Here is a 55427-nt window from a genome sequence, read left to right as displayed (position 1 = left end):
GGCTTCGCCGTCCCGCATCACCTTGATGTCCTGGATGATGTTCAGGCCCAGCCGCTCGGCGGCGGCGCGCTGGACGGAGGGATCGAGCGGCGGGGGCAGCAGGTTGACGCCCTGGGCCAGGGTTTCGGTGGCGATTTCCAGGGCGCGGACGCGCGCATGCCATTTCTGGTTGGCGGGGATGGCATGCCAGCGGCCGGCCGGCGTCGAGGTGCGGGCGAACATCTCGTCGGTTGCCTGCTCGTATTCCTTCCAGCGTCCCCGGTTGCGGATATCCTCTTCCGTGATCTTCCAGCGTTTGTAGGGATTGCTCAGGCGTTCGGAGAAGCGCCGGAGCTGTTCGTCGGGCGTGATGTGCAGGAATAGCTTGACGATGCGCACCCCGTCATCGGCCAGCATCTTTTCGAACTGGTTGATCTCCTCATAGGCCCGCTGCCATTCCTCGGGCTTGGCGAAGCCTTCCACCCGCTCGACCAGCACGCGGCCGTACCACGAGCGGTCGAAGATGGCGATGGTGCCGGCTTCGGGCAGGCGCTGCCAGAAACGCCACAGATAGTGGCGCCCCTGTTCCTCGGGCTTGGGGGCGGCGATGGGCCAGACCTTGCAGCCGCGCGGGTCCAGCCTTTCGGTCAGGCGGCGGATGGTGCCGCCCTTGCCCGAGGCGTCCCAGCCCTCGAAGACCATGATGGCGCGGCGGTTCTCGTGGTAATAGGCCTGCTGTACCCGCAGCATCAGCAATTGCAGCTCGGCCAGTTGGGCCTCGTAGTCCTTGCGCTCGCCGATCTGGGCGGCCATGTCCAGTTCGCGCAGGCGCAGTTGCTTTTCCTTGTCCTTTTTCCCCGCCATTGGATCATCCCCCATGACTTGCAGATAGATCGAAGGTCCAAGCCTAAATCAAAGGTGGTGCCGCGACAACTGCGGCTCAGCCCTCCTTCGGGGGGATTGCCTTATGCCGGAGCCTGCCCCAACTCCCGGGACACTTGGCAAGGGCGTCGCCAATATCTGCTAAACAGCGGATTTTTCCGTCTTTTCCCCCTGGATTTAGGGCGTCGTCTGTGCCAAATGTTCCCGGTTCGCAGGCCGGGTCCCTGTTCGCCCGCCGGTTGGCGCCCTCCCGTAACGCGCCCGGATCTGCTTGACCAAATTTGATCCTTGGAGTGGAGGAGACCATGACTGTTCGCGTCGCCATCAACGGTTTCGGCCGAATTGGCCGCCTGGTGCTGCGTGCCATCGCCGAATCGAAGCGCAACGACATCCAGGTCGTGGCCATCAACGATCTGGGCTCGCCCGAAGCCAATGCCCACATGTTCCGCTACGACTCGGTGCATGGCCGCTTCCCCGGCGAAGTGACCGTCACTGGCGACAGCATGGATGTGGGCTTCGGCGCCATGAAGGTGACCGCCGAACGCGACCCGACCAAGCTGCCGTGGAAGGATCTGGGCGTCGATATCGCCTTCGAATGCACCGGCATCTTCACCGCCCGCGAAAAGGCCGCCCTGCATCTGGAAGCCGGCGCCAAGCGCGTGCTGATCTCGGCTCCCGGCGAGAATGCCGACCTGACCGTGGTCTATGGCGTCAACCACGACAAGCTGACCGCCGAGCACAAGATCGTCTCGAACGCTTCCTGCACCACCAACTGCCTGGCGCCGGTGGCCGACGTGCTGCATAAGACCGTGGGCATCAAGCATGGCTTCATGACCACCGTCCATGCCTATACCGGCGACCAGAACACCGTCGATACCCTGCACAAGGACCTGCGCCGCGCCCGCGCCGCCGCCGTCAGCATGATCCCGACCTCGACCGGTGCGGCCAAGGCTGTCGGCCTGGTGCTGCCGGAACTGGCCGGCAAGCTGGACGGCACCGCCGTGCGCGTGCCGACCCCGAACGTGTCGATGATCGACCTGACCTTCGTGGCCGAGCGTGAGACCACCGCCGAGGAAATCAACAACGCCATGAAGGAAGCCGCCCAGGGCCGCCTGAAGGGCGTTCTGGACGTGGTCAAGGACAAGCTGGTTTCGGTCGACTTCAACCATTGCCCGGCCAGCTCCAGCTTCGACATGACCCAGACCCAGGTCATCGACGGCACCTTCGTCCGCGTCCTGTCCTGGTACGACAACGAGTGGGGCTTCTCGTCGCGCATGTCCGACACCGCCCTCGCCATGTCCAAGTTCCTGGGCTAAGCGGTCATGGCCGGCTTCAAGACGCTTGATGATCTCAACGTCGCGGGCAAGCGCGTCCTGGTGCGCTGCGATCTGAACGTTCCGATGAAGGACGGCAAGGTCACCGACACCACCCGCATCGACCGCTCCGCCGAGACCATCGCCGAACTGGCCCGCAAGGGGGCGCGGGTGGTCATCCTCACCCATTTCGGCCGGCCCAAGGGCAAGCGGGTCGCCGAGATGTCGGTGCGCCCGCTGCTCGACCCGCTGTCCAAGGCCCTGGGCGGCAAGCCCGTCGCCTGGGGTGACGACTGCGTCGGTCCCGAGGCGGAACAGGCCGTCGCCGCGCTGAAGGACGGCGACGTGGCGCTGCTGGAAAACCTGCGTTTCCACGCCGAGGAGGAAAAGAACGACCCGGATTTCTGCAAGCGCCTCGCCGCGCTTGGGGACATCTATGTCAACGACGCCTTCTCGACCGCCCATCGCGCCCATGCCTCGACCGAAGGCATCGCCCGCCTGCTGCCTGCGGCGGCCGGGCGGCTGATGCAGGCCGAACTGGACGCCCTGGCCAAGGCGCTGGAAACCCCCACCCGCCCGGTGGCGGCCCTGGTGGGCGGCGCCAAGGTTTCGACCAAGCTGGAACTGCTGGGCAATCTGGTGGGTCGGGTGGATCGCCTGATCATCGGCGGCGGCATGGCCAACACCTTCCTGTTCGCCATGGGCAAGGATGTGGGCAAGAGCCTGTGCGAAAAGGACATGGCCGATACCGCCCGCGACATCCTTGAAAAGGCCAAGGCTTCAGGCTGCACGGTGGTGCTGCCGGTCGATGCCGTGGTCGCCGCCGAGTTCAAGGAAGGCGCCGAGAACAGCGTCGTTTCCGTCGACGAGGTCCCCGCCGACCGCATGATCCTGGACGCCGGCCCGGCCAGCGCCAAGGAGATCGCGGCCGGTCTGGCCGAGTGCAAGACGCTGGTCTGGAACGGCCCGCTGGGGGCTTTCGAGATTTCCCCCTTCGACGCCGCGACCAACGATGTCGCCCGCGCCGCGGCCAAGCTGACGGAAGAGGGCAAGCTGCTGACGGTGGCGGGCGGTGGCGACACCGTGGCCGCTTTGGCTCATGCCGGTGTGGACGAGAAGTTCACCTATATCTCGACCGCCGGCGGTGCCTTCCTGGAATGGCTGGAAGGCAAGGACCTGCCGGGCGTCGCCGCCCTGAAGTCCTGACGCCTTCCCTGTCGGGACGAGGAGAACGAGCGCCGGTCGCGAAAGCGGCCGGCGCTTTTTCCATCATCCCGCCTCATCCTGCGAGACGTCCTTGACGCGGCGTCGTAAGGCACGGGGCTAATTATTTATTTACTTCAGATGGTTGATCCTCATGCCGAGGAAGGCTGTCGGGCCGCCTCGACGCATGGGGCGGCGCTTTACTATTCGTCCGGCCCGGAGGATTTGGAGGATCGATGGAAAACGGCATCAAGGGATTGGGCGTGCGCGGGGGCGGCCTGCTGGGCGGCGTAGGGCAGGCCGGGCGTCCCGGCGGGCGTTCCTCGGGCGGTGCCGTGGTGCCGGCGGCGAAAAGCGGGGCGGGCCGGATCGGCTTGCGCGCCCTGGGCTGGGTGGCCGACCTGACCGGCATCCAACTGGATTTCAACGCGCCGCGCGGAACCTATCTGGACATCCTGGTCTGAAGAGGGTGCCGGAGCGCTTCTTCATGCTTCCAGGCGCCCTCGCGGGTTCCTCAGCAGGAGGCAGGGCTCAGTGATAAATTAAAGCGGCGTCTCGAAAGGTGAGGGCGGGCCATCCCTTTATCCGTCCTCATCCCCTCTCGAAGGGGATAGCCTTCCCGCAGGCTTTCTTTCCGGCTTGCCCGACGGTTCGGCTTTGGCCACACTCTGGCGCATGAAGCCGACATCCTCCGGGCCCTCCATTGCCAAAATTCCTGAAGGCGACGATCGTCAGCGTCTCGTCTGCGGCGATTGCGGCTTCGTGCTTTATGAGAATCCCAAGATCATCGTCGGGGCGGTGTGCCGCTGGCAGGACCGCTGGCTGCTCTGCCGCCGCGCCATCGAGCCGCGCCGGGGCTATTGGACCCTGCCTGCGGGCTACATGGAATTGCAGGAAACCACCGAAGAAGGGGCCGCCCGCGAAGTCTGGGAGGAAGCCGGTGCGCGGGTACGGATCGGCGAGCTTCTGGCGCTCTACAACCTGCCGCAGATCAGCCAGGTCCATATGATCTATCGTGCCGAGATGACCTCGCCCGACTTTGCGCCGGGGCCGGAAAGCCTGGATGTTGGACTGTTTTCTTGGGACGACATTCCTTGGGGCGAGCTGGCCTATCCTACCGTGGCCTGGTCCCTGTGTCATGACCGCGATCTGATGGGACGCAGCGGCTTTGCCCCGCGCGGTGTGCCCCAGGGGGCCGAGATGGCCCCGGAAAAACCGTAAGAGGAAGAGGCTTGGTCTAGCAGTCTGCGGAAAAGTCGCCTCTGTCTGCCCCGCATCGTCACCCCCGCGAAAGCGGGGGTCCATGTGGAGGCTTGTGGAGAGGCGAATCGCGAAATGCTGATGCTGCGGCAGCATGGATTCCCGCTTTCGCGGGAATGACGAGGGAAACAGGAATTTTCTGCAGCATCATAGACTTCTAAGCCCTAACAAGGTTTATATTCCTTGACAATCCCGCTGTTTCTCCGGCAGGATGCCCTGTCGCCTGTCCGGGCGCGCTGTCATGGAGAACAAATCATGAACAATGACTTTCCTCTTCCCGATGTGCCGCCACGGGTCCAATACAGCGGCGACGGCCAACAGCGGGAATTTCCTTTCCGCTTCCGCATCTTCGATGCCCGCGACCTACGGGTCTTCGTCGGCGATTTCGCCATTACCGGCTTCACCGTGACCGGCATCGACGATCCCTCCGGCGGCAAGGCCATCCTGGCCGAGGCGCCGCCTTCGGGCAGCCTGGTCACGCTCATGCGCAGCATTCCCTTGCAGCGTGTCAGCGACTTCCAGGAAAGCGGCGCCTTCCGCGCCAGGGTCATCAATGACGAATTGAACTACCAGACGGCCATGACCCAGCAGGTGGCCCAGGAGATCGGGCGGGCGCTGAAGCTCAGCCCCACCACGCGCAGCGGTGCCGACCTGACCTTGCCGGAACCGTCCGGCGGGGCCTATCTGCGCTGGTCGCCCGACGGTCAAAGGCTGGAAACCGCCACGGCGGCGCCCAATGCCGCGACCGTGCAGCAATCGGGGCGGGGGGCGGTCGAACGGCTGATCACCGCCAAGCTGGGCGAGAGGTTGAGCGTCAAGGATTTCGGCGCCATGGGCAACGGCGTGGCCGACGACACCGCCGCCATCCAGGCCGCCATCGACAGCATCTCGCCGCCTGCCATCGCGCCCGGGGCGGGGGATGCCGGGCTGACCGGCGGCGGCGTGGTCTTCTTTCCACGCGGCGTCTATCGCATCACCGATACCTTGCGGGTCGGTCCCTTCGTCAAGCTCCAGGGCGAGGGGCGGGCGCCTTGGCTGGCCTCCTGGGGCGGTCCCAGCAGCGGAACGCCCGAAGGCAGCGTGATCTATGCCGATTTCAACGACAGCACCAAGGGCATGGTCCATGTCACGCCCTATGTCACGGCCACCGGCCGGCGCTTCACCGGCAGCAACACGGTCACCGACAGCGACCACGATATCGCCGGCACCTATACGCTTTGCCCGGAAAGCGGCCTGTTCGACCTGTGCCTCTATGCCCGCAAGCATTCCGAACAGGCGCCGGGGGCGGCCTATGGGCTGCGGCTGACGCTGAATGCCAGCGGCACCTCGGAACGGGTCGCCATCTATAATTGCGCCAGCGGCGTGATCGGCGAGACCAATTGGGAAAGCGCGCTGAAGGCCTTCCTGGTGCAGGATTTCACCACCTGGGGCTATCGCGGTTTCAGCGGCCAGCACGCCATCAATTTCGACAATTGGTGGGTCCATGGCGGGCGCTTCCACATCCCCCTGGACCAAGCCCGGGCCGAGGCCGACGCGCGCGGCAATGTCTATGCCCTGCGCCCGGCAGGCTTCGCCCTCGACTGGGGGGCAGGCTGCACCATCACCGCCCCCAGCCTGGAAAGCCTGTCGGTCGGCGTCAGCCTGAGCAATACCGACGGCATCACCATCCAGGGCGGCCAATGCGAGCGGGTGCATAACCTGCTGAAGGCCAATAACAGCAACGGCATCCGCTGGCAGGGCGGCGACCTCTACAATCCGTCCGGCGGCGCCATGGATTACAACGGCAGCACCGTCATCGACGGCGCCAGCGCCGAAGTGGTCGTGGACGGGCTGGTCATCCGCCATCCCCATTACGGGCCGGGCCAGCAGGGCTTTCCCGGGAAATGGTTCGGCCGCAATCTCCACGACTATCCCATCGGCCGCTACACGGTGATCGGCGAGGATTACATCCCTGGCGAGACCCTGCCCGACATTCCCGTCGGCAGCGGCTTCATCCGTATCCTCGGGCATTCGCGCGAGCAGCATCAGGGCTGGTACGAGCAGGTCAACGCCAATGGCCGTCGCTTCCATCGTGGCAATTCGCCCGCCGTCTGGATGCGCGGCAGCGCGGGGGCGCCGCTGGGCCTGGTGATCGCCAACAGCGTCGCCTTGGTGCAGTGGTGGGGCTCGCCCGAAGGCTGGGTGGCGGGCGAGCCGGGCAGCCTGGTTTTCGACAATCTGAACGGCAAGCACTGGCGCAAGGCCAGCGGCACCGGCAATACCGGCTGGGTGGAGAATGCGTGATGAAGAAGACGGTCATCCGGAATGCAGAAGGCGAGATCATCAATATCGGCCCCTGGGACGACATGGGCGGCGCCAATCCCCTGCCCGCAGGCGCGGTCGTGGAGGAATGCAAAATCACCACGGACGAGCAGGGCGGGTTGCGGGCGCCCGAGGATCATCGCGGCCTGCGCGCGGCGGCCTATCCGCCCATCCGTGAGCAATTGGATATGCTGTTCTGGGATCAGGTCAATGGCACCCGCCACTGGGTCGCCGCCGTGGAAGCGGTGAAGGCTGCCTATCCCAAGACGTCGGAATAGGCGGGATCGGTGCGCCGGGACGGCTGGACCGCGGCGTCGGCCCGTTCCGGCTTCTTCCGCACCAGGGAATAGAGCGGCAGCTTCAGCGGCTCGGGCGCCAGACGGAACACCGTCATCGCCGCCGCCGAGGCCAGGAAGACCGGCAGGGACAGAAGGCCCCGGCGGTGAAAGTCGCGGCGGAAGCGCAATTCCGTCGCCAGATAGTGAAAGCCTCCGCGCCGCTGGCGCTGCTGCCGGTTGGCGCGGAAGCGCAGCAGCACCTCGGGCAGGACCGCGAAGCGCGCTCCGGCCTGACCGAGGCGCAGGAACAGGTCGTAATCCTCCATATAGGGATAGGCGGTGGAATAGCCGCCCAGCCGCCTGACCAGCGCGCTGCGGAAGACCACGGTGGGATGCTGGACCACATTGCGCCAGCGCAGCAGGCGCAGGATGCCGTCATGATCGGCGGGCGCGGTCTTGTAGCGTTCGATGACCGCCGGGTCCTGGTCGAATTCCGCCGTCCAGGTCCCCAGCACATCAATCGAAGGCGCAGCCTGCAAGGCCTGCCACTGCCGCTCGAAGCGTTGCGGCTCGCACAGGTCGTCGCTGTCCATGCGTGCGCACCAGGGCTGGGTGCAGACCTCCAGCCCGGCATTCAGCGCCGCCGCGAGGCCTTGGTTCTCGGGCAGCCTCACCAGGAGGACGGGAAAGGGAACCGTGGCGCGGAAGGCGGTGATCACCTGTTCCGAGGCGGCGGAGACCGGTCCATCCAGAACGATAACAAGTTCGGCGGGATGCAGCGTTTGGTTGCGGATGCTTGCGAGAGCTTTCCTCAGCCATTCAGCCCGGTCCCCGGCATAGGTTGCCATCAGGACGCTGAACGGCACCACGCTACGGGATCTGGCGCACGAGATTGCGGAAGGCCGTTTTCACTGTCCCTTTCCCCCCTTTCGCGAATCCTTATTCAAGGTAAACGCGCTTCCTGCGCAAAACCACTATAGGTTACAATCCGCGTGCGTTCAGGAAAAGGCTCTTTCGACGGGGATGGCGGCTGTTCCGGTACAGCCACGGGATGGCGCTTGCGCACGGCCAGGATGTAAACGGACAGGAAGGGCAGGAGCAGCAGGTTCGAGGCCGCCGCATTGGTCAGGGAGATGGCCAGCATGAAGACGAGGGCGAAGCGGGCATCCCGGTTGCGCAATCCGCGCAGGGGGAAATAGACCAGCAGGACCAGAAGCAGATAGCCGGTCACGCCGAATTGCAGGCTGCGCAGCAGGAACTCCGAATCCACCGGCATGGCGCGGCGGCTGAATTCGGCGGTGACGAGGCCGCCCAGGCCCAGCGCCTTCTCCAGATGCCCCAAGGCCCAATCCAGGCTGTCCAGGCGGTTGACCAGGGAATAATCCGACGCCAGGCCATCCAGGCTTCGGGCGGTGGCAAGGGCCTGGAAAATGAACAATTGCGGCGCGGCCTGACCGGCGAAAGCAAGCAGGACCAGGACGAAGGCTGCCGCCCCGCCCAGCAGGACGAGCCTGCGCAGGCGGGGCTTGTCCAGCAGCAGCGGCAGCAGGATTTCCCAGGCCAGGAACAGGGCCAGGCTCATACGTGACGCGGCCAGCAGCATGACCGGCAAGGCCAGGAAGACCAGCCAGCGGCGCCCGCTCAGCACCGCCGCCGCCCGCATCGCCAGATAGGCCACCATGCCCGCCGTCATGGGATTGCTCAGCAGGCCGAAGGGGCGGTTGTCCAACTGGCCAAGAAAGGGCTGTGAATCCGTCAGCGCGGCATAGAAGTGCCAGACCGGTAGCAGCGATTGGTTGATGCCACCCAGATTCAGGCTTTGCGCCAGCATGACCAGGGCGTTCCCCATCGTCAGGGCCGCCAGCAGCATCACCGTCAGCCGCCCATGGCCGTGGTCGAACCAGTCTTTGACCATGGCATGAAGAAAAAGCGGGGCCAGCGGCAGGCAGAGATAGAAGATCTCGCGCAGGCCGCCTTCGGGCATCAGAGCATTGCGGCTGCAGACCAGCAGGAAATAGCAGAAGACGGCAAGGGTCAGGCGCGCCTGGGGCAGGCTGAGGGCGGGGCGGAAGAGGGGCAGGTAAAGCAGGCTTGCGAGGAAGACGGTAAAGAGCGGCAGGGTGCCCAGCCGGATGCCCGGCAGCAGGATCATGGCCGGCACCAGAGCCATGACGGCCAGCCGACGCATTTCCCTTCACGCCCTCAGCCTGTCCAGCCCCAGCCCCAGCCCCAGCGCCGCCGCCGCCCCGAGGACCAGTCCGGCCAGGGTGCCGATCAGCAGGACCAGGGCGGGCTTCGGCGTGCTGGGCCGGGACGGCGCCGTGGCGGGATCGGTGATTTCCGCCGCATGAAAGCCGCCCGCATGAAGCATCATGCGGGCCTTCTCCAGTTCCGACAGCAGGGCGATCAGGCTTTGGCGCTGGTCGTTCCGCGTCACGCTGTCCAGACGTTCGCGGAGATAGAGGATCCGCTCTTCGCTGCGGGCGATGGCTTCTTCCCGAAGCTGGGCGTCGATCTCCTGGTGCAGCAGGGTTAGCAGGCGGATGGCGAAATCCCGCTGGGGATGGCTGAAGGTCAAGGCCCGCAGCCCGGATTCGGGCAGTTTCTCGACCGTGACCTTGCGTCCCAGATAGGCCGCCAGGTCATGGGCGTCGGGCGGCGTCCAGCCCGGCAGCCCCAGCAGGTCCCGCAGCCGCGCCAGCGGGCCGGAGGGCGGCTGGAAACGCTGCTTCTCCTCGTCCCAGTCTTCGGCGAAGACCATAGGCAGCAAACCGTGATTGCGGGCGAGGCGCCGGGCCGAGGAAACGGCGTCGATCATGGACAGAAAGCGCGCGAGGTCCTTGTCCCCGCCGCTGTCGCGCCCCAGCAAGGCGGGCAGGGTGAAAGCGGGCGGCATGGGACCGGCCAGCGAGGGGGAAACCGGCCCGACCACCATCCTGGCGCGGTATTCCGGTGTGGCGAAGCGCAGATAGAGTAGTGCGGCGGCAAGGCACAGAATCAGGGACAGCAGTATCAGCCATTTGCCGCGCCACAAGGCGGCCAGGATCGCGGCGACCTCGATGGTCTCTTCCCGCGCGGAAGGTGAGGAAAGGGCTGGCTCTCTTTGCCTTGTCCCGGCATTCACTTGTCCATCCTCCTGCGCGCTGTCCTTTTTGAATGCCATCGTATGTTCATGCGCGCAAGCATGGGTTGTTAGAAAAGGACAAGGCTCGCCAGGATGGCCGGAACGGCGGCGAAGCAGAAGGGCGGCGCCAGGATGCGCAGCAACTGCAGGGGGCAGAGTCCGGCATGGCGGCGCAGCAGCCACAGGGTATAGGGGGCGGTGACATGGGCGCGGGCCACATGGGCGCCCGCCACGGCCAGCGGCCCGAAGGGGGCGGCGGCGGCGACCGCCAGCAGGTTCAGCCCGGCTTGCAGCGCGGTGGCCGACAGCGCCTGCCGGGCCTTGCCCAGCGCGGTCAAGGCGGGCAGGGCGAAGAACAGGATCACATAGGGACCGGCGATCAGGCACAGGATCTGCGCGATGGTCACGCTGTCCCGCCAGGTCTCCCCGAAGAGCAGCGGCAGGAACCAGGGCATCAGGGCCGCCAGCCCCAGGAAGACGGGAAAGACCAGCAAGGCCGCCTTCCGGATGAGGGCGAGGAAGGTCTCGGCCAAGTGCCGGGGATCGTGTTGCAGGCGCGACAGGACCGGCAGGGCCAGGGATTGCAGCGGCATCAGGGTCACGTGCGTCACCAGGTCCAGCAATTGATGGGCGACCCGGTATTGCGCCGCCAGGACCGGCCCGAAGAACAGGCCCAGCGCCACGTCCATGATCCGCGCATTGGCATGGTTGAGCAGGTTCATGCCGCCGATGCTCGCGGCCAGCGGCAAGGCGCGCCGCAAGGCGGTGGACGAGAAGCGCAAGCTTGGCCGCCAGACCGGCCACAGCGCGGCGGTGAACAGGGCCTGGGCGGTCAGGACATAGACGATCAGGCTCCACACGCCCCAGCCGTGCAGGGCCAGCAGGACGGCGAGGACGCCCCCGGCCAGGAAGCTCGCACCTTCGCACAGGGCCAGGGAGCGGAAGCGCAGATGGCGGCGCAGCAATCCTTCCGGTACCACGCTCAAGGCGATCAGGAGGCAGAGCGGCGTCAGTCCTTGGATCAGCGGGGCGAGATCCGGCTGGCCGAAGATTGCCGCCAGCAACGGCGCGGCCAGGAGGAAGGTCAGGGCCAATCCCAATCCGCCGCCGAGAGCGGCCCAGAACAGGCTGGACAGGAATTCTTCCGTCGCGTCCTCGGCCTGGATCACGGCATCCGTGACCGCCCGCAGGGCCGACACGGCCAGCAGCACGATGGCTTGGGCGATCACCGCCAGCCCCAGTTCCGCCGGGTCCAGCAGGCGCGCCATGACGACGAAGACGGCGGCGGCGACGAGCTTTTGTCCGGCGATCCGGGTCAGCGCCCAGAAGGCCGCTGCGATCATGAAGCCAGCCTCGCCGCCAGCAGCTCGAAATTCCGCAGGGCGCTTCGGCGCAAGGCGGGCAGGGCTTCCGCCAGATGCGCGGCCAGGAATGCGCGCTGCGCCCAGGCTTCCGCCACCGCCCGGACCGCCGCGCCCGGCTGCAGGAAGGCGGCGAGGGACAGGGCGGGACGATAGGCATTGTCCCCGTTGCCGAAGATGTCCTCGACAATGCCGGAGGTCTTGACGGAATAGCCGATGCAAAGGCTCGGCACGCCGCTGGACAGGCCGGCGATGCAGGCATGCAGGCGCTCGGCTGCCACCAGGTCGCAACCGGCGATCAGGGCCTTGTACTCGCCGGCCGAATGGTCGGCGGCGGCGAGGCGGATCCAGGGATGGTAGTCGAAGGCGCGCAGGATGTCGGTCGCTGGGCTGCGGTCCTCGTTCCAGCCCAGGCGCTCCTGCACATGGGGGATCAGCAGGATATTGGCCCGCGCCTCCTCGATCCCCCAGCGTACCACCTCGGTCCAGGCCTGCCGGTGGGCCTGGGCATCGGCCCCAACGTAGCGGCAGATGCCCGCGCTGATCCCCAGCGCGATGGTCGGCCTGTCGGGGCCGATACCGTAATGGCGGCGCAGGCCTTCCGGATCGGCGGGGTATTCCAGCAGGAAGGCGGGATCGGCCACATGCTCCGCCGTCACGCCCAAGATGTCCCGGCAATAGGCCAGCGAGGCGCCCTCGCGCACCGTGACCAGTGCCGCGTCGCGGGCCAGGGCGGCGATGTCCCGGCATGTCCTGGGATCGTCGAAGGGGCCGATGCTGTGGGCGAGCAGGGCATAGGGGCGCTTCAGGCGGCGGGCCAGGCGCAGGATATGCAGGTCGTGGATGCGGCCGTAATCTCCGCTCAGGATATCGCCGCCGGTCAGCACGATCATGTCCGCCCCGGCGACGGCATTGAGAGCATCGGCCAAGGGTTTGAAGGGACGCCGGGGAGGAATCGCCCAGCGGGGCAGCAGATGGGGCTTCAGCCGGAAAGCGGAGGCCTGCCAGATATGATCTGGCAGGACGCGGGCCGCCTCCAGGCGCGGTGCGTCATACTCTGCATCCCGTGTCAGGACGGTCAGGGCCGTTCCGGGAATATGGGCCGCGATCTGGCGGCACAGTACCTCGACCAGGGCCTGGACACCCCGATTGCGCAGCCCCGACACCCCCGCGATCACGATCCGCGTCATGCGCGCTTCCCTAAAGTTGTTTTATTCAGTAAAACACCCGGAAACGGATTTGTCGTGAGCGTTCTGTGCGGCTGCTCTATCTGTCTGTGGGCATTCCCTTTCCGCCCCGGTCGGGCGAGACGCGGCTGCGGCTGTGTCATCTGGAAGAACTGGCATGCCAATACGAGGTGACGGCCGTGCTCGTCGATGTGGATGGGACAGGCGAGGCGGGGCTGGGTTATCTGCGCCGGTTGGGGGTGGTCTGTCACTCCCTGCCCCGCCCGACGCCACGGGCCCGGGAAGGGTGGCGGGGCAAGCTGGCCCTGGCGGCGGCGCTGGCCTTTTCCCCCTGGCCTTGGCATGGCGCCTTGGCCACCTGCAGCGCCCATCGACGTCGCGTTGCGGAGATCGTGGCGGTGGGGAAGTTCGACGCAATCCTCTTCGATCACATGAATGCCCTGGCCTTGGCCGATTGGGACAGGCTGCCCGGCGCGCGGATCTTCTATATCGCCCATGACGTGGCCGGGAAATTCCATGGCGACCTCGCCCGGCTGACGCCTTTCCCCGAAAGCCTGATCCACCGCTGCGAGGGCCTGAAAGCGCAACGCCTGGAACGGCGGATCATGGCGCGGGCGGACGAGATCTTCTGTCTCTCTCCGCTGGACGAGGGACAGTTCCGCAGCCTCTATCCCCAGGCCGATGTCACCCTGTCGCAGGCTTTCCTGCCCACCGAGAATCGGCGGCGCTGGCATTTCCGGCCCGAACCCCGCCTGTTCTTCTGCGGCACACCCTCTTTCCCGCCGAACCGCGAGGCGATCGGTTGGCTGGCCGGGAAACTGGCGCCGGAACTGGCCGTGACGATGCCCGAAGCCCGCATCGTGGTGGCGGGGGCGGGTGCAGCCGATTTGCCGTCCTCTTGGCGCCGGTTCAACATGGACTATCGCGGTTTCGTGACGCGCGAGGCGCTGGTCGGTCTCTTCACCGCCAGCTCGCTCTTCCTCTGCCCGGTCTCCTACGGCTCCGGAGTCAAGATCAAGCTGCTGGAAGCCCTGTCCTTCGGCCAGCCCGTCCTGGCGACGGCGGAAGCGGCGGACGGCATTTCCTTCTTTCCCCCTCAGCCCCGGCTGCACAAGGCCGATCCCGCCCAGGCCGCCCGGCAGATCGTGGCGCTTCTGAAGGACGAGGAAGCCTTGTGCCGCCTGGGCCGGGAGGGGGCGGAGGCGCTGGCGGCCTTCGAGAGGACAAATAATAGAGGTCGGGGATTTATGGGAAAACCCTGATATCTCGCCCGGGGCACAGATAAAAGAAAGCATCATCACCCAGGCCGATGTCACACTGACCCGCTGTTTGACGAGGCCGACAAGATCGAGAGGGCCTTGACTGGAAGAATCCAGAAAATCCTTGCTGCCCCAGCACCTTGCTTGATATCGGTTCGCGCATCTTTGACGCCAAGAGAAGTTCGCCGTCGATGGTTGGTCAAGCGTCCACGGCGTCTCTGGTGGCCGCTGGTGCCAAGTCCTGCTTCGTAAGCGACGTCTTCAATAGGTCTCCCAGGGCCGCATCGCCGCGAAATGCGGGTCGTTGGCGGCCCCCGGTCCGCATTTCGCGGCGATACCCTTGGAGAATCCCAGGACGCAGACCGAGGGCATTATCCCGGCCCGGTAGGTTCACGTCTACCTGTTGCAAGCGGGCATGATTGATGCGGGAGATGCTGATTCTTAGCGATCGCATCCTTGACGCGCAATTTCCCACCCCGGATCGGCCTGCGTCTCGGCTATCGCCTGGGCGCGGGACAATCCTCTTGTCTGCATTAGGATTTTGGCTGCGCGGAGTTGAGAGACATCCACTCTCCTCATGCAATCAAGGTTTTGCCACATGAGGATTTGACCGTTTCTTGACATTCTCCTGCCGCTCGCCTCTTGAATGGCGGCCTGCTCACTAATCATCTTGGCGTCATATTCCCGGATCCACTCGGGATCGGACGCCGAGGCGGCCGATGTCGGGGTAAGGTCTAGTGGTGCAGAGGTGGCGCATCCCCCCAGCGTTAGCACCATCCCCGAAATGATGAGAAAACGCTTCATGTCATTCCCCCAAAGATTGAGCGGGAAGCCTATCATTTGAGGGAAAGGCGGGGAAGGAGCGGAAGACGGCCTGCTAGCAGCAGCCAGGGAGGTTACTGTTGCGGCGCTGGCGCGGTCACAGCGGACGGGATCATTCGATCTGTGACCCGATCCGCCATCTGCTCTGCAAGATTGGGCAGAAGATAGGCGACGAGGGCGATAGCAGTAATGCCGATGGTAATGACCCAGGCTGCGATGTTGGCGCCGATGCTATTCAGCAGGCCCGTTCGCTTGTCCATGTGGGCCTTCACGCTTCCGTCAAGACGGCTGAAGCCGCTCTCCCAGGCCTCTTCCTGGAATAAGATGCGCGCTTGATCCCGAATGGAATGGGCGAAGAGTTCCATCCTTTCTTCGGCGCTGCGTCGGAGGTTCTCGATGTTGGAAGGGGTGAGGTGGAACTCGGCGTATTTTGCCGCCTCGTCAGCAGTGCGCAGTTTTTGGGACGCCCATTCCTGCTTCGCCTGCCTATAAAGCGCGTAGGCAAGCAGTCCCGGCAGGTCATTGCTGTCCTTGCACAGATTGGCAAAGCTGTTGCTGTATCCTGGCCTCTTTTCCAGCGCCTCTTCTTCGGGCGCAGTCGTCTCTCCAATCATCAGGCTGTTTTGGCCATCGCGGCAGCCATGGCCTTGCGTAGGACGGACTTATCGACGGACTTCAGCTTACGGCCGTCAGGGAGTTCGTAAACGGGGAACATTTCTTCGAGCGTGGCTTTCGCCGACACGCGCGCCTTGGGCGCAATCGTGGCGTTGCGAACAACAAATCTCTTTATCGCTTTTTTGATCGCGGCCACGGCAGTTCACCCTTTATCGTCAAATGCCCCTCACAAGCGCAGACACTCGTTTAGGTCATCTAAGCGCAAGATTGCACGTGTAGCAGATTTTTCGCAACGCCAATGTATGACACTGCGTATCACATTATATGGTGCATACGAGACGGGGTGTCAGCCCTGGGGCGCTATTTGGCTCTTCGTGATTTTCATCCCGAGGAACTTCAGGGGCTGGCTCACGACGGCGAAAATGATCTGGGGGCAGGGCCCCAAGTGGGGCCGGGCGGGTAGCCCGTCATTCCGCAAGCCGCTCGTAAAGCGCCTGATATTTTCTTGCCATGGCCGTAGCAGACAGGGCGTCCGTGGGCAGCGTTTCCAGCCTTGGCGGCCCGTCGTCGAGCATCCGCGCCAGGGCCTCGGCCAGCCGTCCGGGCTGGAACAGGCGCGCGCGGCCCGGCAGCAGGCTGGCGGCCTCGGCATGGGGCGGGATGGGGCTGAGGCAGGCGGGCAGGCCGCAGGCCAGCGCCTCCAGCACCGCCAAAGGCAGGCCTTCGGCCTGCGAGGCGCTGACATAGAGATCGGCGGTGCGGTAGTAGTCTTCGGGATGGGCGACCTGTCCGGGCAGCAGGATTACAGGCGTGGCGGCGGCGCGGCAGGCGGCGGCCAAGGGGCCGTCGCCCAGCATCACGAGAAGACATCCCTGACGCCCCAGGGCGGTGAAGGCGTCGATGAGTGCCAGCGGGTCCTTGCGCGGGGCGAGGATACCGGCGGAGAGGAGGATGCGGGCGTCCTGCGGCAATCCCAGCCTGTGGCGCAAGGCGCGTTTTTCTTCTTCGCAGGCAGGGCGGAAGCGGGCGGTGTCGATGCCGTTGCGCAGGATCTGCGCATTCCTGGCGCCGTTTTCCGCCAAGCGGTCCCGGACCGCCTTCGAGACGCAGCAGATTGCGTCGAAGTCCCGCACCAGCCGCATATGCAGGCGGGCGAGGCCCCGGCCCGGCAGGGGGCCGAAACGGAAGGCATATTCCAGCGGCGGATCGTTGTGGATGGTGCAGACCCGCCGGGCCTGGCGTGTCAGCAAGGCGTTCAGGGCGTCGCTGCGCAGGCAATGGGAATGCATGATCCGTGGCCGGTGGCGTTTCAGGAAACGGCGCCATGCGGGGATCAGCCCGGCCATCCCGGCGCCTCGGCCCAGCCCGGCCTGTTCCACGGGGATGTCCAAGGCGTGGAACGCGGCCAGCAGCGAATCCTCCGGTTCCGGCGACAGGGTGAAGATCGCGGGCGCGAAGCGGCTGCGGTCCAGCCCGGCCAGCAGGTCGCGAAGCAGGATGACGGGACCACAGCGCCGCAGGGTTGAGATGGAAAAGCCGATGGTGACCATGGCGCGATCATAGGCCATCCGGAGGAGCGGGGCTTTCACAGAAATCTGAAGTATTGAACTTGCGAAGCACAGTTCGTAAGGTCGCGTCACAGATTTCTTGCGCGAAATCCGCGCCGTTGCAGGAGAAGTTTCCGGTGAGCAGCCCCGCGATCGTCTTCCCGACCCATTCCCTGGCCGAGGCCGCCCGCGCCATCGTCGCGGCGGGCCGCTATTTCGGCGAGCGCGACATGGTGCCGGCGACCAGCGGCAATTTCTCGATGCGCCTGGACGAGCACCGCGCCGCCATCACCCGCTCGGGCGTGGACAAGGGTGAATTGGTTGAGGCCGACATCCTGGAGGCGCAGATCGAAGGGCCGCTGCCCAGGAATTCCTCGGCCGAGACGCCGCTGCATCTGGCGGTCTATCGCGCCTGCCCGCAGGTCGGTGCAGTGCTGCATACCCATTCCACTGCCGCGACCTTGCTGTCCCTGCGTCACGAAAAAGCGGGCGCGGTGGTGTTCGAAGGTTACGAGATGCAGAAGGCCATCAGCGGCCAGACCACCCATGAAGCCGCCCTGGCCCTGCCCGTCTTCCCCAATTCCCAGGACATCCCGGCCCTGGCCGAGGAGATCGCCGGGACCGGTGCCTTCGAGGGCCCGGCGCGCGGCTTCCTGCTGGCGGGCCATGGCCTCTATGCCTGGGGCGCGACCATGGCCGAGGCCCGCCGCCATGTGGTCGCCTATGAATTCCTGCTGAATTGCGAACTCGAGAAGCTGAGGTTCCGCCCATGAGCCGTCTTGCCATTTTCGACGAAACCGCGCCCGAGGCGCCCCGTTTCGAGAGCACCGATCCCGCCGCCATCGGCCGCGAACTGAACGCCATCGGCGTGCGCTACGAGCATCACGCTTTGCCCGAGGACGTGACCGCCGATCGTGATCAGGACTACATCCTGGACCGCCTGTCCGACCTGGTGGCCGCGCAGCGCGACATTCACGGCTATCAGACGGCCGATGTCGCCCGCGTGCCCGCCGGCCTGCCCGATCCGGCGCCGATCCGCGCCAAGTTCCTGAACGAGCATATCCATGCCGAGGACGAAGCGCGCCTGATGCTCGACGGCGCGGGGTCCTTCTACCTGCATGTCGAGGGCAAGGTCTTCCAGGTCACCTGCGAGCGCGGCGATTTGATCAGCGTGCCCGCCGGGGTGAAGCACTGGTTCGACATGGGCGAGAAGCCCTGCTTCTCGGCCCTGCGCTTCTTCACCGACCCCAATGGCTGGGTCGCGGATTTCACCGGCGACGACATCGCCGCCCGTTTCCCGGAGCATGTCAACGCCCAGGCGGCAGCGGCATGACCGTTCGGGCCATCCTGACCGATATCGAGGGCACGACCAGTTCGATCCGTTTCGTCAAGGACGTGCTGTTCCCCTTCGCCGCCGAGCATCTTCCCCGCTTCATCGCCGAAGCGGGGAGCCGGCCCGACGTCAAGGCGATGCTGGAGGAAACCCGCCAGCTTGCCGGCCAGCCCGATGCCGATGACGAGGCGGTGACGGAAATCCTGCTGGGCTGGATCGCCGAAGACCGCAAGGCCACGCCGCTGAAGGCCCTGCAGGGCCTGATCTGGGAAGAAGGCTACCGGGCCGGACAGCTGAAAGGCGACGTCTACCCCGATGCCCTGGAAGCGCTGAAGGCCTGGAAGGAAGCGGGCCTGCCGCTCTATGTCTATTCCTCCGGCTCGGTGGCGGCGCAGAAGCTGCTGTTCGGCTATACCCAGGCGGGCGATCTGACGCCGCTTTTCTCGGGCTATTTCGACACCACCACGGGGCCGAAGCTGGAGGCGGAGTCCTATCGCCGCATCGCCGAGGCCATCGGCGTGGCGCCCTCGGACATCCTGTTCCTGTCGGACAACGAAGCCGAACTGGACGCCGCCGCCGCCGCCGGCTGCCAGGCCATTGGCTTGGACCGCGACGGCGTGCCCCATTCCGACCGCCACCGCTTCGTGACCAGCTTCAGCGATATCCAGGTCGAGGCGTAGGCTCCCCGGACATTTTCGTCACTCCCGCTTCCGCGCCCGGCTTCTTGGTGCCTTGGTGGTTTCTTCATGCCGCAAGGGACCACCAAGACATGAAGACACCAAGATTATGGGGCAGGCGTGGGGGGTATCGCCTCGTCCGCATATCACGCTGTTGAACTCCTTTAGAGCGTGACGCCTTTAATAGACTCACGGCCTGCAAAACGGCCATGCTTCGAGACGCCCCCGCGGGGCTCCTCAGCATGAGGTCTATTTTGTTGAGAGAAAACAATGAGGTAGCCTCACCCTGAGGAGCCGCGAAGCGGCGTCTCGAAGCAACCATGTTCAGGCGGCGCTCTTCTCCTGCCACTGTGCGCCTTCCCGCGCCATCGCATTGAGACGGACCACGAGCTTCCGCATGACGGCGATCAGGGCGACCTTTGGCATCTTTCCGGCGCTTCGGAGGTGCTGATAGAACTCGCGCAGAGGTGGGTTGTGGCGAGTGGCGGCCATGGCGGCCATGTACAGCACAGCGCGTAGCGCGCTTCTTCCGCCTGTGACTGAGCGGCGGCCGGCGAGGCGGGCCCGGTGAGAGCGATTATGAGAAAAGATCGTGATGCAGATTAAAGGCACGCCGATCTAGCCCGAACCACAATGCGCGAAAGCGGGAGCCCATCTTCCCCCAGGCCGGTCTGCTGCGGCATGGGCTCCCGCTTTCGCGGGAGCGACGGAAGGGACTAGCGCGTAATCAGCACGATCAGCCGTTTCGGCCCGTGGACGCCATAGGCCAGGGTCTGTTCGATATCGGTGGTCTTGCTGGGGCCGGAGACGAGCAAGGCGTTGGCGGGCATTTGGGTCTGGCTCCAGCCCAGGGCGCGCATGGCCTGCCAGAAGGTGTTGTGCAGCTTGTCCGGGTCCAGCAGGGCGACATGGACCGGCGGCACCAGCGACAGGGCGCGGGGTTCGTCCGCACTGGGCCAGAGGATCAGGCTGCCGGTTTCGGCGATGCCGCCCAAAGTCGAGGTCAGCCCGGCCTCGACGCCGTTGAACATCTCTTCCTTGAAGCTGTCCATGGGGCGGTCATAGGCCACGGCGCGGGCTCCGCCTTCCGGCCATTCCTCGGCTAGGCGTTGTCCGGCCTCGCTGCCGGGGCCGTAGAGGATCGAGCCGATTCCTTGCTGGACCAGCAGGCCGTGCAGGAAGCGCGGCCAATCCGCCTTGGTGGTCTCGAAGAATTCGGCGGAGACCGCCTCCATCATCTTGCGCAGCCGGGCGAGGCGTTCTTCCGGCGGGAAGAAGCGGTCTTCCATCACCGAGAAGTCGGAGCCGGGGGCGGGGCCGCGCGGCGCGGCGCGCAGGCGGCTGAGGATCGAATCGCGGGCATCAGGCATCGGGCACCCCCTTGTCACGCAGCAGGCGGTGGAGGGATTTCTTGGCGAAGCGGGGACGGGTGCGGCCGCCCTTCTTCCAGTCGGCCAGCGGGCCGAAGGCTTCGGGCATCAGAGGATCGAAGGTCCCGGCCATGGTTCCGGCCATCTTCCAGGCGGTGGGCGAGGTCGCCATGCGGCTCCACATCTTCCAGGCCAGGGCCTCGGCGGTCGAGCGCTCGGCGCCTGGTTGCAGGACCGGCGCGTCGGCGCGGGCATGGGCGCCTTCGGTACGCAGGCGCACCAGCAATTCGGCGATGGGAATCTTGACCGGGCAGACCTCGACGCAGGCATTGCACAGGCTCGACGCATGGGCCAGTTCGCCCTTGGCTTCCATACCCTCGATCTGCGGCATCAGGATCTTGCCGATGGGGCCGGGATAAGGCGCGTTATAGGCGTGGCCGCCGACGCGGGTATAGACCGGACAATGGTTCATGCAGGCGCCGCAGCGGATGCATTGCAGGGTGCGGCGCAGCTGTTCGTCGGAATAGCTGCGCGAGCGACCGTTATCCAGGATCACCAGATGCACCTCTTCCGGCCCGTCCTTCTCGCCGGGGCGGCGGGGCGAGGTGATCATGTTGACATAGGTGGTGATCGGCTGGCCGGTGGCCGAGCGGGTCAGCAGGCTGATCAGCGGCGGCACATCCTCCAGCCGCTCGACCACCTTTTCCAGCCCCATCACGGCGATATGCAAGGGAGGCACGGTGGTGCACAGGCGCCCGTTGCCCTCGTTCTCGACAAGGCACAGCGTGCCGGTCTCGGCGACGGCGAAATTGACGCCCGACAGCCCGGCATCGGCTTCGCGGAACTTGCGCCGCAGCACCTGGCGGGCCATGCCGGTCAGGGCGTCCACGTCCTCGGTATACTGGGCTTCCTTGATCTTTTCCGAGAACAGCCGGGCGATCTGCTGCTTGTTCTTGTGGATCGCCGGCATGATGATGTGGCTGGGCGCCTCGTGGTCGAGCTGGATGACGTATTCACCCAGATCGGTCTCCAGGGCCTCAATGCCGTGGCCTTCCAGGAAGGCGTTGAGGTGCATCTCCTCCGACACCATCGACTTGCCCTTGACCAGGGTCTTGGCGCCGCGCTTTTGCAGCAGGCCGAGGATGATGTCGTTGGCCTGGGCGGTGGTTTCCGCCCAATGGACCTGGATGCCGTTCTTGCGGCAATTGGCTTCCAGCTTTTCCAGAAGTTCGGGCAGCTGCGCCAAAGCGCGGGCCTTGATGGATTCGCCCAGGGCGCGCAGCCTCGTCCATTCGTCCTGGTCGGCGAAGAGGGCGGCGCGCTTGCTCATCAGGCCGTCCATGGCGCGGCGGAAATTGCTGCGAAGCTGGCCGTCCTTCAGGGCTTCGCGCGCAGCGGGGCCGAAATTACCCATTGGTCCGCTCCCACAGGAATTCTGCGATATGCTTGCCGTCGATCACTTCGCCGCGCGCTTCCTTGGCATCGGCTTCCATGCGGGTGCCGATATTCATCAGGCAGCCGCAATCGCCCGACAGCACGGTCTTGGCCCCGGTGGCGCGGATGTCCGCCACCTTGTCCTCGGCCATGGCGGCGGAAATCTCGGGATGGCGCACCGAGAAGGTGCCGCCGAAGCCGCAGCATTCCCGCTCGCGCTTCAATTCCTGCAACTCGACATTGGATAGGCGGCGCAGCAATTCCTTGGGCTCGTCGCCCACGCCCATCTCGCGCATGGAATGGCAGGAGGAATGCCAGGTGACCTTGACCGGCTCGCCCTTGTCTTCGAGCTTGAGGTCAAGGACATTGACCAGGAACTGGGTCAGTTCGATGACCCGGCTGCTGAAGTTTTCGACGCGCGGCAGGAAGGGGTCGCCCTTGAACAGCGAGGGATAATGCTTGGCCATCATCCCGGCGCAGGACCCCGACGGCACCACCACCGGCCAGGGCTGGTGGAACAGTTCCACCTGATGGCGGGCGACGGCGCGGGCCTCGTCGGGATAGCCGCAATTATAGGCCGGTTGGCCGCAGCAGCTCTGGCCTTGCGGGAAGACCACGCGGATGCCTTCGCGCTCCAGCAGGTTGACGGCAGACAGCCCCGCCTGGGGATAGACCAGATCGATGATGCAGGTGCCGAAGAAATAGACCGTGGACGGTTTGGTCGTGGCCATGCTGCCCGACATCCGAAGCCTCCCGTTCCTTGATGGCTTTTGGGATGGGGTCTGCCCATCCTTTCACTCAGGATTATCGCGGTGGCGTCTGGGTGTAAAGTGGGAAAGAAACTTTACCTGTTTTTCGTCTGCAAGCCGCAGGGATGGCTTTCAGGTGGCATCCGGGTGGTGTAGCTTTCGGACCAATTGCCGCGTGATGTTTGCCGAGAGAGACACATGAAATATTCCCGCCTGGACCATGCCAAGGTTTCGGACCTTGTCCTCCAGCAATTGGAGACGCTGATCCTGTCCGGCGCGCTGAAGCCGGGCGAGAAACTGCCGCCAGAGCGGGATCTGGCGGAGCGGCTGGAGGTGTCGCGGCCGACCCTGCGCGAGGCCTTGCAGGCGCTGGAGCGCAACGGGCTGGTTCATACCCGCCACGGCGGAGGAACCTATGTCACCGAGGAACTCGCCCCCTCCTTCTCGGCACCGCTGGTGCGGCTGTTCCAGGCCCATCCCGGTACCGCCACCGATTATCTTGAATTCCGCCGTTACATGGAGCCGATGGCCGCCTATTGCGCCGCCTTGCGCCGCACCGAGGCGGATTGCGAGATCCTGACCGGCATCTTCACCGCCATGGAAGAGGCGCACCAGCAGGACGATGCCGAGCGCGAGGCGGAACTGGACGCGGCTTTCCACATGGCCATGGCCGAGGCGGCGCATAACGTGGTGCTGCTGCATGTGGCGCGCTCGCTCTCAAGCCTGCTGCGCGAAGGGGTCTTTTACAGCCGGAGCAGCCTGTTCACCCGCAAGGGCGTGCGCGACATGCTGCTGGACCAGCACCGGATGCTCTATCAGTCGATCGTCGACGGCGCGCCTGTGAAGGCCCGTGACGCCGCCGAAAGCCATCTGCGCTTCGTCGAGGAAGCCATGGGCGAAGTGGCCCGGCAGGAGGCGCGGGCCGATGTCGCCCGGCTACGGCTGGAGCGTGCCGGATCGGCTGGGGAAAGAAAGCGCCGCGCCGCCCGGAAGAAGGCGGATACTGAGGGAAATCCCTGAAAAAAATATGGGTAAGGCATAACTCCTTTGTCGAAGATTTGCTCCATTTGATGTATGAAGAGAGGGTGGGGTGGTGGTGGCCGAAAGGCCACCGGGGTGCGGCTTAGCCGCAAGGATTGCGTGGTGTTATGAGCGTTCTCTTCAAAGGGCTTCAGAAGGCGGCGAAGGAACATGCCGCGCAGGCGGAGATGCCCAGGGGCGCCGCTTCCTTCGATCCGGCGGCACGGGGGACGATTCGGGTCAAGCCGCGCAGGCGGCGGAACACGGCGCGCCTCGTGACCTATGCGATCCTGGGCTATGGCGCGGCGATGAGCGTGGCCCTGCTTTTCTTCGGAGAAGATGTTCTTGAGATGGTGGCGGGCGGGCCCGAGCCGGTCTTCGTCCAGCCGCCGCCCCAGACGGTGGCCGAGCCGGAAGCGGCCCCCCTGCCCGAACTCGCCGCGGCCCCGGAATCCCCGACGGAACAGCCGACCGAGGAACTCTCCGCCGCTCCGGCCGGGGAGGCTGCGGAAGCGGGAAATGCGCCTGCGGATACTGAAAGCGTTCCTGCCGAGGCTGAAAACAATATCGCTGCCCTGATGGCCGAAGGGGAACGCGCGCGCCGGCAGGCGCAGGAGGAACGGCAGGCTTTCGATGCCATCGAAGGGCAGCTTGCCGGGGCCGCCGCCGCCCGCGTGATGCCGCCGCGAAGCCTGGAGGTGTCCCTGGAGGCGCAGGGGCGGAGCGAGGCGGCGCGCCGTCTGGGCGCCCCCGTCCATGTCGGGGAAGAGGCGGCGCCCCGGGTGGCCGATCTGGTGTCGGTCCGCGTCATGGCGCCCAGCCTGACGGAAACGCTCAATTCCGCCTATGCCGCCCTGCTGCGCGGCGAGTATCACGGCGCGCTGGCGCTCTATTCCCAGGCGCTGGCGCAGGAGCCGGGGAATGTCTCGGCCCTGCTAGGCCAGGCGGCTGCCTTGCAGAAATTGCAGCGGGATGAGGAGGCGCGCCGCCTTTACGAGCGCGTGCTGGGCCAGGACCCGCAGAACCGCGAGGCGCTGACCAACATGCTGGCGCTGCTGGCGAAGTCCGATCCCCAGGACGCGCTGCACCGCCTGCTGGAGCTGTCGCGCGCGGCGCCCGATTTCAGCCCCGTCGCCGCCCAGATCGGCAGCCTGTACGGTCAGTTGGGCGACATGCCCGCCGCCGTGAGCTATCTGCGCCGGGCCATCGATCTGTCGCCGGGCAATCTGCTCTACCGCTATACCCTGGCCGTGCTCTACGACCGGGGGGGCTACCGCGAGGAAGCCGTCCTGGCCTATGACGAGGTGCTGCACCGGATCGAACGGCACGGCCCGGTCGAGGGCATCCCCACCGAGGCGGTGCGCGACCGCGCGCGTTTCCTGAGGGGACGCTGACATGCCCTATCTCGCCCATTTCGGTTTGGCCCGCCATCCCTTCGGCCTGACCCCCAATACCGACCAGTTCTTCCCGGTCGAGAACATGGCCCAGGTGCTGGACTCGCTGCGCTATGCCATCAAGCGCAATAGCGGCATCTTCAAGGTCGTGGGCGATGTCGGCACGGGCAAGACCATGCTCTGCCGCCTGCTGCTGCGCGGCCTGGACGGCGAGGGCGAGCCGGTGGCCTATCTCAACGCGCCGACCCCGGATGCCGACACCCTGCTGGCGGCCATCTGCCAGGAATTCCGGCTGCCGGTGGGCAGCCGCGCCGAGATGATGGCACGGCTGAACGCCTTCCTGCTGGAACAGCATGCCGCCCAGCGCAATCCGGTTTTGGTGGTGGACGAGGCCCAGGCGCTGGGGGGAGAAGGTCTGGAGACGGTGCGGCTGCTGTCGAACCTGGAGACGGAAGAGCACAAGCTGTTGCAGATCGTGCTGTTCGGCCAACCGGAACTCGACGTCCTGCTGGCCCGGCCCGACCTGCGCCAGATCACCCAGCGCATCGTCTTCGCCTTCCAGACGGAACCCTTCTCGCGTCAGGACAGCCTGCGTTATCTGGACCATCGCATCGCCTGTTCGCGCCTCGCCGGGGTGGATTATCCCATCTTCACGCCTTCGGCGGCGCGCCTGCTGGCGGCGGCCAGCCGGGGGGTGCCGCGCGTCATCAACGTGCTGGCGGACAAGGCGCTGCTGATCGCCTATGGCGACGGCGCCAATCCGGTGACCGACCGCCATGTGGAACAGGCCATCGACGATACCCCCTATAACGCCCATCGCATGCTGCTGAAGCGGCGCAAGGTCCGCCGCCTCGCCCTGGCCCTGGTGGCGGCGCATGTCTGGGCGGCGGCAGGGCTGGCCTTCGCCTTTCCCGAGGCGACCGCTTCCGCCGTGACGGCGGTCGAGGGATGGATCGGGCGCGCCCAGGCGCATTTCGTCGCGCTTCCGTCCCCGCAGGTCTCGCCGGAAATGGAACGGCCATGATGGTCCTGGGGGCAGGGGAAATCGCGGCCGCCGCGGCTTTCGGCCTGTTGGGCGGCTCATTCGTTTCGGCCTGGTCCTACCGCCTACCGCGCGGGCAATCCATCGCGGCGGGACGGTCGGCCTGTCCCGCCTGCGGCCATGAATTGGGTGCCCTGGACCTGGTGCCGCTCTTCTCGTGGCTCGTCAATCGCGGGCGGTGCCGTCATTGCAAGGCGCCCGTCTCGCTGCGTTATCCGCTGATCGAGACGGTGACGGCCGCCGCCGTCGTTCTGGCCGCCCTGGCGGCCGCCGGGCCGGTCGAGGCGGTGCTGCTGGGGCTGGTGGTGACGCTGCTGGTTGCGCTGGCGGTGGTGGATATCGAATTCGGCCTGCTGCCCGACATGCTGCACCTGGCCTTGCTGCCGCCGGCCCTGGCCTGGCGCTGGCTGCTGGACGGCACGCCCTGGTGGGGACTGGCAGGCGCGGCGGGTGGGCTGGCCTTCGGACTGGCGCTGCATCACGGTTTCAGGCTCGTGACCGGTCGCGACGGCCTGGGGCTGGGCGACGTCAAGTTCCTGGGCGTGGCCGGGCTGCTGCTGCTGCCCTGGCAATGGGGAATCTTCCCGCTGCTGGCGGGGCTGTTCGGCATCGCCACCGGACTGGCCTGGCGCGCGCTGGGGCGCGGGGCGGAATTTCCTTTCGGACCGGCGCTGATCGCGGCCCTGGCGCTGTGCCTGCTCTGGCCCGAGGCCGTGTCCTGGGCGCGTTTGTGACCGATCGGAATGCTTCAATGAGGGGGATGCCTTGGGCATGGATGGAATGATGGCGACGGATCGGGGTGGAAAGATGCGGATGGGCCTGGTGCTGGGCATGGCGGCGGCCTTGCTGGCCTCCTGCGCGCCGCATGACCCCCAGACCGGGCTGACCAAGCAGGATTACCGGGAATTGATGGCCCGGCGCGGTCCTGCCGACGCGCCGCCGCCCGCCGAGCCGCCGATTCCCGAGCTCCAGCCGCTTCTCGCCGCGCCGACCCCGCCCGCCGAGGCCGATGCCCGCCGCGTGTCCATCCGCGTGACCGAGGTGACGCCGCTGCGCGACCTGCTGATGGAACTGGCCCGGCGGGCCGAGATCGACCTGGAAATGGACCCCCGCATCCAGGGCGGCATCATCTTCTCGGCCACCGATCGTCCGCTGACCCAGGTGATCGAGCGCATCGCCGACATGACCGGGCTGCGCTACAGCTTCGAGGACAACCTGCTGCGGATCGAACTCGACGATCCCTATCTGCGCACCTATCGCCTGGATACGCTGGCCCTGCGTCGCCAGTCGCAAAGCGAGATCAGTTCCAGCACCGACGTCTTTTCGGCGGTGGCCGGCGGCGGGACGACGGCGGCTTCCAATGCCTCGACCAGCCGGGTGACCAGCATGGCCGATATCGACCCCTGGGGCGAGGTGCAGTCCAATATCGAGCGCATCCTGTTCCAGGACAACCAGCCCCGCCACCTCGTCCAGATGCCCGTTCCGCCTGCCTCGCCGGGCGAGGCGGCGCCCGGTTCGGCCCCCGCCCCGGCGGGAGGCGTGGCCGGAGCATTGCAGGCCGTGCAGTCCCTGGCCGATACGATCACCGCCCCGCCGCCAGCGGTCTCTCCCGCCGCCGCCTCGGGCGATTCTTCTGCGGCGGGCGCGACGATCCAGACCGTCGAGCGGGAGGATACCGGCCCCGCCGCCACCGGCCCCCTGGGGGCCGAAGCCTCCAATCCCAATCTGTCGATCAATCGCCAGGCCGGGATCATCACCGTCTATACCAACCAGCGCCGCCACCGGGAGATCGCCGATTATCTCGAACGGGTCCGCCGTGCGATCAGCGCGCAGGTGCTGATCGAAGCGAAGATCGTCGAGGTGACGCTGCGCGATGAATTCCGCGCCGGCATCGACTGGAGCGCCATTTCTCCGGCCAGCGACCTGTCCCTGGTCAGTCCGCTGGGGGAAAGCATCAGCCAGGCCATTTCGCCGCAATCGCCGACATTGCTGATGGGCGGGCGGCTGGCCCGGGCGGGCAGCGTGACCATCGACGGCGTGCTGCAACTGGTCGACCAATTCGGCTCGGTGCGCACCTTGTCCAGCCCGCGTCTGACCATGACCAACAACCAGGCCTCGGTCCTGAAGGTGGCCGAGAACGACGTCTACTTCACCTTGCAGATCGACCGCGAGCGCGATACCCAGAGCGGCTTCGAGACGCGCACCATCACCAGCACCGTCAACACCGTGCCGATCGGCCTGATCATGACGGTGCAGCCCTCCATCAATCTGGAATCGCGCATGATCTCGCTGAATCTGCGCCCGACCATCTCGCGGGTGGCGCGGAGGGTCAGCGACCCGGCGGTGGCGTTGACGATGGCCGACATCAATGCGCAATTGCCCGTGAGCCAGCGTGTGAGCGTCGATTCCCAGATTCCGGTGGTCGAGGTGCGGGAACTGGACAGCGTCGTCAGCATGGAAAGCGGGCAGGTCCTGGTCATGGGCGGCCTGATGCAGGAACGCAGCGACAATGTCGAACAGGGCATCCCCGGCCTTCAGGACATGCCCGGCGTCTTCGGCGCGGCCTTCAAGCAGCAGAACAAGCTGTCCGAGGTGGTGGAACTGGTGATCTTCCTGCGGGCCACCATCGTCAACGACCGCGAGTCGGTGGCGCCTGCGGATGTGGATCTGTATCGCCGCTTCGCGCCCGATCCGCGCCCCATCGCCTTCTAGTGACGCCGAGGAACGCCGCATGGCCCTGATCCTGGGGGACCCGCCGAAGCCTGGAGAGAGCGCCGAACGTCCGGCCGAGACGGCGGCGCCCCTGCCGTCCTCTTCCCTGGTCTTGGGCGAGCCGCCCCGTCCCGGCATGGAACTGGCGGGCAGGACGGTCGAGCCGCGCCTGCATCCGCCCAGCCGGGGCGTGTCGCTGGTGCTGGGCGAGCCGGGCGGTCCCGCCTCGGCGCCCCTGCATCCCGATCTGGCGGCGGAGGCCGGTCCGCAAGCCCTGGTCCTGGCCGAGCCGCCGGTGCCGCGCCTGCCGGAACCAGCCCCCGCTCCGCCGCCGGGCGGGCGTCTGCCCTTGCCGCCTGTGGACGCCCCCGAAGCCGAAGCTGCGGCCCCCGCGGTGCGGCCGGTGCTGCGTCGCGACCTGCCCCCGCCCCCGCCCGAGCGCCCGCTTGAAGCGGTATCCGCGCCTGCGCCCGTCTTCCGTCCGGCCGAGCCCCCTTCTGTCGAGGCCCGTCCGGCCCCCCAGGTTCCGCCGCCGCCCGCCGTCACGCCGAGTCCTGGGCCCGGCCCGGCACCCGCGAAGCCCCGCCAGGGGCAAGACGGGAAGGGGCAGGGCGGAGAGGGCAAGCCGCCGGTCCGCATCGGCGACCGCCTGCTGGAAATGGGCCTGATCTCCAAGGACCAGCTTCAGGTCGCGCTGCAGGAGAAGAAGCGCTCGCCCAAGATGATGGGCGAAATCTTCGTCGATCTGGGATTCATTACGGAACAGGCGCTGTCGGCGGTCCTGGCCGAAAGCTCGGGCTACGAGCGGTTCGAGCCCAAGGGGGCGATGATCGACCCCGAATTGCTGAAGGTCCTGCCGAAGGAAGCCGCCACCCGCTACAACGTCTTCCCCGTCTCGCTGCAGGACCGTGTCCTGCGGCTGGCCATGGGCGATATCTATGACGTCCTGGCCCTGGACCAGGTCAAGCGCTACTTCCCCGCCGATATCGAGATCCAGCCGCTGGTCTGCCCCGATACCGACATTCAGGCGGCCATCGACCAGTATTACGGCCATGAATTGTCCATCGACGGCATCCTGCGCGAGATCGAGAGCATCCGCGAAGGCACCCTGCTCGATGCCGCCGCCCTGGACGACCGCGAGGGCGGCTACCGCCACCCGCTGGTGCGCCTCGTCGATGCCGTGGTGCTCGATGCGGTGAAGATGAAGGCGTCCGACATCCATTTCGAGCCGGAAGGCAACATCCTGCGCGTGCGCTATCGCATCGACGGCGACATGATGCAGATCCGCACCCTGCACAAGCAGCATTGGCCGGCCTTCTCGCACCGCCTGAAGATCATGGCGGGCATGAACATCGCCGACAAGCTGAACCCCCAGGATGGCCGTTTCCAACTGACCATGGGCAGCCGCCGCGTCGATTTCCGCGTCTCCTCGCTGCCCACGGTGCATGGCGAGAACATGGTGCTGCGCATCCTCGATCGTTCCAGCGCCCAGGTGGACCTGTCGGCCCTGGGCTACAGCCGGCATAATTTCGATCTGCTGGTCAAGCTGGTGAAGCGGCCGGAAGGCATCATCATCGTCACCGGCCCCACCGGGTCGGGCAAGACGACGACGCTGTATTCCATCATGAACTACATCAACTCGCTCGACCTCAACATCATGACCCTGGAAGACCCGGTCGAGTTCGAGTTGCCGCTGATCCGCCAGAGCCAGATCCGCGAAGGCTCCAGCATGAATTTCGCGGAAGGCATCCGCAGCCTGATGCGCCAGGACCCCGACGTGATCCTGGTCGGCGAGGTGCGCGACAGCGAGACCGCCAGCATGGCCCTGCGCGCCGCCATGACCGGTCACCAGGTCTATACCACCTTGCACACCAACGATGCCGCGGGCGCCATTCCGCGTCTGGTCGACCTGGGAATGCGCCCGACCCTGATGTCCGGCAACATCATCGGCGTGATCGCCCAGCGCCTGGCGCGCAAGCTGTGTTCCTGCAAGCGCAGCGCCCCGGCGACGCCCGAGGAATGCCGCATCCTGGGCGTCGATCCCGCCGATCCGCCGGTCATCGCCCATCCCACCGGCTGCGAGAAATGCCGCCATACCGGCCATTCGGGCCGTGTCGCCATTTCGGAGATCCTGCCCTTCACGCCCGAGGTGGACGAGATGATCATCGCCGATGCCTCGCTCAGCGCGATCCGGCGCGAGGCGCGCAAATACGGCTTCATCCCCATGGTCGAGGACGGTATCGCCAAGGTGCTGGACGGCATCATCAGCGTCGATGCCCTGGTCAAGACCGTCAACATCACCGACAGGCTCTGAGCCATGCCGCAATACGCCTATCGCGCCCTCAACGACCAGGGGAAATCGGTGCGCGGCGAAATCAGCGCCGCCAACGAGGTGGATCTGTTCCAGCAATTGCAGCAGATCGGCCTTCAGATGGTCGATTGCGGGCCGGTGCGCGAGAACCCGCTGGCCAAGCTGCTGGCGCCCAAGGTCAGGACCCGCGACCTGATACAGCTTTGCCTGCATCTGGAACAGCTTCTCGGCGCCGGAGTGCCGCTGATCGAGGCTCTGGCCGACCTGCGCGACAGCACCGAACAGCCGCGCCTGAAGAATATCCTGGCCGAGATCTACAAGGATGTCAGCGAAGGCGAATCCCTGTCCGTGGCCTTCGGCAGGCATCCCAAGGTCTTCGGCGCGGTCTTCACCTCGCTGCTGGCGGCGGGCGAGGACAGCGGCAACCTGACCGACAGCTTCACCCAATTGGTCAAGCACCTGAAATGGACCGAGCAGGTCACCGCCAAGGTCAAGAAGGCGACGCGCTATCCCAGCTTCATCCTGCTGATGATGGTGGGGCTGTTCTTCTTCATGATGGGCGTGGTGGTGCCCGAGGTGGTGGGTTTCCTGGCCGCCCAGGGCGGCGAGCTGCCGGCCCTCACCCGTTCGCTGGTGGCGACCTCGGATTTCGTGCAGAACTGGTGGTGGGCCATGGCGGTCGCCCCCTTCGCCATCGCCTTCGGCATCTCGGTGGGACGCAGGACCTCGGAACGGTTCGCCTATCAGACCGACGTGCTGCTGCTGAACCTGCCGGTCTTCGGGCCGACCCTGCGCAAGATCATGCTGTCGCGCTTCGCCCATTTCTTCGCCACCATGTTCCAGAGCGGCGTGCCCATCCTGCAATGCCTGGAAACCGCCCAGCGCGTCGTGGTCAACCGCGCCCTGGTCGAGGCCCTGGCCCTGGTGCGCGCCCAGGTCCAGACCGGCGAGCCGCTGTCCCAGGCCATGAAGAATTCCGGCCAGTTCCCCAGCCTGGTGCTGCGCATGGTCCGCATCGGCGAGGAAAGCGGCAATCTGGGCGGCACGCTGGTCAATGTCACCGATTTCTACGACCGCGACGTGGACGAGGCCGTGGACAAGCTGATCGCCATGGCCGAACCGGCCCTGACGGTGGTGGCGGGTCTGATGATGGCCTGGATCGTGGCCGGGGTGATGGGGCCGATCTACGACAGCTTCGAAAATATCGGGTTCTAGGATGATGCTCGGCCAATCCCGCAAATTCATCCTGACCGTCGGCGAGGAAAACGCCGTCCTGACCCATCTGGTCCGGGGTCGGGTCAGGAATGCCTGGATCATGCCCGCCGATCCCGCCGAGGGCGCGCCGCTCTTGGCCGAGGCCCTGGCCACCGACAGGCGCGCCGGAATCTGGCTGCTGGTCGACAGTTTCGAGCAGCTCTACAAGGAAGAGCCGGTCCTGGCGGCCAACATGCTCGACCAGCCCAAGCTGGTGCGCCGCCAGATGATGGCGACCCTGCCCGGCGACATGCTGGCCGGGGCCTATCCGCAGGGGCAGGACCCCAAGACCAAGCGCAAATTCTTCCTGTTCTGCGGCGTGCCGCGCACGGACAGGCTGTCCGCCTGGATCGCCCTGCTGGGGCCGCGCCTGAAGGCCAGCCATCTGCTGCCGCTGGAAAGCCTGGGCCTGCTGCTGACGGTTTCGGACATGCAGGCGGCCCAGCCCGCCCAGGGCGTGCGCTGGCGGGTCATGACGACCATGAACGTCACCGGCGGCCTGCGCCAGATCGTTTCGAAACAGGGCCGCATGGTCCTGACCCGCCTGACTCCGGCTCCTGCCGAGGACCTGTCCCCGGCCGAAGCCGCCGCCGCCATCGAGCGCGATTTCCGCCAGACCCTGTCCTATGTCAAGCGCCTGGGCTATCAGCCTGGGGACATCCTGGATTTCGTGCTGGTGGTCGGCCCCAATCTGGCCCGTGAACTGAAAGCGCGCAGCCTGGATGCGACCTCGGTGCTGATCACCACGCCCTCGGAACTGGCGGGGGCGCTGGGGCTGGGGGCGGTGGGGCGCGAGGATACGCCCTATAGCGATGTGCTCCATGCGCTGTGGTTCGCCACCCGCAAGAAACCGCGCCTCAGCCTAGCCGCCACGGTCAATCCCCAGCCCGACTGGCAGCGCCAGGCCGAAACGGTGTCGCCCTGGCTGGCGGGGGTGGCGCTGGCCGGCTCGCTATGGTGGGCGGGGGATACCGGCTGGACGCTGTACCAGACCCACCAGGACATCGCAGCCCAGCAAGCCGCCCTGGCCTCGGCCCAAACCACCCTGGGCATCGTCCAGGCCGAACGCGCCGCCTTGCCCCATACCGCCGAAGAGGTCCGCCGCGTCCTGGCATTGGGGGAGGAGTTGAAGCGCAATGACTTTTCCCTGCTGCCGCTGGTCCAGGGGCTGGCCGAGGCGGTGGGGGAACGGGCGCTGCTGGTCCGGGCGGTGATGGAGGCGCCTCCCGAAGCCTCTCCTGGCGCCGATGCCCGCAGCCAGCGCGGCACTCAGGCTGCCGAACCGCGTCAAACTGCCCGGATGTCCTATCATCTGCCCGGCACGGTGACCACGCCGGAAGAGGCGATGGAATTGTCCTATGCGCTTCTCGACGACCTGCGGCGCGTCTTCGCTGATAGCCAAGTGGAGATGGTGGCCCCGCCGGTCGATGTGCTGCCGACCCAGACGCTGGTCGGGGGATCGGCGCCCGATCTTCTGCCGGACGGGAGCATTCCGCTCTATCAGGTCGAATTCGAGATTTCCAAGGTGCTGCAATGAATCACCTGACGCGCTTCCGCGCCTTGCCCAAGGTCTTGCAGCGTTCCGCCTTCGTCGCCCTGGCGGCGCTGGCCGTGGCAGGCGGTGCTTGGATGCTGGAAGGCGCCCTGGAGGAGGCCGAGCAGCAATTGCGCCAGACGCGGCAGGATACCGCCCGCATCCAGAACGACATCCGCGCCGCCCGTGCCGATATCGATTATGTGCGGGAAAATCTTGCCCGTCATGACGAGGTGATGGCGCAGAAGCCCTATGCGGATCGCGACCGGCTCGATGCGCGGCGCAGGATTGAGGTGCTGGGGCGGGCGCATGGCCTGACCGAGCAGAGCCTGAGCATCGAGCCGGAAAATATCGCCGCGGCTCCGGGGAGCGACTTGCGCGGCCTGTCTTTGGTGACGACTCCCCTGACGGTGGATGCCGGGGCCTTGCTGGATGGCGACATCTATGCCTTCGCGGCCGCCATGCGGCAGGTCCTGCCCGGCTATGTGGCGTTGCGCCAGATGGAGATCGCGCGTAGCCGTCCGCTGGACCGCGAGGCCTATTGGGCCATCAGGCGGGGGGAGATGCCGTCTCTGGTCGGCGCCCGGCTGGAATTCGTCTGGCGCGCCGCTTCCCAGGAGGAGACTCCCATGCAAGGAAGCCGCCGATGATCCGCCCTCTTTCGCTCCTGGCGGCCCTGATCGCCGCCATTCCGCCTGCCGCCGCCCAGCAGCCGGCTTCGGGCGGGGTTCCGCCCAGCCTGATGTTCACCCAGGAAGAACGCGACATCCTCGACCAAGCCCGCCAGGGCATTGACGGCGGCTTGCAGGAGAACCTGCATCTCGGCTCGGTCCTGTACCGGGATGCGGGGGATTGGGTGGTGTGGCTGAACAATATCGCCGTCAGCCCCGGCCAGCCCGGCCTGCCCAATGTGCGGATCCTCGAGGTCGGGCATGACCGTGTTTCTCTGGCGATCCGCCGGGGCAAGGGCGAGCAGGAAATCCTGCTGTATCCCGGCCAGACCTTCCTGCCCGGAACCGGGCAAGTGGTCAACGGCAGGCGCTGACACAGGCCTGCCGGAAACGTTCCGGCATCATGGCCCCAACGTAACGGTGCAGACCTGCGGGGAATAGCGTTCCGTGCGGCAGTTCGGTGCGTCCTTGCCGCATAGGCGCACGCCCCGGACATAGAAGTCGCTATAGCCGTTGTTGGCTTTCGGCTCGGGGATGACGGAGACGGTGTCGAAGGGCGTGTCCGAGCGGATGTCGATCAGCGTTGACGGTTGGCCGGAACAGGCGGTGACGATCTGATCGGTCATGATCTTCCGCGAGGGTGAGCCTACCTGCCAAAGCTGAAGCCGTGCCCGTTCGGCCGAGGAGAAGTCGGTCAGCAGCACCAGGGCGCGGTGGTAACGCTTGCCGAAAGTGAAATCCAGCCTTTCACGTTCATCGGGCGGCATGGTGTCCCGCTGCATGGTGGAAAGCTTCGGGACATAGGTGTTGTCGACATGACCGATGCCAAGAACGCCGAAGCCCCAGGTCTGCCATTGCGGGTTGTTGGCGAAATTCGAGACCATCATGGTGATTTCGCCGTTATGGGCGGAAAGCTCGGCATCCAGTTCGGGCAGGGCAAGCCAACTCGTGCCGCTCCATCCCTGTCCCTCGGCGCTGCTGCCGCTGCCCGGGCTGCGCATCCTGTTGATGCGACCCCAGTTGAGTTTTCCCGTCACCGTGGGGGCGTCCACCCAGGCCGAGATCTCTTTGTCGCCGGCATCAGGTCGAGGTGTCCATTTTCGGTAGCTGCCCGACTGATAATTCCGCACGATGGGGTCGCTGCGTTGATCGGCATACCAATGGATGCTGCTGGTAAAGCCGATCTTCACCTTGTCCCAGGCCTTGTGCACCGCGTCCAGGCCAAGGGCGGCGGTGCGCGGAGCCTCGTCCAGGCAGGCGCTCACGAACAGGGCATTGGGGTCGCTGGTGGTGTAGTTCTGGTCCAGCGACTGGCACTTGTCCGCAGCCTGACAAGCCGTGCCGTGCGGCCATATCCAACTGCGCACTTCGACCTGACTGGCGGTGCAGGACCCGGCGCCGATTTCCAGTTCCACCCGGACCTTGTGGAAATTGTTCGCACCGGCCTCCAGCCAGTTGCTGTCGCTTCCATCGCGAAAGGCGCAAGACGGTTCGTCATTACGGCACCCCGGATTGGGATATTCCGTGGTCGCCGACCCGCTCTTGGGCAGGCTGTCGTCGTGGAAGACGTTGTCCAGGACCACCGCCATGTGGTTGCGGCCCAGCACATCGCTTTCCGGGTCCTTGAAACGCCCCGGCGCGATGAAGCCGGCATTATGTTCGGTATCCAACTCGATGCCGAAGGCCATGGCCTGGCGGTAATCGCTCAGCGGTTCCAGGAAATCGTTGTTCTGGATCAAGCGGCTATGGCCGCCGGTCTTGGGGCTGGAAAAGCCGAGGAAGGGGCCGGGCGCGCCGCAGCGGTTGTTGTAGGGATTGATCTCGAAGGGCAGGAAAGCATGCACGAGGCCTTGCCCGCGCCTATTCGTGGGATCGTTCTTGAAGGAGACCTCGAAGACGCTGCGGATGACGGAATTCTTGAGACGGAAATCGTAGAGCGACCAGGTACAAGAGGCGACATGCCAGTTGCCGTACCATTCATTGGCCCATTCCGTGCCTGGGCGGAATTCCATCTGCTTGCCGGCAGTGCCATCCGTCAGCTTGACGCTGGCGGTCCGGTTGTTGGGATTCTCGGTGGTGGTGGCGAGCAGACGGCTGCCCCAATATTGTTCGATCGCCGCCAGATCCGCCAAGCGGATACCGCCCGTGCCCGGCCCTGGAGAGGGGCCGGCGAGGAGGGGGGGAGGTGTGTCATCCCCGTCCCCCGTCACCTGCTTCAACTGCGCAAGACTCATGGCGAAGACGATGTCGTCGAAATGATCGGGATCGGACGGCGCCAGGGGAGTGCCATCCTGCGAAACAAGATTTGCGGGAAGATCGAAGTATAGGGACGGATTACTGCTATCATTGCCGGGAACCGCAAGATTGGCCAGTTCGTTGAGATTGACCGGAGCGGGATTGGGAGTGGTGCTGCCATTGCGGAAGCCGCCCTGGCCACTCGGTCCGGTACTGACCAGAACGAAGGCTTCCGTGCCGTTGGCCGGAGGCGTGCAAGGCAGGCTGCGGCAAAGGGCTAGGGCGGTGTTTGTCTGATTGAGGTTGGAAATCAAAGCAGGATCGACCCGATAGGCGATCAGCCATCCCCAGCGGTCGGTGGCGACATTCTTCGACAGGCCAAGCGTGCGCCAAGGGACGACACCATTGGTTCCAGCATTGCAAGCTGCGGCCGCCACTCCTTCATCCGTAGTGCCTTCCCTTCTGGCGTCGGCTGGGCAGGGAAGACTCTGATTGGCCGCTGCATAGGCGGTCAGGGCTTCAGCGATGGTTTGAAGCTGGGTCATGGTGGCTGTGTGGCTTTCCTGCTGCCCCACCATGCGGCGATGCAGGCCGGAAGCCACGGCAATGGCGCCGATGCCGATCAGGACGACGACAAGGGCGACCAGGGAAAAACCTTGCTCGCTCCTGCCTTTCCCGGTTTTCCTGATCATGCCCGCCTCGTTTTTTACTGCCGTTCCTGGTCTAGGGGGTTGCTCTAGGCCTGAGATTTGCTCGCCACGCGACCTGCATGATGGAGGCGTGGCGGACCAAATCGTCGAATGTTCCTAACCGGCCATCGATGTAGGCGTCGCTGTTACCATTTCCGCCGAGAGGATTGTTATTCGCGTTCCGTTGCTCAGCCGCATTGGGGTTGGCGGCAAAAGCCCTATAGCTGCCGGTAGCGGAATAAGCCCCAAAGCCGTTGCTGCCATGGCTGATCAGCACGTAGGCTGCGCCGGTCAGCTCATCAGGGTCCATGACAGGATTGCCGCCAACGCCGTCCAGGATGAGGAGGCCGATTTCCAAGCGAGCTTCGAGTTCTGAGGAACCGGGTTGACAGTTCTGTAAATCCACTCCTCGTGTATCAAGCGAGATATTCGTGCAAGAGCCAGTGCCGTCCATAGCGGCATCTGCGTGAACTCTGTAGGTGATGAAATTGCCCCAGCCGTCGATGGCTGCATCCTTTGGCAGGCCCAGGTCGATCCAAGGCACAATGCCACGACGCTGATCGTTGGCGCAGCCAGTGACATCATTCCCTGAAAGCATTGAATGAGCGCTGCCAGTTCCGCTCGTTGCATCCGCAGGACAGGGCAAACGGCGGTGGCGGGCGGCGTAAAGGACCAGCGCTTCTTCGATGGTGGAAAGCTTCGTTTCGGTCGTCTTGAAGCGCCGGTGGTCTCGGGCCGAATGCGCGAATTCAACGCCCATGGTGATGATGATCCCCAGGATCACCAGCACGATGGAAAGCTCGATCAAGGTAAAGCCGGATTGCCTAGTGCGATGAGTATCTCGTTTCACTAGGCAATCTCTCATGGTTTTCCGTCCTAACACATACCGGAAATTACTGGATCAATACGCAGAGTGTGGTGAGGTCCTGTCCGAAATTAGAGGAGGCGCTGGCAGTTACCGCAGTACCCCTGGTGGACTGGGTCGCAGCCCGGATGTTGCCAGAATTGGCGACGCCATCATCGAATTTTGCATCAATGGCGGCCGCTGCGCTGGCCGGCAGGTCGACGAAACAAAGGGCGGTTTCGTTCGTCGTGCCAAGAGCTGCCGAGTCAGCGGTCATCGCAGTGCTGGCGTCAAGGACAGAGATGTTGCCGTTGAAGGTGTGCTGCGGTGCGGCGTTGGTGATAGTGGAAGCCCCGGCAGCGAGAGGAATGAGGCCTGCGGTACGGAGACGTTCCCATACCGAAGCCTCAGCATTATTCTCTATTCCAAATCGATTAATGGAAAAATCCCTCCGCGCATCCACATTATAGCGTTCGCGATAAGCAGAGAAGGCGGTGCTGTAAGCTTCGATTTCCTGCATCGCCTTGGTCACTTTGGCCGAGTCGATCAGGTCCTTGCCTTTCAGCACGCCGCCGATGATCAGGCCGATGATGACCAGGACGATCGACAATTCGATCAGCGTGAAGCCCCGTTGCGAGTTGTGGGCGCCGCTGGCGGCGCCGTGGTCGCGCGTGAACATAGCTTGTTTCTCCACTCCAGATACCATCCAAGCGCCACGCTGGGGCGCCCCCTTTTCCTGGCCGGTGCCGGCTGCGCCGGACTCGGACCTTCGGCAGCAAGAATACCTCTTTTGGGGTAAGCACGCCACAACTGCGGAAAGGTTATCGAAAAAATTCACAGTAATTTTAGTGGTTTGCGAAAAATCCGTGTTTTCGCCTATGTTTCCAAACAAATCAATGGCTTGGAGAGGGGCGAGGTTGTGCGCCGCCGGTGCGGCGGCAGGGGAGGAGGGGTATGCAAGGGAGGCGTGCCAGGCTTGCGCAGGACGCGCGGCATGAGGGCGAATCTCTGTCTAAAGTGATAGGCGGGAGGTATCCACGCCGCTGAGGCCGCCGCTTTCGCCGCCGACGCGCCGGTGCTGGATGGCGAGCTTCAGGTCGCCGGGATTGTCGGCCTCGGCCAGGGCGGTGGCTTCGTCGATGATGCCGTCCTGCCACAGGGACAAGATCGCCTGGTCGAAGGTGACCATGCCCAGATGCTGGTTCTCGGCCATGATCTTCTTGATGTCCTTGACCTCGCCCTTACGGATCAGGTCGCGGATCAGGCCCTGGTTGAGCATGATCTCCAGCGCGGCGATGCGCCCGCCGTCCTGCCGGGGCAGCAGGCGCTGGGAGAGCAGGGCCTTGAGGTTCATCGACAGGTTCAGCAGCACCTGGGAATGGGCTTCCAGGGGGAAGAAACCGAGGATGCGGTCGATGGCTTGGTTGGCATTGTTGGCATGCAGGGTCGCCAGGCAGAGATGTCCCGTCTCGGCGATATTGAGGGCGTGTTCCATGGTCAGGGAATCGCGGATCTCGCCGAGCAGGATCACGTCGGGCTTCTGGCGCAGGGCGTTCTTCAGCGCCGCCTCGAAGGACAGGGTGTCGACGCCGACCTCGCGCTGGGTGACGATGCAGCGGCGATGCTCGTGGACGAATTCCACCGGGTCCTCAATGGTCACGATATGGCCCGGCGCGGCGGCGTTGCGATGGCCGATCATCGCCGCCAGCGTGGTGGACTTGCCCGATCCGGTGCCGCCGACCATGATGATCAGGCCGCGTTTCTCCATCACCAGATCGGCCAGCAGGGATGGCAGGTTCAATTGCGCGAAGCTGGGGATTTCGGTGGTGATCTTGCGGATCACCATGCCCGGCAACTGGCGCTGCTTGAAGATGTTGATGCGGAAGCGGCCGATGCCGTCGAGCATGGTCGCCATGTTGAACTCGCCCGTTTCCTCAAAGGCGTGACGCTGGGGCGGGGTCAGGAGCTCGTCCAGGATGCCGGTGATATGGCCCTTTTGCAGCGGGCCGTCGGTCAGCGGCTCGAAGCCCCGGTCGCCGCGCAGGGTCGGCGGCGCGCCGACGGTGACATAGAGGTCCGAGCCGCCCGGCTCGGCCAGGGCGGCGAGCCAGCCGTGGAAATGTTCGAGCATCATCCTGGGCAACTCCTAGAAGAACGAGCGCAGGCCCTTGCGCGGCTTGGCGCCGTCCTCCGCCCCGGCCATCGCCATTTCGCGTGGCGGTTCCGGCCGGGGGGCGGGGGGGAGCGCGGGGGAAGGGGCTGGGGTCGGTTGGGGGCGCGGCACGGCCTGCTGGGGAGAAGGCGGGGTATCGCCGCCACCGGCGGGGGCGAAGCGCTCCATTTCCTCGGGCGCCACCAGACCCTGTTCCACCAGCTTGCGCACGGCATCCTGCATGGTCTGCATGCCATAACGCTGGCCGACCTGCATCATCGAGAAGACCTGGGGGATCTTGTTCTCGCGGATCAGGTTGCGCACGGCATCGGTGCCGACCAGGATGTCATGGGCGGCGACGCGCCCGCCGCCGGTCTTCTTCAGCAGCGTCTGCGAGATGACGGCTTGCAGCGAGCCGGCCAGCATGGTGCGGACCATGTCCTTGTCGCTGCCGGGGAAGACGTCGATGATGCGGTCCACGGTCTTGGCCGCCGAACTGGTATGCAGCGTTCCCATGACCAGATGGCCGGTCTCGGCGGCGGTCAGCGCCAGGCTGATGGTCTCGTGGTCGCGCATCTCGCCGACCAGGATCACGTCCGGGTCCTCGCGCAGGGCGCTTTTTAAGGCGCGGGCGAAGGACTTGGTATGGCGCCCGACCTCGCGGTGATTGATCAGCGAGCATTTGGACTCGTGGACGAATTCCACCGGGTCCTCGATGGTCAGGATATGCTTGTTCTGGGTCTCGTTGATATGGTTGATCATCGCCGCCAGGGTGGTGGACTTGCCCGAGCCGGTGGGGCCGGTGACCAGCACCAGCCCTTTCTCGAGGGCGGCGAATTTCTTGAAGATCTCCGGCGCACCCAGCTTCTCCAGCGAGGGCACGACGGTGGGAATGGTGCGGAAGACGGCACCTGCCCCGGTGATGGTGGTGAAGGCGTTGACGCGGAAGCGGGCGCTGTCGCCGAAGGAAATGGCGAAGTCGCTTTCCAGGTCGCGCTCGAATTCGGCCCGCTGCTCCTCGGTCATGATGGAATAGAGCATGGTCTTGACCATGTCGGGCGAAAGCGGGCCGGTCTTGACCGGACGCAGCTCGCCCGACAGGCGCAGCATGGGCTCGCGCAGGCTCATGAGGTGGAGGTCCGAGGCGCCGTGCTGCTGCGTGAAGGCGAGAAGTTCAGTGATCTCCATGGCTCCAACTCTCCTTACTGTCCGGCGGCAAGGCCGCGCAGATGGGCGGCGCGGGCGCGAATGGACGCCAGCGGGGTCGCCAGCGGCACCGGGGCGCGGTGATAGAGGTCCAGGAATGCCTGGTAATGGTCCAGGGCCGGGCGGATCTCCCCGGCGCGGTCCAGGGCAATGGCGGCGTTGAGGTGATGCAGCGGCTCGCCGCCCGCCAGGCGCGCGGCCTGGATCCACAGGGCGGCGGCGTCCTTGTCCTGGCCCGCCGCTGCCCGGCGCTCGGCCAGGGCGGCGAGAAGCTGCGGCGAGCGTGGGGCGAAGCGGAGCATCTCGCCCAGGCGGGCCTCCGCCGTCTCCGGCGGCAGCGCGGCGAGCAGCGGCAGAATCTGGCCGATGGCGATGCCGTCCGGTTCCAGCGCCAGCAGCTCCATCCAGGCCGCCAGGGCCGGTCCGGCATGGCCCTGGCGCTGCAGGGTCAGGGCCAGCCCCGCCCGCGCGGTGCGGTCGTCGGGGTGGTCCTGCAGGATGGCGCGGTAGAGGCCGAGGGCGCGGGCGTAATCGCCCTGGCGCAGGGCCTCGGAGGCCTCGCGCAGGGGCAGGGCGCGGACCTGCACCTTCTCGGCGCTGTTCAGTTCCAGTTCGGCGGCGGCGAAGGGATAGCCGCCCGGCCACAGGGCGGCCACGCGCCGCAGATAGGCCCGGCCGCGTTCGGCATCGCCGCTGTGATAGTTGCGGATGGCCGAGGGCCAGTCGCCATGGCGCTGGTACAGGTGCAGCAGGTGGCGGGCGGCGTAGTCCAGATTGGTTGCCGGGTCGAAGGCCTCGTCCAGGGTGACGAAGGCGTCGGGATGCCAGCCCATGTTGATCTGCATGCAGCCCAGGTCCAGCCGCGTCACGCCCGACCGCAGCAGCTTGCGCGCCGCGTCCATGGCCTCGCTCTTGGTCGGGAAGGCCTGGCCTTCGCCCTCGCTGTTGATGGTCCAGGGCCAGGCGGTGGCGCGGCCGTCCTCGCGGCGGCCCGATTCGGCCAGGCCGATGGCGCTCAGCAGGCCGGAGGGCAGGGCGTGGCGGGCCTCGGCCTGCGGGGCGAGGGCGAGGCAATCCGGCGCGGTGCCGGTTTCGGCGGAAAGGGGAAGGGCGGTCAAGGAAGCCATGACCGCGGCAAGCGGCAGCACCGCCCGCCAGCCACGCAGCCCGCGCGTCCGTCGCCGTTCGAGGCGCCCCATTTTCCCCTCGGATTTGCCCATCATTCTCGTGGCAGTATTACAGGGCGAGGCCGCTTCCGTCTATCGAAAGCGGTAGAAAGCGGAGGGGGATGGTCTGTCCTAGAGGAGTTCCGGATCCCATGGTCCTCGTGGTGTCGCGGCGGCGTTCCGTACAGTCATGGCGGGTGCGCGGCGCGAACTGGATGAGGATAGCCATAGCTGTCTCTGCTGCTAATGCTTTCCATTAGTTACCGATTTTTTGCGAATGCGTTTGATTTTGTCGCCGTCTTACCTATCATCCTGGCGGTGCCCATATGACTGCGGACAGCAATCTGGCTGTGGAGGTATTGCGACATGAGAATACGCATCCTGGAGGGGATGGACGGTTCATCTGATCATCCCCCAAAAGTGGGGTATGACCTCTGTCCCGGTCCGCGCCACGATGCCTTCCTGTCCGATGCGGCCTCCCGGTTCCGTGCCGGTGTCCTGCCCCAGGGCGGCGGCGAATCGATTTTAATGGGTATCCGCTCATCCAATATCTTGATGCGGCGCGTCTTTGGGGGTACCACCCAGGACGTTGTACGCTCGGTCCGTAGACCCGTCTTCCTGATTCATTGAACGGAGGGAGCTTTACATGGCGTCGCCCGGGGGCGGAACGCACGGCGTTCCGCCGCTTCATTTCGTGATTGTCGCCATACCGCTGCTCTTGGCAGCGGTTTTTGCGACCCAGCTGCCGACGATCATGGCCGGTCAAACCGTGCTGTGGGGCGTGGACTGGATTCCGTCGCTTGGCATCCGCCTGGCTTTGTATCTGGACGGGCTTAGTCTGCTCTTTGCCCTGATGATCACCGGTACGGGCACGCTGGTGCTGCTCTATTCCGGGTCGTACATGGCCGGGGACCCCAATTTCTGGCGGTTCCACATGTTCCTCGTCGCCTTCATGCTGTCGATGCTGGGCGTCGTGCTGGCCGACGACCTGATCACGCTGTTCGTGTTCTGGGAACTGACCTCGATCACCTCTTACCTGCTGATCGGCTTCAACCACGAATCGACGGTGTCGCGGCGCAATGCCTTGCAGGCGCTGCTGGTCACGGGTTCGGGCGGCCTGGCGCTGTTGGGCGGCCTGGTGCTGATGGGCGTGGTGGTCGGCGACTGGCAGTTGTCCGTGGTGCTGACCCAGGGCGAGTTCCTGCGCGAACATCCCTTCTATCTCGGCATCCTGATCCTGATCCTGCTCGGTGCCTTCACCAAGTCGGCGCAGTTCCCCTTCCATTTCTGGCTTCCGAATGCCATGGCCGCGCCGACCCCGGTTTCGGCCTATCTGCATTCGGCGACCATGGTGAAGGCCGGCGTCTACCTGCTGGCCCGCATGCATCCGGCCCTGGCCGGAACGCCGGAATGGTCGTGGACGCTGACCATCGCCGGGGCGATCACGGCGGTCTGGGCCTCGATGATGGCGGTGCGTCAGACCGACCTGAAGCAGGCCCTGGCCCATACCACGCTGATGGCGTTGGGCACGCTGGTCATGTTCCTGGGTTCGAACACCGAGGCGGCGATCACGGCGGCGATGACCTTCCTGCTGGTCCATGCCCTGTATAAATGCGCCCTGTTCCTGGTGGTCGGCATCATCGACCACGAGACCGGCACCCGCGAGGTGGACCGCCTGGGCGGCCTGAACAAGGCCATGCCCTGGACGGCGGCGGCGGCCCTGGCGGCCGGTTTCGCCATGGCCGGTTTCCCGCCCTTCCTCGGCTTCATCGGCAAGGAACTGGCCTATGAGGCCGCCGTGGCGGTGGCGGTGATGCCATGGTTCGTGACGGCGGCGGCCGTGGCGGCCAATGCGCTGATGGTGGTCGTGGCCGGTTTGGTAGCGATCAAGCCCTTCTTCGGCCCGCTGTCGCGGAACCTGCCTCAGCCCAAGCCGCATGAAGCGCCCTGGCGCATGATCGCCGGTCCGGCCTTGCTGGCGACGATGGGGCTGCTGTTCGGCCTGGCGCCGGCCGGAATCGGTTCCGGCCTGCTGGAGCCGGCGGTCGCCGGTGTGCTGGCGCGCCCGGTGCCGGTCAGCCTGTCGCTGTGGCACGGCATCAACGTGCCGCTGATCCTGTCGCTGATCACCTTCGGCCTGGGCATCGTGCTGTTCCTCGGCGTGGTGCGCCTGCGCAACGGGCTGAATGCCCTGGTCGCCGTGCTGCCCAATGGCGACAACAGCTACGACAAGACCCTGGTGGGGCTGAAATCCCTGGCGTGGTGGCAGACCCGGGTGCTGCAGAACGGCTCGCTGCCGGTCTATCTGCTGACGACCTTCGGCGTGCTGGGCGTCGCGGTGGGCGGCACCATGCTCTTCAAGGGCGGCTTCACCATCCCGCAGAACGTGCTGACTCCGGCCTTGCATGAATGGGGGCTGGTGGTACTGATCATGATCGCGGTGCTGGTCACCGTGACCGCGAAGTCGCGGCTGGCCGCCATCTGCTCGCTGGGCGTGATCGGCGTCGGCGTGGCGCTGCTGTTCCTGATCTTCGGGGCCGCCGACGTGGCCATGACCCAGCTGATGGTGGAAACCCTGCTGGTGATCATCGTCACCGTCATCTTCCTGAAGCTGCCCAGGGTCGAGAACGTGCCGCCCCTGACCCGTCGCCGGGGCATCGTCAACGCCGTCATCTCCATCGGTTCCGGGGTTGTGATCTCCGCCCTGGTGCTGGCGGTGGTGGCCGGTGACATGAACCGTTATCTGTCCGACTTCTTCGAGCGCACGGCTTATCCCGGCGGTCACGGGCAGAACATCGTCAACGTCATCCTGGTGGACTTCCGCGCCGTGGATACCTTGGGAGAAATCGTCGTGGTGGCCATGGCTGGCCTTGCCGCCTTCGCCCTGATCCGCAGCCGTCGCAAGAATGTGGGAGGGGAATGATGACCGATTCCGTGATCCTGCGTACGGCGACCCGGCTGCTGGTCGGGCTGATGCTGGTGTTTTCCGTATTCATGCTTCTGCGCGGCCATAACGAGCCGGGCGGCGGCTTCATCGGCGGGCTGATCGCCTCGACCGGCATGGCGCTCTATTCCATGGCCTTTTCGTCCGCGGAAGTGCGCCGGGCGCTGAAGATCGATCCGCGCCGTATCGCCATGATCGGTCTTGCCGCCGCCTTGACGGCGGGCGTCCTGCCCGCCTTCCAGGGGCTGCCCTTCCTGACCGGGCTGTGGTGGTATCCGCTGGGGACGCCGATCCTCTTCGACATCGGTGTCTATCTGGTGGTGGTCGGCGGCGTGCTGACGATCCTGCTGGGCGCAGAGGAGGGCCGCTGACATGGAAATCCTTCTCGCCCTGCTGGTCGGCGTTCTGACCGCCGGCAGCGTCTGGCTCATGCTCAGCCGCAGCCTGATGCGATTCATGCTGGGGCTGGTGATGATCGGCAACGCTGCCAACCTGACCATCTTTTCCTCCGGCCGCCTGACCCGTGGCCATCTGCCCTTCATTCCCGACGGCGCCCAGGCGCCGCTGGGACTGGTCGCCAATCCGCTACCGCAGGCCCTGATCCTGACCGCCATCGTCATCAGCTTCGGCCTGGTGGCGTTCGCCCTGGTCCTGGCCTACCGCGCCTGGCAGGAAGTGGCCACGCTGGATACCGAAGCCATGCCCGAAGGTGGGCCTGGCAGTGGTGAGGAGGGCATGAAGTGAGTTGGCTTCTTATCCTGCCCATGCTGCTGCCTCTGTCCGCCGCCGTGCTGGCCGGGCTGACGCGCAGCTCTCCCCGCGTCCAGGGCGCCATCGGCGTCGCGGCCTCGGTGGGCCTGCTGGTGGTCGCCATCGCGCTGATGATGGCCGTCTGGCAGGAAGGCATCCTGGTTTCCCAGATGAGCAACTGGCCCGCGCCCTTCGGCATCACCCTGGTGGCCGATACCCTGAGCGCGGTCATGGTGCTGATCACCGCCATCGTCGGCCTTGCCACCGTGGTCTATTCGCTGGTGGACATCGACCGCCGCCGCGTGGGGCTGGGCTATCACATCATGCTGCAGGTGCTGCTGGCCGGCGTCTGCGGGTCCTTCCTGACCGGTGACCTGTTCAACCTCTATGTCTGGTTCGAGGTGATGCTGATCGCGTCCTTCGGCCTGCTGGTGCTGGGCGGCGACCGCGAGCAGCTGAAGGGCGGCGTCAAATACGTGGCGCTGAACCTGGTCTCGACCATTTCCTTCCTTTCGGCGGTCGGCCTGCTCTACGGCATGACCGGCACGCTGAACATGGCCGACCTGCACGGCCGCATCCAGGAGGTGGGTAATCCCGGACTGGTCGCTGCCATCGCGGTGATGTTCATGGTCGGCTTCGGCATCAAGTCGGCGGTCTTCCCGCTGTTCTTCTGGCTGCCGGCCAGCTATCACACGCCGCCGGTGGCGATTTCGGCGGTCTTCGCCGGGCTGCTGACCAAGGTCGGCGTCTATGCCCTGATTCGCCTGTTCACCCTGGTCTTCTCCACCGATGTGGGCTTCACCCATGAAATCCTGCTGTGGGTGGCCGCGCTGACCATGATCACGGGCGTTCTGGGCGCCGCCGCGCAGAACGAGATCCGCCGCATCCTGTCCTTCCACATCATCAGCCAGATCGGCTACATGGTGCTGGGCTTGGCGCTGATGAGCACCACGGCGCTGGCCGGGGCGGTCTTCTATCTGGTTCACCACATCATCGTGAAGGCCAACCTGTTCTTCGTCGGTGGCGTGGCCAAGCGCCTGACCGGATCGGCCGACCTGTCGCAGATCGGCGGTCTGTACAAGCGGGCGCCGCTGCTGGGCGTGCTGTTCCTGATCCCCGCCTTCTCGCTGGCCGGTTTCCCGCCGCTGTCGGGTTTCTGGGCCAAGCTGTTCATCCTCGAGGGCTCGTTGCGCCTGGAAGAATGGGTGGCGGCCGGCGTGGTGCTGGTGGTCGGCCTGCTGACCATCTTCTCGATGACCAAGATCTGGGGCGAAGCCTTCTGGAAGCCCGCTCCCGAGGGCATGGTGGAACGGCGCCTGACGCGGCGTGAAGGCTGGCTGCTGCTGGGTCCGGTGGTGGTCCTGGCCGTCATGACGGTGATCATCGGCCTGTGGGTCGAGCCGTTCTGGATCGTGGCCGAGCGTGCGGCCGCGCAGCTTCTCGATCCCTCGGCCTATGTCGAGGCCGTGCTGGGAGTGCGCCCATGACCCTGTTCATGCTCAACCTGATGCTTGCCTTGGGCTGGGCCGTCGTTACCGGCGGCTACAGCCTGGGCAACCTGATCTTCGGCTTCGTCATCGGCTATTTCGCCCTGTGGGTGAGCCGTCCGCTTTACGGTTCCAGCGCCTATTTCGGGCGTCTGGTGGCGGGGATACGGCTGGCGACCTTCTTCCTCTATGATCTGGTCATGTCCAGCATCCAGGTGGTGTGGGACGTGGTGACGCCCTCGCACAAGAGCCGCCCGGGCATTATCGCGGTGAAGCTGGATGCCAAGACCGATCTGGAAATCATGCTGACCGCCAACCTGATCTCGCTGACGCCGGGCACGCTCAGCCTGGAATTGTCCGACGACAAGTCCATTCTCTATGTCCATGCCATGTTCATCGACGATCCCGACGACATCCGCCGTCAGGTCAAGGAAGGCATGGAACGCCGGGTGCTGGAGGTGCTGCGATGAGCTTGGTTGAAGCCTTTGGCGGCGGCCTCATCGGCTGGGCCTCGATGTTCTCGCTGCTGTTGCTCCTGATCGGCCTGGCTTTCGGCCTGATCCGCCTGACGATCGGCCCGACCCTGGCCGACCGCGTGGTGGCGCTGGACTTCATCACCGTGCTGGCGGTCAGCTTCATCGCCGTCCTGGCGGTGGCGACCGGCGAACCGGCAATCCTGGACGTGGCCATCGCCCTGGCCCTGGTCGGCTTCCTGGGAACGGTGGCCTTCGCCCGCTACGCCGAGCGGCGTTCCCTCCAGGCCAAGGCCCCGCTGCACAGCAAGGACGTGCAGGACAAGCTGCAGGAGAACAAGGATGATCGTTGACATCATCACCGCCATCCTGATGGTGATCGGCAGTGCCCTGGTCTGCATCGCCGGGCTGGGCCTGCTGCGCATGCCCGACCTGATCATCCGCATGCATGCCTCGACCAAGGCCGGCACGCTGGGGGCGGGTCTGGTGCTGGCCGCCGTGGGGATTCATTTCGTCGACGTGGCGGTCGCCTCGCGCGCCGTCGCGGCCATTCTGTTCCTGTTGCTGACGGCGCCGGTGGCGGCCCATATGATCGGGCGTGCGGCCTACCGTACCGACCTGAAGCTGTGGGAACGCAACATCATGGACGAATTGCGTGAAAGCGAGACCCTGCGCCGCCGGGAAGCCGAGGTGCAGGCGCAGAACGCGCGCGACGCCGGCTCGACTTCCTCTTCCTCCGCGCCGTAATCTAGGCGGGAAGAAGCGAACGCCTGAAGCTCAGAAGGAGACGCAGGAATGGACGACAAGACCCGCACCGAGATCGAGGCCGCCGCCTTCCGCGGCCTGGTCGCGCATCTGCAGAAGCGCAGCGACGTGCAGAATATCGACATCATGAACCTGGCCGGTTTCTGCCGGAACTGTCTGTCCAAGTGGTATCTGGCCGCCGCCAAGGAACGCGGTGTCGAGATCGAATACGAGGACGCCTTGCAGGCCGTCTACGGCATGCCCTATGCCGAGTGGAAGGCCAAGTACCAGAAGAAGGCGACCGAGGACCAGCTCAAGACCTTCGAGGAAACCAAGCCGCTGCATGCCGATATCAGCGGCCACAATTCCTGACCGGGAAGGGCGGGGGAAGTAGTAAACGCCCCCCGCGCCAAGGTCGTCAGCGCGTCACTACCCAGAGGCGGGAGTTTCGGCTCCCGCCTTTTCCTTGAGGCTGCGCAGGATGAAGACCCGGATGGCACTGGATAGATTGCCCGCGCGGGCCTGGTCGATCTCGGTGATCAATTGGTTCAGAGACAGGCCGCGCCGGTCGGCGATCGCCTTCAACTCGTCCCAGAACTCGGCTTCCAGCGAAACGCTGGTGGCATGTCCGGCGATGATCACCGATCGTTTCTTCACTTCAGTGCTCATGGGGCGATCCTAGCAGACTGGCTGTCCCGGCTTCGGGCGATGCGGGCGCCATAGATATCCGGGCTTTCCTCTCTCCCGTCCAGCGAGAAGGAAGATGGCGGCATGCTCCGGTCTGGGCACGGCCCGAAAACCACATGAAAAGTAATGCCATTAACTGCAAGTGAAAATCAATAGTGGTAATTTACGCGGCAGGGCATGCGGCGGCTTGACAGAATATGCGAATGATTCGCAATATCTCCGACCAAGGTGCAAATAAGGAGCAGGGAGATGCAGGCAAGCAGCAGCGGCTTGGAAGCCTTCAATCGCATGCGCGCGGCGGGTATGCGCCCCGGCCGCCGTCACGCCATCCTGGCGGAATTGCTGTTCGACGAAGAGGGCATGACGGTGCCACCCGACGACCTGCTCGAGCGCGTCCGCGAGGCGGGACTGTGCCTGGGCGCGGAGGAACTGGCCGAAACCCTGGGAGAATTCTTCGAGGCCGGATTGGTTCCGGCCAGCCATGTCGTCGCCGCCAGCGCCTGCGGCCCCAACCGCCGCGAAGTCGATCCCGTCCGCGCCAGCCGCCTGTTCAAGACCCTGGCCAACCGGCACCGTCTGGGCATCATCTGCGCCCTGCGCGGGCGCGAAAGGATCGTCGGTGATCTGGCGAAGGAACTGAACCTCGCGCAATCGGCACTGTCCCAGCAGCTGGCAAGGCTGCGCCGCGAGGGCCTCGTCACCGCCCGCCGGTCGCGTTCCCACGTCTATTACCGCATCGCTCCCTCGGCGGTGCCGGCGATCGAGGCGCTGCTGGCCGCCGTGAGGTGACGGAGAAAAGAAGCGCTTGAGCGCTGGCCCATGCTTCGAGACGCCGCTAAAGCGGCTCCTCAGCATGAGGATGTTGTTATTGAAGAATAGCCTCACCCTGAGGAGCCGCATGCGCGGCGTCTCGAAGGGTGAGGCGGGCCACCGGCTTCGCAGCCTCATGGTGCCGATGAAGTTCCCTTATTTCGGCCCGATCATGCTCTCGGGCCTGACCCAGCTATCGAATTCCTGGCCGCTGACATAGCCGAGTGCCAGGGCGGCCTCGCGCAGGGACAGGCCTTCCTTGTGGGCCTTCTTGGCGATCTCGGCGGCGCGGTCGTAGCCGATCTGGGGGGCGAGGGCGGTGACCAGCATCAGCGAGCGCTCCAGCAGGTCGCCGATGCGCTGCTCGTCGGCTTCCAGCCCGCTGACCGCATGGTCGGTGAAGCTGCGGCAGGCATCGGCCAGCAGGCGGATGGATTGCAGCAGGTTATAGGCGATCAGCGGCTTGTAGGTATTCAATTCCATATGGCCGCTGGCGCCGCCGATGGTGATGGCGACATGGTTGCCCATCACCTGGGCGCAGACCATGGTCATGGCTTCGGCCTGGGTGGGGTTGACCTTGCCCGGCATGATCGAGGAGCCGGGTTCGTTCTCGGGCAGGCGCAATTCGCCCAGGCCGCAGCGCGGGCCCGATCCCAGCAGGCGGATGTCGTTGGCGATCTTGGTGAGGGAGGCCGCAAGGGTGTTGAGCACCCCCGAGGCCTCGACCAGCGCGTCATGGGCGGCCAGGGCCTCGAACTTGTTGGGCGCGGGGGTGAAGGCGAGGCCGGTCAGGCGGGACAGTTCCTCGCAGAAGGCTTTGTCGAAACCCGGCTTGGCGTTCAGGCCGGTGCCGACCGCCGTGCCGCCCTGGGCGAGGCGCAAAAGGCGCGGCATCATGCCCTCGGTGCGTTCCAGCGCCCCGTCGAGCTGGGCCACATAGCCCGAGAATTCCTGGCCCAGGGTCAGCGGCGTGGCGTCCTGGAGATGGGTGCGCCCGATCTTGACGATATGGCCGAAGGCCCGCGCCTTCTCGGCCAGGGCATCACGCAGGGCTCTCACCGCCGGTTTCAGCGCATGCTCCACCTGCTCGGCGGCGGCGATATGCATGACCGTCGGGAAGGTGTCGTTGGAGGACTGGCCGCGATTGACATGGTCGTTGGGATGGACCGGGCTCTTCATGCCGCGCCGCGCGCCGAGCATCTCGTTGGCGCGGGCGGCGATGACCTCGTTGGCATTCATGTTGGTCTGGGTGCCCGATCCGGTCTGCCAGACTACCAGCGGGAAATGATCGATCAGGCTGAGGTCGATCACCTCCTCGGCGGCCTTGGCGATGGCGTCGGCGATCTTGGCTTCCAGCGCCCCCAGGGATTTGTTGGCCAGGGCCGCGGCCTTCTTCTGCAGGCCCAGGGCGCGGATCAGGGGCGGCGGCATCCTTTCGCCGCCGATGCGGAAATTCTCCAGCGAACGCTGGGTCTGGGCGCCCCACAGCTTGTCGTCGGGGACCTTCACTTCACCAAGGGAATCGCTTTCCACACGGAAGGAGTCACTCATTCGGGCCTCCTTTTTTCCTCCATTTGGTCATGACGCTCGTCCCCGCGCAGGCGCAGGGCCCACATCAGCCCGACGAAGGCCCCCTTGACCAGCGGCAGCACGGCCAGGGTCATCAGCAGGGTCGCCAGCAGCATGGCGATGACGAAGGCCAGAAGCGGCGGGCTGTATCCCTGCTCGATCCACAAGGCCACCGGAACGATGACATGGGCGACAATGAAGATAGTAGCCCAGGCGGGGCCGTCATCGGCACGGAAATGGCCGAGTTGCTCGCCGCAATGGTCGCAAACGGGCGCTACCTTCAGATAGCCCTTGAAGGCAGCGCCGCGGCCGCAATTGGGGCACAAGCGGCGAAAGCCTCGCCACATGGCGGTCGTGATGGATCTTTCGGACATATTCTCCCTCCACCTCCTCAGATGGGGTGCCTCGAAGGGATTGTCACCAGGGATGGTGGTGGAAAGAAAAAAGCCGGCCCCGTTTCCGGGACCGGCCTTACCTTGCCGAGACAAGCCGTGGGTTCCCGCTTTCACGGGAATGACGGCGATATCTCCGCCGCCTGGTTCAGAGGCTGGTGAAGAAGTCGTTGCCCTTGTCGTCGACGACGATGAAGGCGGGGAAGTCCTCGACTTCGATGCGCCAGATGGCTTCCATGCCGAGTTCGGGATATTCCAGGACCTCGACCTTCTTGATGCTGTTCTGCGCCAGCTTGGCGGCGGCGCCGCCGATCGATCCGAGGTAGAAGCCGCCATGGGTCTTGCAGGAATCGGTCACGGCCTTGGAACGATTGCCCTTGGCGAGCATGACCATGGAGCCGCCGGCGGCCTGGAACAGCTCGACATAGGAATCCATGCGGCCTGCGGTGGTCGGGCCGAAGGAGCCGGAGGCGAGGCCTTCCGGGGTCTTGGCCGGACCGGCGTAATAGACCGGGTGGTTCTTGAAGTAATCCGGCAGGCCCTCGCCCCGGTCCAGGCGTTCCTTCAGCTTGGCATGGGCGATGTCGCGGGCGACGATCACCGGGCCGGTCAGGCTGACGCGGGTCTTGATCGGGTATTGCGACAGGGTGCGGCGGATTTCGTCCATCGGGCGGTTCAGGTCGATCTTGACCACTTCGCCGCCCAATTTGCTTTCGTCGATCTCGGGCAGGTACTTGGCCGGATCGGTCTCCAGCGCTTCCAGGAACACGCCGTCCTTGGTGATCTTGCCCTTGATCTGGCGGTCGGCGGAGCAGGACACGCCGAGGCCGACGGGGCAGGAGGCGCCATGGCGGGGCAGGCGGATGACGCGCACGTCATGGCAGAAATACTTGCCGCCGAACTGGGCGCCGATGCCCATCTTGCGGGTCAGGTCCAGCACCATCTGCTCGGCTTCGAGGTCGCGGAAGGCGCGACCGTATTTGTCGCCCGAGGTCGGCAGGCCGTCGAGATAGCGGGCCGAGGCCAGCTTGACGGTCTTCAGCGTCTGCTCGACCGACAGGCCGCCGATGACGATGGCCAGGTGATAGGGCGGACAGGCCGAGGTGCCCAGCGTGCGGATCTGCGCGTCCAGGAACTTGACCAGCGAAGCAGGGTTCAGCAGCGCCTTGGTCTGCTGATAGAGGAAGGTCTTGTTGGCCGAGCCGCCGCCCTTGGCCATGAACAGGAACTTGTAGGCATCGCCTTCGGTGGCGAAGAGGTCGATCTGGGCCGGCAGGTTGTTGCCGGTATTGACCTCTTCATACATGGTCAGCGGCGCGACCTGCGAATAGCGCAGATTGAGTTCGGTATAGGCCTGGGAGACGCCCGCCGAGATATAGGCCTCGTCGCCGCCGCCGGTCCAGACGCGCTGGCCCTTCTTGCCCATGACGATGGCGGTGCCGGTGTCCTGGCACATGGGCAGGACGCCGCCGGCGGCGATATTGGCGTTCTTGAGCAGGTCGAGCGCGACGAACTTGTCGTTGTCCGAAGCTTCCGGATCGTCGAGGATCGCGCGCAGCTGGGCCAGATGGCCCGGGCGTAGCAGATGCGACGTGTCGCGGAAGGCCGCCTTGGTCAGCAGCGTCAGGGCCTGGGGATCGACGGTCAGAACCGTCTGGCCGGCGATGGTGTCGGTGCCGACGAAGTCAGAGGTCAGCTTGCGGTAAGGTGTCTCGTCCGCCGCCAGCGGGAACAGCTCGTGATAGGCGTCGATATGCGTCATCTGTCAGGCCCTCCTATCTGAAAGGGTGGGTGCACCACCTGCTCGATCAGGTCGGGCCTGACAAACTACTTTTTGCGGAAGGCGTCAAGGGCGATGACTTGCCCGCGTTCTTCCGGCGCATCCTCCGACGAGGATTCCGCATATTGGGACTCGTCCTCGTTCCCCTCGAACCCATCGTCCTCGTCGTCGAAATCCTCGGGCATGCCGTCGACCTGGAATTGCAGGCCGAACTTGGCCGAGGGATCGGCGAAGCCGGTCACGGCGGCGAAGGGAATGGCGAGGCGTTCGTTGACGCGATTGAAGCTCAGCGTCACCTCGAAACCCAGATCGTTGATTTCCAGCCCCCAGAACTGGTGCTGGAGCACGATGGTCATTTCTTCGGGATGGCGCGCACGCAGATGTCCGGGAATACGGACGCCGGGGTAATCGGTGCGGAAAGTAATGTAGAAGTGGTGCTGACCGGGCAGGCCCGTGGTGGCCGCCACTTCCAAAGCCTCGCGGACGACGCCGCGCAGGGCATCTTCCACCATCCTGTCGTATCTCAGCGTATCGTCTTCGCTCATAAGCGTTCCGTTCGGTTTGCCGCAGGGCGAACCTTACGTCACTCCACTGGCTGAGTAAAGGAAAGCTACACCCCTATCCACATGCGGGTTGCCATACCCGCAGAGGGTGGAAAAGGCGACAGAGAATGAAGTGAGGGGGCTTCTGTTGCCCGGCGCCCCCTCGGACCGCGCTTACCGGCAATTAAGCGGCAGCGGCAAGTTCAACGTTGTCGTTGGCACTTGTTAGGTTCGGTCCGATGACGGTGGTACCATGCCGAGCGCAAGCCATACCTTTACCACGCACGTCGATCCTGTTTCGCCCCCAAGAGCCGTTCGCCTGTAT

The 55427-nt window shown here is 65.4% G+C and carries 54 protein-coding genes, 1 other RNA gene and 1 pseudogene (2 of these 56 running past the window's edge); 30 read left to right on the top strand and 26 right to left on the bottom strand.

What is annotated here, in order from left to right; genetic code table 11:
• On the bottom strand, nucleotides 1–843 hold the 5' portion of the coding sequence (locus EPD66_RS16935; protein ID WP_142849685.1) for a polyphosphate kinase 2 family protein. 54 nt of this gene lie to the left of the window's left edge; the window shows 843 of its 897 coding nt (coding positions 1–843); its start codon is at nucleotides 841–843; the stop codon falls past the left edge of the window.
• 323 nt (nucleotides 844–1166) lie between these two features.
• On the opposite strand from EPD66_RS16935, the gene gap reads away from it, so the two are divergent.
• The 6 genes from gap (at nucleotide 1167) to EPD66_RS16905 (ending at nucleotide 7216) form a co-directional block, all read left to right on the top strand.
• On the top strand, nucleotides 1167–2177 hold the full coding sequence (gene gap, locus EPD66_RS16930; RefSeq protein WP_142849684.1) for a type I glyceraldehyde-3-phosphate dehydrogenase: 1011 nt from the start codon (nucleotides 1167–1169) through the stop codon (nucleotides 2175–2177).
• A gap of 6 nt (nucleotides 2178–2183) precedes the next feature.
• On the top strand, nucleotides 2184–3380 hold the full coding sequence (gene pgk / locus EPD66_RS16925; protein WP_142849683.1) for a phosphoglycerate kinase: 1197 nt from the start codon (nucleotides 2184–2186) through the stop codon (nucleotides 3378–3380).
• A gap of 233 nt (nucleotides 3381–3613) precedes the next feature.
• Nucleotides 3614–3841: a hypothetical protein gene (locus EPD66_RS16920; protein ID WP_142849682.1), complete on the top strand. Its 228-nt coding sequence runs from the start codon at nucleotides 3614–3616 to the stop codon at nucleotides 3839–3841.
• A 211-nt stretch (nucleotides 3842–4052) separates the two neighbouring features.
• The gene (locus EPD66_RS16915) at nucleotides 4053–4598 is read left to right on the top strand and encodes an NUDIX hydrolase (protein WP_142849681.1); all 546 of its coding nucleotides are present in this window, start codon (nucleotides 4053–4055) and stop codon (nucleotides 4596–4598) included.
• A 294-nt stretch (nucleotides 4599–4892) separates the two neighbouring features.
• Nucleotides 4893–6920 carry a glycosyl hydrolase family 28-related protein gene (locus EPD66_RS16910; protein ID WP_142849680.1) on the top strand — a complete coding sequence of 676 codons (2028 nt, stop codon included), beginning with the start codon at nucleotides 4893–4895 and terminating at the stop codon, nucleotides 6918–6920.
• The gene (locus EPD66_RS16905; protein ID WP_142849679.1) at nucleotides 6920–7216 is read left to right on the top strand and encodes a hypothetical protein; all 297 of its coding nucleotides are present in this window, start codon (nucleotides 6920–6922) and stop codon (nucleotides 7214–7216) included. Before EPD66_RS16910 ends, EPD66_RS16905 begins: the two co-directional genes overlap by 1 nt.
• On the opposite strand, the gene EPD66_RS16900 is transcribed toward EPD66_RS16905, so the two are convergent.
• The 5 genes from EPD66_RS16900 to EPD66_RS16880 form a co-directional block, all read right to left on the bottom strand.
• A complete protein-coding gene (locus tag EPD66_RS16900) occupies nucleotides 7195–8085 on the bottom strand; it encodes a glycosyltransferase (RefSeq protein WP_142849678.1) in 891 nt (296 codons plus the stop codon). The two genes, EPD66_RS16905 and EPD66_RS16900, sit on opposite strands and share 22 nt — an antisense overlap.
• Nucleotides 8086–8159: 74 nt before the next feature.
• Nucleotides 8160–9404, bottom strand: a complete 1245-nt coding sequence (locus tag EPD66_RS16895) for a hypothetical protein (protein ID WP_142849677.1) — start codon at nucleotides 9402–9404, stop codon at nucleotides 8160–8162.
• A gap of 6 nt (nucleotides 9405–9410) precedes the next feature.
• Nucleotides 9411–10379 carry a Wzz/FepE/Etk N-terminal domain-containing protein gene (locus tag EPD66_RS16890; RefSeq protein ID WP_142849676.1) on the bottom strand — a complete coding sequence of 323 codons (969 nt, stop codon included), beginning with the start codon at nucleotides 10377–10379 and terminating at the stop codon, nucleotides 9411–9413.
• A gap of 29 nt (nucleotides 10380–10408) precedes the next feature.
• Entirely contained in the window at nucleotides 10409–11683 is a 1275-nt protein-coding gene (locus tag EPD66_RS16885; protein ID WP_142849675.1) for an oligosaccharide flippase family protein, read from the bottom strand.
• Entirely contained in the window at nucleotides 11680–12891 is a 1212-nt protein-coding gene (locus EPD66_RS16880) for a polysaccharide pyruvyl transferase family protein (RefSeq protein WP_142849674.1), read from the bottom strand. The genes EPD66_RS16885 and EPD66_RS16880 overlap by 4 nt, the downstream gene beginning before the upstream one ends.
• A 65-nt stretch (nucleotides 12892–12956) precedes the next feature.
• Between EPD66_RS16880 and EPD66_RS16875 the strand changes: the two genes are divergently transcribed.
• Nucleotides 12957–14150: a glycosyltransferase family 4 protein gene (locus EPD66_RS16875; RefSeq protein WP_142849673.1), complete on the top strand. Its 1194-nt coding sequence runs from the start codon at nucleotides 12957–12959 to the stop codon at nucleotides 14148–14150.
• Between the two features lie 438 nt (nucleotides 14151–14588).
• On the opposite strand, the gene EPD66_RS16870 is transcribed toward EPD66_RS16875, so the two are convergent.
• The 4 genes from EPD66_RS16870 to EPD66_RS16855 form a co-directional block, all read right to left on the bottom strand.
• A complete protein-coding gene (locus EPD66_RS16870) occupies nucleotides 14589–14951 on the bottom strand; it encodes a hypothetical protein (protein WP_142849672.1) in 363 nt (120 codons plus the stop codon).
• Between the two features lie 92 nt (nucleotides 14952–15043).
• A complete protein-coding gene (locus tag EPD66_RS16865) occupies nucleotides 15044–15583 on the bottom strand; it encodes a hypothetical protein (protein ID WP_142849671.1) in 540 nt (179 codons plus the stop codon).
• Nucleotides 15583–15780 (bottom strand): hypothetical protein, encoded by a 198-nt coding sequence (locus EPD66_RS16860; RefSeq protein WP_142849670.1) that lies wholly within the window; start codon nucleotides 15778–15780, stop codon nucleotides 15583–15585. The genes EPD66_RS16865 and EPD66_RS16860 overlap by 1 nt, the downstream gene beginning before the upstream one ends.
• Before the next feature lie 271 nt (nucleotides 15781–16051).
• The gene (locus EPD66_RS16855; protein ID WP_142849669.1) at nucleotides 16052–17152 is read right to left on the bottom strand and encodes a glycosyltransferase family 4 protein; all 1101 of its coding nucleotides are present in this window, start codon (nucleotides 17150–17152) and stop codon (nucleotides 16052–16054) included.
• Between the two features lie 116 nt (nucleotides 17153–17268).
• Between EPD66_RS16855 and EPD66_RS16850 the strand changes: the two genes are divergently transcribed.
• From EPD66_RS16850 to mtnC, 3 genes are read left to right on the top strand one after another with little or no spacing between them, the layout of a single operon-like run.
• The gene (locus EPD66_RS16850) at nucleotides 17269–17904 is read left to right on the top strand and encodes a methylthioribulose 1-phosphate dehydratase (RefSeq protein ID WP_255448547.1); all 636 of its coding nucleotides are present in this window, start codon (nucleotides 17269–17271) and stop codon (nucleotides 17902–17904) included.
• On the top strand, nucleotides 17901–18464 hold the full coding sequence (locus EPD66_RS16845; RefSeq protein WP_142849668.1) for an acireductone dioxygenase: 564 nt from the start codon (nucleotides 17901–17903) through the stop codon (nucleotides 18462–18464). The genes EPD66_RS16850 and EPD66_RS16845 overlap by 4 nt, the downstream gene beginning before the upstream one ends.
• The gene (gene mtnC / locus EPD66_RS16840) at nucleotides 18461–19144 is read left to right on the top strand and encodes an acireductone synthase (protein ID WP_142849667.1); all 684 of its coding nucleotides are present in this window, start codon (nucleotides 18461–18463) and stop codon (nucleotides 19142–19144) included. Before EPD66_RS16845 ends, mtnC begins: the two co-directional genes overlap by 4 nt.
• 456 nt (nucleotides 19145–19600) lie before the next feature.
• Here the strand turns inward: mtnC and EPD66_RS24835 are convergent.
• From EPD66_RS24835 to EPD66_RS16820, 4 genes and pseudogenes are all read right to left on the bottom strand, one after another.
• Nucleotides 19601–19753: pseudogene (locus tag EPD66_RS24835) on the bottom strand (transposase); the annotation flags it as partial.
• Between the two features lie 104 nt (nucleotides 19754–19857).
• Nucleotides 19858–20511, bottom strand: a complete 654-nt coding sequence (locus tag EPD66_RS16830) for a lactate utilization protein (protein ID WP_142849666.1) — start codon at nucleotides 20509–20511, stop codon at nucleotides 19858–19860.
• Nucleotides 20504–21925 carry a LutB/LldF family L-lactate oxidation iron-sulfur protein gene (locus tag EPD66_RS16825; RefSeq protein WP_142849665.1) on the bottom strand — a complete coding sequence of 474 codons (1422 nt, stop codon included), beginning with the start codon at nucleotides 21923–21925 and terminating at the stop codon, nucleotides 20504–20506. The genes EPD66_RS16830 and EPD66_RS16825 overlap by 8 nt, the downstream gene beginning before the upstream one ends.
• Nucleotides 21918–22676: a (Fe-S)-binding protein gene (locus tag EPD66_RS16820; protein ID WP_221931012.1), complete on the bottom strand. Its 759-nt coding sequence runs from the start codon at nucleotides 22674–22676 to the stop codon at nucleotides 21918–21920. The genes EPD66_RS16825 and EPD66_RS16820 overlap by 8 nt, the downstream gene beginning before the upstream one ends.
• 216 nt (nucleotides 22677–22892) lie before the next feature.
• On the opposite strand from EPD66_RS16820, the gene EPD66_RS16815 reads away from it, so the two are divergent.
• From EPD66_RS16815 to EPD66_RS16770, 10 genes are all read left to right on the top strand, one after another.
• The gene (locus tag EPD66_RS16815; RefSeq protein WP_142849663.1) at nucleotides 22893–23714 is read left to right on the top strand and encodes a GntR family transcriptional regulator; all 822 of its coding nucleotides are present in this window, start codon (nucleotides 22893–22895) and stop codon (nucleotides 23712–23714) included.
• 128 nt (nucleotides 23715–23842) lie between these two features.
• Nucleotides 23843–25108, top strand: a complete 1266-nt coding sequence (locus tag EPD66_RS16810; RefSeq protein WP_142849662.1) for a tetratricopeptide repeat protein — start codon at nucleotides 23843–23845, stop codon at nucleotides 25106–25108.
• Between the two features lies 1 nt (nucleotide 25109).
• Nucleotides 25110–26132, top strand: coding sequence for an ExeA family protein (locus EPD66_RS16805; RefSeq protein WP_142849661.1), 1023 nt, complete (start codon nucleotides 25110–25112; stop codon nucleotides 26130–26132).
• Complete coding sequence (locus EPD66_RS16800) at nucleotides 26129–26884, top strand: A24 family peptidase (RefSeq protein WP_185961468.1); 756 nt, start codon at nucleotides 26129–26131, stop codon at nucleotides 26882–26884. Before EPD66_RS16805 ends, EPD66_RS16800 begins: the two co-directional genes overlap by 4 nt.
• Nucleotides 26885–26921: 37 nt before the next feature.
• Nucleotides 26922–28862, top strand: coding sequence for a type II secretion system protein GspD (locus tag EPD66_RS16795; RefSeq protein WP_142849659.1), 1941 nt, complete (start codon nucleotides 26922–26924; stop codon nucleotides 28860–28862).
• On the top strand, nucleotides 28810–31176 hold the full coding sequence (locus EPD66_RS16790) for a GspE/PulE family protein (RefSeq protein ID WP_255448546.1): 2367 nt from the start codon (nucleotides 28810–28812) through the stop codon (nucleotides 31174–31176). Before EPD66_RS16795 ends, EPD66_RS16790 begins: the two co-directional genes overlap by 53 nt.
• 3 nt (nucleotides 31177–31179) lie before the next feature.
• Entirely contained in the window at nucleotides 31180–32388 is a 1209-nt protein-coding gene (locus tag EPD66_RS16785) for a type II secretion system F family protein (RefSeq protein ID WP_142849658.1), read from the top strand.
• A 1-nt stretch (nucleotide 32389) separates the two neighbouring features.
• On the top strand, nucleotides 32390–33964 hold the full coding sequence (locus EPD66_RS16780) for a hypothetical protein (protein WP_142849657.1): 1575 nt from the start codon (nucleotides 32390–32392) through the stop codon (nucleotides 33962–33964).
• Entirely contained in the window at nucleotides 33961–34611 is a 651-nt protein-coding gene (locus EPD66_RS16775; RefSeq protein WP_142849656.1) for a hypothetical protein, read from the top strand. The genes EPD66_RS16780 and EPD66_RS16775 overlap by 4 nt, the downstream gene beginning before the upstream one ends.
• Nucleotides 34608–35006: a hypothetical protein gene (locus EPD66_RS16770; RefSeq protein WP_142849655.1), complete on the top strand. Its 399-nt coding sequence runs from the start codon at nucleotides 34608–34610 to the stop codon at nucleotides 35004–35006. Before EPD66_RS16775 ends, EPD66_RS16770 begins: the two co-directional genes overlap by 4 nt.
• Before the next feature lie 27 nt (nucleotides 35007–35033).
• Here EPD66_RS16770 and EPD66_RS16765 read toward each other — a convergent pair whose 3' ends face one another.
• From EPD66_RS16765 to EPD66_RS16740, 6 genes are all read right to left on the bottom strand, one after another.
• Nucleotides 35034–37559, bottom strand: a complete 2526-nt coding sequence (locus tag EPD66_RS16765; RefSeq protein WP_142849654.1) for a hypothetical protein — start codon at nucleotides 37557–37559, stop codon at nucleotides 35034–35036.
• A 31-nt stretch (nucleotides 37560–37590) separates the two neighbouring features.
• Entirely contained in the window at nucleotides 37591–38421 is an 831-nt protein-coding gene (locus EPD66_RS16760; RefSeq protein ID WP_142849653.1) for a type II secretion system protein, read from the bottom strand.
• 28 nt (nucleotides 38422–38449) lie between these two features.
• On the bottom strand, nucleotides 38450–39079 hold the full coding sequence (locus tag EPD66_RS16755) for a prepilin-type N-terminal cleavage/methylation domain-containing protein (RefSeq protein WP_185961466.1): 630 nt from the start codon (nucleotides 39077–39079) through the stop codon (nucleotides 38450–38452).
• A gap of 333 nt (nucleotides 39080–39412) precedes the next feature.
• Nucleotides 39413–40534 (bottom strand): PilT/PilU family type 4a pilus ATPase, encoded by a 1122-nt coding sequence (locus tag EPD66_RS16750; protein WP_142849651.1) that lies wholly within the window; start codon nucleotides 40532–40534, stop codon nucleotides 39413–39415.
• Nucleotides 40535–40546: 12 nt separating this feature from the next.
• The gene (locus tag EPD66_RS16745; RefSeq protein ID WP_142849650.1) at nucleotides 40547–41740 is read right to left on the bottom strand and encodes a type IV pilus twitching motility protein PilT; all 1194 of its coding nucleotides are present in this window, start codon (nucleotides 41738–41740) and stop codon (nucleotides 40547–40549) included.
• Nucleotides 41741–41754: 14 nt separating this feature from the next.
• Nucleotides 41755–42957, bottom strand: a complete 1203-nt coding sequence (locus tag EPD66_RS16740; RefSeq protein WP_221931011.1) for a tetratricopeptide repeat protein — start codon at nucleotides 42955–42957, stop codon at nucleotides 41755–41757.
• 333 nt (nucleotides 42958–43290) lie between these two features.
• Between EPD66_RS16740 and EPD66_RS16735 the strand changes: the two genes are divergently transcribed.
• Genes EPD66_RS16735 through EPD66_RS16695 form a run of 9 tightly spaced genes read left to right on the top strand, consistent with a single transcriptional unit; the run spans nucleotide 43291 to nucleotide 49694 of the window.
• A complete protein-coding gene (locus EPD66_RS16735) occupies nucleotides 43291–43554 on the top strand; it encodes a universal stress protein (RefSeq protein WP_142849648.1) in 264 nt (87 codons plus the stop codon).
• A 16-nt stretch (nucleotides 43555–43570) separates the two neighbouring features.
• Nucleotides 43571–45847 carry a putative monovalent cation/H+ antiporter subunit A gene (locus tag EPD66_RS16730; protein ID WP_142849647.1) on the top strand — a complete coding sequence of 759 codons (2277 nt, stop codon included), beginning with the start codon at nucleotides 43571–43573 and terminating at the stop codon, nucleotides 45845–45847.
• A complete protein-coding gene (locus tag EPD66_RS16725; protein ID WP_142849646.1) occupies nucleotides 45844–46239 on the top strand; it encodes a Na+/H+ antiporter subunit B in 396 nt (131 codons plus the stop codon). Before EPD66_RS16730 ends, EPD66_RS16725 begins: the two co-directional genes overlap by 4 nt.
• Nucleotide 46240: 1 nt before the next feature.
• A complete protein-coding gene (locus tag EPD66_RS16720; RefSeq protein ID WP_142849645.1) occupies nucleotides 46241–46612 on the top strand; it encodes a Na+/H+ antiporter subunit C in 372 nt (123 codons plus the stop codon).
• Nucleotides 46609–48105, top strand: coding sequence for a Na+/H+ antiporter subunit D (locus tag EPD66_RS16715; RefSeq protein WP_142849644.1), 1497 nt, complete (start codon nucleotides 46609–46611; stop codon nucleotides 48103–48105). The genes EPD66_RS16720 and EPD66_RS16715 overlap by 4 nt, the downstream gene beginning before the upstream one ends.
• Nucleotides 48102–48575: a Na+/H+ antiporter subunit E gene (locus EPD66_RS16710; RefSeq protein WP_142849643.1), complete on the top strand. Its 474-nt coding sequence runs from the start codon at nucleotides 48102–48104 to the stop codon at nucleotides 48573–48575. The genes EPD66_RS16715 and EPD66_RS16710 overlap by 4 nt, the downstream gene beginning before the upstream one ends.
• Nucleotides 48572–48931, top strand: a complete 360-nt coding sequence (locus EPD66_RS16705; RefSeq protein ID WP_142849642.1) for a monovalent cation/H+ antiporter complex subunit F — start codon at nucleotides 48572–48574, stop codon at nucleotides 48929–48931. The genes EPD66_RS16710 and EPD66_RS16705 overlap by 4 nt, the downstream gene beginning before the upstream one ends.
• A complete protein-coding gene (mnhG, locus tag EPD66_RS16700; RefSeq protein WP_142849641.1) occupies nucleotides 48921–49325 on the top strand; it encodes a monovalent cation/H(+) antiporter subunit G in 405 nt (134 codons plus the stop codon). Before EPD66_RS16705 ends, mnhG begins: the two co-directional genes overlap by 11 nt.
• Nucleotides 49326–49373: 48 nt before the next feature.
• A complete protein-coding gene (locus tag EPD66_RS16695) occupies nucleotides 49374–49694 on the top strand; it encodes a DUF1244 domain-containing protein (RefSeq protein ID WP_142849640.1) in 321 nt (106 codons plus the stop codon).
• A 57-nt stretch (nucleotides 49695–49751) separates the two neighbouring features.
• Here the strand turns inward: EPD66_RS16695 and EPD66_RS16690 are convergent, their stop codons facing one another.
• Nucleotides 49752–49991 carry a ribbon-helix-helix domain-containing protein gene (locus EPD66_RS16690; RefSeq protein WP_142849639.1) on the bottom strand — a complete coding sequence of 80 codons (240 nt, stop codon included), beginning with the start codon at nucleotides 49989–49991 and terminating at the stop codon, nucleotides 49752–49754.
• 267 nt (nucleotides 49992–50258) lie between these two features.
• Between EPD66_RS16690 and EPD66_RS16685 the strand changes: the two genes are divergently transcribed.
• Entirely contained in the window at nucleotides 50259–50798 is a 540-nt protein-coding gene (locus EPD66_RS16685; protein ID WP_255448545.1) for a helix-turn-helix transcriptional regulator, read from the top strand.
• Between the two features lie 177 nt (nucleotides 50799–50975).
• Here the strand turns inward: EPD66_RS16685 and fumC are convergent, their stop codons facing one another.
• The 5 genes from fumC to ssrA form a co-directional block, all read right to left on the bottom strand.
• The gene (gene fumC / locus EPD66_RS16680) at nucleotides 50976–52370 is read right to left on the bottom strand and encodes a class II fumarate hydratase (RefSeq protein WP_142849638.1); all 1395 of its coding nucleotides are present in this window, start codon (nucleotides 52368–52370) and stop codon (nucleotides 50976–50978) included.
• The gene (locus EPD66_RS16675) at nucleotides 52367–52762 is read right to left on the bottom strand and encodes a DUF983 domain-containing protein (protein ID WP_142849637.1); all 396 of its coding nucleotides are present in this window, start codon (nucleotides 52760–52762) and stop codon (nucleotides 52367–52369) included. Before EPD66_RS16675 ends, fumC begins: the two co-directional genes overlap by 4 nt.
• A 166-nt stretch (nucleotides 52763–52928) precedes the next feature.
• A complete protein-coding gene (locus EPD66_RS16670; protein ID WP_142849636.1) occupies nucleotides 52929–54542 on the bottom strand; it encodes a fumarate hydratase in 1614 nt (537 codons plus the stop codon).
• A 65-nt stretch (nucleotides 54543–54607) separates the two neighbouring features.
• The gene (locus EPD66_RS16665) at nucleotides 54608–55105 is read right to left on the bottom strand and encodes an SspB family protein (RefSeq protein WP_142849635.1); all 498 of its coding nucleotides are present in this window, start codon (nucleotides 55103–55105) and stop codon (nucleotides 54608–54610) included.
• Between the two features lie 129 nt (nucleotides 55106–55234).
• Nucleotides 55235–55427: a transfer-messenger RNA gene (gene ssrA, locus EPD66_RS16660) on the bottom strand; it runs 144 nt beyond the window's last position.

The organism is Telmatospirillum sp. J64-1, from assembly GCF_006980715.1.
Taxonomy (GTDB): Bacteria; Pseudomonadota; Alphaproteobacteria; order Rhodospirillales; family Magnetospirillaceae; genus Oleiliquidispirillum; species Oleiliquidispirillum nitrogeniifigens.
The sequence above is the reverse complement of the archived record's forward strand: the minus strand, read 5'-3'. Positions and strand labels throughout refer to the sequence as shown.

Excerpts from the sequence above, each read along its gene's own strand:
- gap (WP_142849684.1), top strand. The coding sequence starts at position 1,167 with ATGACTGTTCGCGTCGCCATCAACGGTTTCGGCCGAATTGGCCGCCTG.
- pgk (WP_142849683.1), top strand. The coding sequence starts at position 2,184 with ATGGCCGGCTTCAAGACGCTTGATGATCTCAACGTCGCGGGCAAGCGC.
- EPD66_RS16920 (WP_142849682.1), top strand. The coding sequence starts at position 3,614 with ATGGAAAACGGCATCAAGGGATTGGGCGTGCGCGGGGGCGGCCTGCTG.
- EPD66_RS16915 (WP_142849681.1), top strand. The coding sequence starts at position 4,053 with ATGAAGCCGACATCCTCCGGGCCCTCCATTGCCAAAATTCCTGAAGGC.
- EPD66_RS16910 (WP_142849680.1), top strand. The coding sequence starts at position 4,893 with ATGAACAATGACTTTCCTCTTCCCGATGTGCCGCCACGGGTCCAATAC.
- EPD66_RS16905 (WP_142849679.1), top strand. The coding sequence starts at position 6,920 with ATGAAGAAGACGGTCATCCGGAATGCAGAAGGCGAGATCATCAATATC.
- EPD66_RS16895 (WP_142849677.1), bottom strand. The coding sequence starts at position 9,404 with ATGCGTCGGCTGGCCGTCATGGCTCTGGTGCCGGCCATGATCCTGCTG.
- EPD66_RS16890 (WP_142849676.1), bottom strand. The coding sequence starts at position 10,379 with ATGGCATTCAAAAAGGACAGCGCGCAGGAGGATGGACAAGTGAATGCC.
- EPD66_RS16885 (WP_142849675.1), bottom strand. The coding sequence starts at position 11,683 with ATGATCGCAGCGGCCTTCTGGGCGCTGACCCGGATCGCCGGACAAAAG.
- EPD66_RS16880 (WP_142849674.1), bottom strand. The coding sequence starts at position 12,891 with ATGACGCGGATCGTGATCGCGGGGGTGTCGGGGCTGCGCAATCGGGGT.
- EPD66_RS16870 (WP_142849672.1), bottom strand. The coding sequence starts at position 14,951 with ATGAAGCGTTTTCTCATCATTTCGGGGATGGTGCTAACGCTGGGGGGA.
- EPD66_RS16865 (WP_142849671.1), bottom strand. The coding sequence starts at position 15,583 with ATGATTGGAGAGACGACTGCGCCCGAAGAAGAGGCGCTGGAAAAGAGG.
- EPD66_RS16855 (WP_142849669.1), bottom strand. The coding sequence starts at position 17,152 with ATGGCCTATGATCGCGCCATGGTCACCATCGGCTTTTCCATCTCAACC.
- EPD66_RS16845 (WP_142849668.1), top strand. The coding sequence starts at position 17,901 with ATGAGCCGTCTTGCCATTTTCGACGAAACCGCGCCCGAGGCGCCCCGT.
- mtnC (WP_142849667.1), top strand. The coding sequence starts at position 18,461 with ATGACCGTTCGGGCCATCCTGACCGATATCGAGGGCACGACCAGTTCG.
- EPD66_RS16830 (WP_142849666.1), bottom strand. The coding sequence starts at position 20,511 with ATGCCTGATGCCCGCGATTCGATCCTCAGCCGCCTGCGCGCCGCGCCG.
- EPD66_RS16825 (WP_142849665.1), bottom strand. The coding sequence starts at position 21,925 with ATGGGTAATTTCGGCCCCGCTGCGCGCGAAGCCCTGAAGGACGGCCAG.
- EPD66_RS16820 (WP_221931012.1), bottom strand. The coding sequence starts at position 22,676 with ATGGCCACGACCAAACCGTCCACGGTCTATTTCTTCGGCACCTGCATC.
- EPD66_RS16815 (WP_142849663.1), top strand. The coding sequence starts at position 22,893 with ATGAAATATTCCCGCCTGGACCATGCCAAGGTTTCGGACCTTGTCCTC.
- EPD66_RS16810 (WP_142849662.1), top strand. The coding sequence starts at position 23,843 with ATGAGCGTTCTCTTCAAAGGGCTTCAGAAGGCGGCGAAGGAACATGCC.
- EPD66_RS16805 (WP_142849661.1), top strand. The coding sequence starts at position 25,110 with ATGCCCTATCTCGCCCATTTCGGTTTGGCCCGCCATCCCTTCGGCCTG.
- EPD66_RS16800 (WP_185961468.1), top strand. The coding sequence starts at position 26,129 with ATGATGGTCCTGGGGGCAGGGGAAATCGCGGCCGCCGCGGCTTTCGGC.
- EPD66_RS16795 (WP_142849659.1), top strand. The coding sequence starts at position 26,922 with ATGGATGGAATGATGGCGACGGATCGGGGTGGAAAGATGCGGATGGGC.
- EPD66_RS16790 (WP_255448546.1), top strand. The coding sequence starts at position 28,810 with ATGTGGATCTGTATCGCCGCTTCGCGCCCGATCCGCGCCCCATCGCCT.
- EPD66_RS16785 (WP_142849658.1), top strand. The coding sequence starts at position 31,180 with ATGCCGCAATACGCCTATCGCGCCCTCAACGACCAGGGGAAATCGGTG.
- EPD66_RS16780 (WP_142849657.1), top strand. The coding sequence starts at position 32,390 with ATGATGCTCGGCCAATCCCGCAAATTCATCCTGACCGTCGGCGAGGAA.
- EPD66_RS16775 (WP_142849656.1), top strand. The coding sequence starts at position 33,961 with ATGAATCACCTGACGCGCTTCCGCGCCTTGCCCAAGGTCTTGCAGCGT.
- EPD66_RS16770 (WP_142849655.1), top strand. The coding sequence starts at position 34,608 with ATGATCCGCCCTCTTTCGCTCCTGGCGGCCCTGATCGCCGCCATTCCG.
- EPD66_RS16765 (WP_142849654.1), bottom strand. The coding sequence starts at position 37,559 with ATGATCAGGAAAACCGGGAAAGGCAGGAGCGAGCAAGGTTTTTCCCTG.
- EPD66_RS16760 (WP_142849653.1), bottom strand. The coding sequence starts at position 38,421 with ATGAGAGATTGCCTAGTGAAACGAGATACTCATCGCACTAGGCAATCC.
- EPD66_RS16755 (WP_185961466.1), bottom strand. The coding sequence starts at position 39,079 with ATGTTCACGCGCGACCACGGCGCCGCCAGCGGCGCCCACAACTCGCAA.
- EPD66_RS16750 (WP_142849651.1), bottom strand. The coding sequence starts at position 40,534 with ATGATGCTCGAACATTTCCACGGCTGGCTCGCCGCCCTGGCCGAGCCG.
- EPD66_RS16745 (WP_142849650.1), bottom strand. The coding sequence starts at position 41,740 with ATGGAGATCACTGAACTTCTCGCCTTCACGCAGCAGCACGGCGCCTCG.
- EPD66_RS16740 (WP_221931011.1), bottom strand. The coding sequence starts at position 42,957 with ATGGGGCGCCTCGAACGGCGACGGACGCGCGGGCTGCGTGGCTGGCGG.
- EPD66_RS16735 (WP_142849648.1), top strand. The coding sequence starts at position 43,291 with ATGAGAATACGCATCCTGGAGGGGATGGACGGTTCATCTGATCATCCC.
- EPD66_RS16730 (WP_142849647.1), top strand. The coding sequence starts at position 43,571 with ATGGCGTCGCCCGGGGGCGGAACGCACGGCGTTCCGCCGCTTCATTTC.
- EPD66_RS16725 (WP_142849646.1), top strand. The coding sequence starts at position 45,844 with ATGATGACCGATTCCGTGATCCTGCGTACGGCGACCCGGCTGCTGGTC.
- EPD66_RS16720 (WP_142849645.1), top strand. The coding sequence starts at position 46,241 with ATGGAAATCCTTCTCGCCCTGCTGGTCGGCGTTCTGACCGCCGGCAGC.
- EPD66_RS16710 (WP_142849643.1), top strand. The coding sequence starts at position 48,102 with ATGACCCTGTTCATGCTCAACCTGATGCTTGCCTTGGGCTGGGCCGTC.
- EPD66_RS16705 (WP_142849642.1), top strand. The coding sequence starts at position 48,572 with ATGAGCTTGGTTGAAGCCTTTGGCGGCGGCCTCATCGGCTGGGCCTCG.
- mnhG (WP_142849641.1), top strand. The coding sequence starts at position 48,921 with ATGATCGTTGACATCATCACCGCCATCCTGATGGTGATCGGCAGTGCC.
- EPD66_RS16695 (WP_142849640.1), top strand. The coding sequence starts at position 49,374 with ATGGACGACAAGACCCGCACCGAGATCGAGGCCGCCGCCTTCCGCGGC.
- EPD66_RS16690 (WP_142849639.1), bottom strand. The coding sequence starts at position 49,991 with ATGAGCACTGAAGTGAAGAAACGATCGGTGATCATCGCCGGACATGCC.
- EPD66_RS16685 (WP_255448545.1), top strand. The coding sequence starts at position 50,259 with ATGCAGGCAAGCAGCAGCGGCTTGGAAGCCTTCAATCGCATGCGCGCG.
- fumC (WP_142849638.1), bottom strand. The coding sequence starts at position 52,370 with ATGAGTGACTCCTTCCGTGTGGAAAGCGATTCCCTTGGTGAAGTGAAG.
- EPD66_RS16675 (WP_142849637.1), bottom strand. The coding sequence starts at position 52,762 with ATGTCCGAAAGATCCATCACGACCGCCATGTGGCGAGGCTTTCGCCGC.
- EPD66_RS16670 (WP_142849636.1), bottom strand. The coding sequence starts at position 54,542 with ATGACGCATATCGACGCCTATCACGAGCTGTTCCCGCTGGCGGCGGAC.
- EPD66_RS16665 (WP_142849635.1), bottom strand. The coding sequence starts at position 55,105 with ATGAGCGAAGACGATACGCTGAGATACGACAGGATGGTGGAAGATGCC.